The sequence below is a fragment of the Paenibacillus abyssi genome, from assembly GCF_014640295.1.
Taxonomy (GTDB): domain Bacteria; phylum Bacillota; class Bacilli; order Paenibacillales; family Paenibacillaceae; genus Paenibacillus_D; species Paenibacillus_D abyssi.
On the sequence record NZ_BMGR01000006.1, the window covers coordinates 115,344 to 173,014 of the forward strand.

Annotated in this window: 51 protein-coding genes, 1 pseudogene and 1 riboswitch (2 of these 53 cut by a window edge); of the genes and pseudogenes, 16 read left to right on the forward strand and 36 right to left on the reverse strand. The window is 50.2% G+C overall.

Features of this window, described 5'->3' with window-relative positions; all coding sequences use genetic code 11:
* Together IEW11_RS10415 and nikC are read right to left on the reverse strand one after the other, a co-directional pair.
* A protein-coding gene (locus IEW11_RS10415) for an ABC transporter permease (RefSeq protein WP_188531016.1) crosses the window boundary here: on the reverse strand, window positions 1–463 show its 5' portion. Its footprint begins 461 nt before the window's first position; only the first 463 of its 924 coding nucleotides appear in the window; its start codon is at window positions 461–463; its stop codon lies off the left edge, out of view.
* Window positions 464–480: 17 nt separating this feature from the next.
* Window positions 481–1,377, reverse strand: a complete 897-nt coding sequence (nikC, locus tag IEW11_RS10420) for a nickel transporter permease (RefSeq protein WP_188531017.1) — start codon at window positions 1,375–1,377, stop codon at window positions 481–483.
* A gap of 149 nt (window positions 1,378–1,526) precedes the next feature.
* On the opposite strand from nikC, the gene IEW11_RS10425 reads away from it, so the two are divergent.
* The 6 genes from IEW11_RS10425 to IEW11_RS10450 all read left to right on the forward strand — a co-directional run bounded on the left by IEW11_RS10425 (window position 1,527) and on the right by IEW11_RS10450 (window position 9,188).
* A complete protein-coding gene (locus IEW11_RS10425; RefSeq protein WP_188531018.1) occupies window positions 1,527–3,179 on the forward strand; it encodes a glutathione ABC transporter substrate-binding protein in 1,653 nt (550 codons plus the stop codon).
* A gap of 439 nt (window positions 3,180–3,618) precedes the next feature.
* Complete coding sequence (locus IEW11_RS10430) at window positions 3,619–5,241, forward strand: peptide ABC transporter substrate-binding protein (RefSeq protein ID WP_188531019.1); 1,623 nt, start codon at window positions 3,619–3,621, stop codon at window positions 5,239–5,241.
* A gap of 96 nt (window positions 5,242–5,337) precedes the next feature.
* A complete protein-coding gene (locus tag IEW11_RS10435; RefSeq protein WP_268237379.1) occupies window positions 5,338–6,267 on the forward strand; it encodes an ABC transporter permease in 930 nt (309 codons plus the stop codon).
* A 6-nt stretch (window positions 6,268–6,273) separates the two neighbouring features.
* A complete protein-coding gene (locus tag IEW11_RS10440; RefSeq protein WP_188531020.1) occupies window positions 6,274–7,188 on the forward strand; it encodes an ABC transporter permease in 915 nt (304 codons plus the stop codon).
* Window positions 7,189–7,200: 12 nt separating this feature from the next.
* On the forward strand, window positions 7,201–8,235 hold the full coding sequence (locus IEW11_RS10445; RefSeq protein ID WP_188531021.1) for an ABC transporter ATP-binding protein: 1,035 nt from the start codon (window positions 7,201–7,203) through the stop codon (window positions 8,233–8,235).
* The gene (locus IEW11_RS10450; RefSeq protein ID WP_188531022.1) at window positions 8,232–9,188 is read left to right on the forward strand and encodes an ABC transporter ATP-binding protein; all 957 of its coding nucleotides are present in this window, start codon (window positions 8,232–8,234) and stop codon (window positions 9,186–9,188) included. Before IEW11_RS10445 ends, IEW11_RS10450 begins: the two co-directional genes overlap by 4 nt.
* A 152-nt stretch (window positions 9,189–9,340) precedes the next feature.
* On the opposite strand, the gene thiE is transcribed toward IEW11_RS10450, so the two are convergent.
* The 4 genes from thiE to IEW11_RS10470 are packed head-to-tail and all read right to left on the reverse strand — an operon-like array spanning window position 9,341 to window position 12,417.
* Window positions 9,341–10,006 carry a thiamine phosphate synthase gene (gene thiE / locus IEW11_RS10455; RefSeq protein ID WP_188531023.1) on the reverse strand — a complete coding sequence of 222 codons (666 nt, stop codon included), beginning with the start codon at window positions 10,004–10,006 and terminating at the stop codon, window positions 9,341–9,343.
* Window positions 10,003–10,818, reverse strand: coding sequence for a bifunctional hydroxymethylpyrimidine kinase/phosphomethylpyrimidine kinase (gene thiD, locus IEW11_RS10460; RefSeq protein ID WP_188531024.1), 816 nt, complete (start codon window positions 10,816–10,818; stop codon window positions 10,003–10,005). The genes thiE and thiD overlap by 4 nt, the downstream gene beginning before the upstream one ends.
* 11 nt (window positions 10,819–10,829) lie before the next feature.
* Window positions 10,830–11,639, reverse strand: coding sequence for a hydroxyethylthiazole kinase (gene thiM, locus IEW11_RS10465; protein WP_188531025.1), 810 nt, complete (start codon window positions 11,637–11,639; stop codon window positions 10,830–10,832).
* Window positions 11,640–11,655: 16 nt separating this feature from the next.
* On the reverse strand, window positions 11,656–12,417 hold the full coding sequence (locus tag IEW11_RS10470) for a 3-oxoacyl-ACP reductase (protein ID WP_188531026.1): 762 nt from the start codon (window positions 12,415–12,417) through the stop codon (window positions 11,656–11,658).
* A 62-nt stretch (window positions 12,418–12,479) separates the two neighbouring features.
* Window positions 12,480–12,589: riboswitch (TPP riboswitch) on the reverse strand.
* Between the two features lie 189 nt (window positions 12,590–12,778).
* Here IEW11_RS10470 and IEW11_RS10475 point away from each other — a divergent pair.
* Window positions 12,779–13,423: a DUF1796 family putative cysteine peptidase gene (locus IEW11_RS10475; protein WP_188531027.1), complete on the forward strand. Its 645-nt coding sequence runs from the start codon at window positions 12,779–12,781 to the stop codon at window positions 13,421–13,423.
* 61 nt (window positions 13,424–13,484) lie between these two features.
* Here the strand turns inward: IEW11_RS10475 and IEW11_RS10480 are convergent, their stop codons facing one another.
* From IEW11_RS10480 to speD, 6 genes are all read right to left on the reverse strand, one after another.
* Window positions 13,485–15,020, reverse strand: a complete 1,536-nt coding sequence (locus IEW11_RS10480; protein WP_188531028.1) for a solute symporter family protein — start codon at window positions 15,018–15,020, stop codon at window positions 13,485–13,487.
* A gap of 22 nt (window positions 15,021–15,042) precedes the next feature.
* Window positions 15,043–15,354, reverse strand: coding sequence for a DUF485 domain-containing protein (locus tag IEW11_RS10485; protein ID WP_188531029.1), 312 nt, complete (start codon window positions 15,352–15,354; stop codon window positions 15,043–15,045).
* An 18-nt stretch (window positions 15,355–15,372) separates the two neighbouring features.
* Window positions 15,373–17,100 (reverse strand): acetate--CoA ligase, encoded by a 1,728-nt coding sequence (acsA, locus tag IEW11_RS10490; RefSeq protein ID WP_188531030.1) that lies wholly within the window; start codon window positions 17,098–17,100, stop codon window positions 15,373–15,375.
* A 217-nt stretch (window positions 17,101–17,317) separates the two neighbouring features.
* The gene (locus IEW11_RS10495; RefSeq protein WP_188531031.1) at window positions 17,318–18,103 is read right to left on the reverse strand and encodes a LytR/AlgR family response regulator transcription factor; all 786 of its coding nucleotides are present in this window, start codon (window positions 18,101–18,103) and stop codon (window positions 17,318–17,320) included.
* Window positions 18,084–19,862: a LytS/YhcK type 5TM receptor domain-containing protein gene (locus tag IEW11_RS10500; RefSeq protein WP_188531032.1), complete on the reverse strand. Its 1,779-nt coding sequence runs from the start codon at window positions 19,860–19,862 to the stop codon at window positions 18,084–18,086. The genes IEW11_RS10495 and IEW11_RS10500 overlap by 20 nt, the downstream gene beginning before the upstream one ends.
* Window positions 19,863–20,039: 177 nt before the next feature.
* On the reverse strand, window positions 20,040–20,867 hold the full coding sequence (gene speD, locus IEW11_RS10505; protein ID WP_188531033.1) for an adenosylmethionine decarboxylase: 828 nt from the start codon (window positions 20,865–20,867) through the stop codon (window positions 20,040–20,042).
* 131 nt (window positions 20,868–20,998) lie between these two features.
* Here speD and IEW11_RS10510 point away from each other — a divergent pair, with 131 nt between their 5' ends.
* Window positions 20,999–21,214, forward strand: a complete 216-nt coding sequence (locus IEW11_RS10510) for a hypothetical protein (RefSeq protein ID WP_188531034.1) — start codon at window positions 20,999–21,001, stop codon at window positions 21,212–21,214.
* Between the two features lie 356 nt (window positions 21,215–21,570).
* Window positions 21,571–22,383 (forward strand): membrane protein insertase YidC, encoded by an 813-nt coding sequence (yidC, locus tag IEW11_RS10515; RefSeq protein WP_188531035.1) that lies wholly within the window; start codon window positions 21,571–21,573, stop codon window positions 22,381–22,383.
* 148 nt (window positions 22,384–22,531) lie between these two features.
* On the opposite strand, the gene IEW11_RS10520 is transcribed toward yidC, so the two are convergent.
* The 7 genes from IEW11_RS10520 to IEW11_RS25220 form a co-directional block, all read right to left on the reverse strand.
* On the reverse strand, window positions 22,532–23,863 hold the full coding sequence (locus IEW11_RS10520) for a DRTGG domain-containing protein (RefSeq protein WP_188531036.1): 1,332 nt from the start codon (window positions 23,861–23,863) through the stop codon (window positions 22,532–22,534).
* A gap of 158 nt (window positions 23,864–24,021) precedes the next feature.
* Window positions 24,022–24,213: a hypothetical protein gene (locus IEW11_RS10525; RefSeq protein WP_188531037.1), complete on the reverse strand. Its 192-nt coding sequence runs from the start codon at window positions 24,211–24,213 to the stop codon at window positions 24,022–24,024.
* Between the two features lie 52 nt (window positions 24,214–24,265).
* Window positions 24,266–24,460, reverse strand: coding sequence for a hypothetical protein (locus IEW11_RS10530; RefSeq protein ID WP_188531038.1), 195 nt, complete (start codon window positions 24,458–24,460; stop codon window positions 24,266–24,268).
* 48 nt (window positions 24,461–24,508) lie between these two features.
* Entirely contained in the window at window positions 24,509–26,113 is a 1,605-nt protein-coding gene (gene aceB, locus IEW11_RS10535; RefSeq protein WP_188531039.1) for a malate synthase A, read from the reverse strand.
* A 36-nt stretch (window positions 26,114–26,149) separates the two neighbouring features.
* On the reverse strand, window positions 26,150–27,433 hold the full coding sequence (aceA, locus tag IEW11_RS10540; RefSeq protein ID WP_188531177.1) for an isocitrate lyase: 1,284 nt from the start codon (window positions 27,431–27,433) through the stop codon (window positions 26,150–26,152).
* Between the two features lie 8 nt (window positions 27,434–27,441).
* Window positions 27,442–27,639 carry a hypothetical protein gene (locus tag IEW11_RS24865; RefSeq protein ID WP_229725144.1) on the reverse strand — a complete coding sequence of 66 codons (198 nt, stop codon included), beginning with the start codon at window positions 27,637–27,639 and terminating at the stop codon, window positions 27,442–27,444.
* 305 nt (window positions 27,640–27,944) lie between these two features.
* Window positions 27,945–31,883: a rhamnogalacturonan lyase family protein gene (locus IEW11_RS25220; RefSeq protein WP_188531040.1), complete on the reverse strand. Its 3,939-nt coding sequence runs from the start codon at window positions 31,881–31,883 to the stop codon at window positions 27,945–27,947.
* Between the two features lie 361 nt (window positions 31,884–32,244).
* Here IEW11_RS25220 and IEW11_RS10550 point away from each other — a divergent pair, with 361 nt between their 5' ends.
* Both IEW11_RS10550 and IEW11_RS25445 read left to right on the forward strand, forming a co-directional pair.
* On the forward strand, window positions 32,245–33,636 hold the full coding sequence (locus tag IEW11_RS10550) for an immunoglobulin-like domain-containing protein (protein WP_188531041.1): 1,392 nt from the start codon (window positions 32,245–32,247) through the stop codon (window positions 33,634–33,636).
* Between the two features lie 349 nt (window positions 33,637–33,985).
* Window positions 33,986–34,235, forward strand: a pseudogene (locus tag IEW11_RS25445) (IS1182 family transposase); the annotation flags it as partial.
* A gap of 111 nt (window positions 34,236–34,346) precedes the next feature.
* Here IEW11_RS25445 and IEW11_RS10555 read toward each other — a convergent pair.
* On the reverse strand, window positions 34,347–34,757 hold the full coding sequence (locus IEW11_RS10555; RefSeq protein WP_188531042.1) for a hypothetical protein: 411 nt from the start codon (window positions 34,755–34,757) through the stop codon (window positions 34,347–34,349).
* 288 nt (window positions 34,758–35,045) lie between these two features.
* Here IEW11_RS10555 and IEW11_RS10560 point away from each other — a divergent pair, with 288 nt between their 5' ends.
* From IEW11_RS10560 to IEW11_RS10580, 5 genes are all read left to right on the forward strand, one after another.
* Window positions 35,046–36,089, forward strand: coding sequence for a LacI family DNA-binding transcriptional regulator (locus IEW11_RS10560; protein WP_188531043.1), 1,044 nt, complete (start codon window positions 35,046–35,048; stop codon window positions 36,087–36,089).
* A gap of 120 nt (window positions 36,090–36,209) precedes the next feature.
* Window positions 36,210–37,175 carry a sugar kinase gene (locus IEW11_RS10565; protein WP_188531044.1) on the forward strand — a complete coding sequence of 322 codons (966 nt, stop codon included), beginning with the start codon at window positions 36,210–36,212 and terminating at the stop codon, window positions 37,173–37,175.
* Complete coding sequence (locus IEW11_RS10570; RefSeq protein ID WP_188531045.1) at window positions 37,172–37,813, forward strand: orotidine 5'-phosphate decarboxylase / HUMPS family protein; 642 nt, start codon at window positions 37,172–37,174, stop codon at window positions 37,811–37,813. The genes IEW11_RS10565 and IEW11_RS10570 overlap by 4 nt, the downstream gene beginning before the upstream one ends.
* 18 nt (window positions 37,814–37,831) lie before the next feature.
* A complete protein-coding gene (hxlB, locus tag IEW11_RS10575; RefSeq protein ID WP_188531046.1) occupies window positions 37,832–38,377 on the forward strand; it encodes a 6-phospho-3-hexuloisomerase in 546 nt (181 codons plus the stop codon).
* A gap of 33 nt (window positions 38,378–38,410) precedes the next feature.
* Entirely contained in the window at window positions 38,411–39,352 is a 942-nt protein-coding gene (locus IEW11_RS10580) for an acetamidase/formamidase family protein (RefSeq protein WP_188531047.1), read from the forward strand.
* 99 nt (window positions 39,353–39,451) lie between these two features.
* Here the strand turns inward: IEW11_RS10580 and IEW11_RS10585 are convergent, their stop codons facing one another.
* From IEW11_RS10585 to IEW11_RS10655, 16 genes are all read right to left on the reverse strand, one after another.
* Entirely contained in the window at window positions 39,452–40,858 is a 1,407-nt protein-coding gene (locus IEW11_RS10585; RefSeq protein ID WP_188531048.1) for an amidase, read from the reverse strand.
* Window positions 40,859–40,902: 44 nt separating this feature from the next.
* Window positions 40,903–41,886 carry an NAD-dependent epimerase/dehydratase family protein gene (locus IEW11_RS10590; RefSeq protein ID WP_188531049.1) on the reverse strand — a complete coding sequence of 328 codons (984 nt, stop codon included), beginning with the start codon at window positions 41,884–41,886 and terminating at the stop codon, window positions 40,903–40,905.
* An 84-nt stretch (window positions 41,887–41,970) separates the two neighbouring features.
* A complete protein-coding gene (locus IEW11_RS10595) occupies window positions 41,971–42,672 on the reverse strand; it encodes a cyclase family protein (RefSeq protein ID WP_188531050.1) in 702 nt (233 codons plus the stop codon).
* Between the two features lie 13 nt (window positions 42,673–42,685).
* Entirely contained in the window at window positions 42,686–43,702 is a 1,017-nt protein-coding gene (locus IEW11_RS10600; RefSeq protein WP_188531051.1) for a substrate-binding domain-containing protein, read from the reverse strand.
* An 81-nt stretch (window positions 43,703–43,783) separates the two neighbouring features.
* Complete coding sequence (locus tag IEW11_RS10605; RefSeq protein ID WP_229725146.1) at window positions 43,784–44,779, reverse strand: ABC transporter permease; 996 nt, start codon at window positions 44,777–44,779, stop codon at window positions 43,784–43,786.
* 11 nt (window positions 44,780–44,790) lie between these two features.
* Window positions 44,791–46,284 (reverse strand): sugar ABC transporter ATP-binding protein, encoded by a 1,494-nt coding sequence (locus tag IEW11_RS10610; RefSeq protein WP_188531052.1) that lies wholly within the window; start codon window positions 46,282–46,284, stop codon window positions 44,791–44,793.
* Window positions 46,285–46,309: 25 nt separating this feature from the next.
* The gene (locus IEW11_RS10615; RefSeq protein ID WP_188531053.1) at window positions 46,310–47,068 is read right to left on the reverse strand and encodes an SDR family NAD(P)-dependent oxidoreductase; all 759 of its coding nucleotides are present in this window, start codon (window positions 47,066–47,068) and stop codon (window positions 46,310–46,312) included.
* 310 nt (window positions 47,069–47,378) lie between these two features.
* Window positions 47,379–47,504, reverse strand: coding sequence for a hypothetical protein (locus IEW11_RS25140; RefSeq protein WP_268237380.1), 126 nt, complete (start codon window positions 47,502–47,504; stop codon window positions 47,379–47,381).
* Window positions 47,488–47,727, reverse strand: coding sequence for a heavy-metal-associated domain-containing protein (locus tag IEW11_RS10620; protein ID WP_188531054.1), 240 nt, complete (start codon window positions 47,725–47,727; stop codon window positions 47,488–47,490). Before IEW11_RS10620 ends, IEW11_RS25140 begins: the two co-directional genes overlap by 17 nt.
* A 23-nt stretch (window positions 47,728–47,750) precedes the next feature.
* A complete protein-coding gene (locus IEW11_RS10625; RefSeq protein WP_188531055.1) occupies window positions 47,751–48,233 on the reverse strand; it encodes a helical membrane plugin domain-containing protein in 483 nt (160 codons plus the stop codon).
* Window positions 48,208–51,186 carry a formate dehydrogenase subunit alpha gene (fdhF, locus tag IEW11_RS10630; protein ID WP_188531056.1) on the reverse strand — a complete coding sequence of 993 codons (2,979 nt, stop codon included), beginning with the start codon at window positions 51,184–51,186 and terminating at the stop codon, window positions 48,208–48,210. Before fdhF ends, IEW11_RS10625 begins: the two co-directional genes overlap by 26 nt.
* 555 nt (window positions 51,187–51,741) lie before the next feature.
* Window positions 51,742–53,358: a glycoside hydrolase family 13 protein gene (locus IEW11_RS10635; RefSeq protein ID WP_188531057.1), complete on the reverse strand. Its 1,617-nt coding sequence runs from the start codon at window positions 53,356–53,358 to the stop codon at window positions 51,742–51,744.
* Window positions 53,359–53,372: 14 nt separating this feature from the next.
* A complete protein-coding gene (locus IEW11_RS10640) occupies window positions 53,373–55,439 on the reverse strand; it encodes an amylo-alpha-1,6-glucosidase (RefSeq protein WP_188531058.1) in 2,067 nt (688 codons plus the stop codon).
* A 29-nt stretch (window positions 55,440–55,468) separates the two neighbouring features.
* Window positions 55,469–56,293 (reverse strand): carbohydrate ABC transporter permease, encoded by an 825-nt coding sequence (locus IEW11_RS10645; RefSeq protein WP_188531059.1) that lies wholly within the window; start codon window positions 56,291–56,293, stop codon window positions 55,469–55,471.
* Between the two features lie 5 nt (window positions 56,294–56,298).
* Window positions 56,299–57,246 carry a carbohydrate ABC transporter permease gene (locus IEW11_RS10650; protein ID WP_188531060.1) on the reverse strand — a complete coding sequence of 316 codons (948 nt, stop codon included), beginning with the start codon at window positions 57,244–57,246 and terminating at the stop codon, window positions 56,299–56,301.
* Window positions 57,247–57,342: 96 nt separating this feature from the next.
* A protein-coding gene (locus tag IEW11_RS10655; protein ID WP_188531061.1) for an ABC transporter substrate-binding protein crosses the window boundary here: on the reverse strand, window positions 57,343–57,671 show its 3' end. Its footprint extends 925 nt past the window's final position; 329 of the gene's 1,254 nt are visible here — the last part of the coding sequence; its start codon lies beyond the right edge, outside the window; the stop codon is at window positions 57,343–57,345.

The following is a 57,671-nucleotide window of genomic DNA, read 5'->3' on the forward strand; positions in this document are numbered from 1 at the left end:
ATTGGATCAGGATGAGCCCCAGCCAAAAGTTCGGCATGGACAGGCCAAATAGAGCAATGATCATAATCCCGACATCAGCAGCCGAATTTCGCTTCACGGCCGATATAATCCCAGCGGTAAGTCCAAGAAAGACTGCCAGAATCGTACTGTAAACGGCCAGCTCCATCGTAATCCAAAACCTGCTTGTGAAAATTTCATCCGTGATCGGGCGGCTGCTTCGGATGGAATCTCCCAAGTCGCCCTGCAACAGACCGCCGATATAATTAAAGTACTGCACCGGTATAGGTTCGTTTAATCCAAGGTTTTCCCTGATTTGATCTACCTGCTCCTGAGGCACGCCCTCGCCGACGATCACTTGTGCCGCATCCCCGGGTATAAGATGCATCAACAAAAATACAATGATCGTTACCCCGATGATTACGGGAATCGTCTGCAGCAGCCTGCGAATGATATATTGGAACAATATGCTGCCCCCCCTTCTTATTTGTTGGCCTTTGGATCAAGGGCGTCTCTCAATCCATCTCCGAAAAGATTGAATGCCAAAACGACAACGACGATGGCAATCCCCGGGATCAGTGCGATATGGGGATGCTCCTGCATATAGTTCCGGCCGTCATTGAGCATGGCCCCCCACTCCGGCGTCGGAGGCTGGGCTCCCAGTCCGAGAAAGGAAAGACCGCTTGCGGTCAAGATCGCTATCGCAATCCGCAGCGTGGCCTGGACAATAATAGGAGATGAAATATTAGGCAGAATGTGCTTGAAAATAATCCTTCTGTCGCTGGCGCCGAGTGCACGCATAGCGTCGATATATTCCAGCTTGCGTACGGCTAAGGTGGATCCTCTCACAATTCTGGCAAAGGTAGGAACAGAGAATATGCCGACGGCGATCACCACCATGACCAGACTTTTCCCTAAAACGCTTACAATCGCCAGTGCCAGCAAAATACCTGGAAATGCGAGCATAACGTCCACGACCCTCATAATGACCGCATCCCATTTCCCCCCATAATATCCGGAAAAGACACCGAGAATGATACCGAACACGGCTCCTACCAGCACGGAGAAAAATCCGACTGATAACGTAAGCGGCATCCCGTGAATAATCCGCGTAAATATATCCCTTCCGTTATGGTCCGTACCGAACCAATGCTCTGCTGAAGGCTTCAGCAGCCGGATGGAATAATCGACTTTGGCTGGATCGTACTGCGTCAGATAAGGGCCTATGATTGCCGTAATCACACATAGTACAACGAGGTAACCGCCGACTAAAGCCGCTTTATTTTTGCTTAACCGATTATAAAATGATCTCCACCTTCCATGCCTGTTTGTACTCGGAGCAAAACTTGTGCCTCTTGTTTCAGGTAAAATCTCGTTCATGCATCCCATCCTCTCTTTCCGAATATTCTGAATTATTACAATAATCAATTTCTTTATCTGGATAATTCTAGTATAATAAATTTTGACGGATTTTTATAGTAAAAATAAAATTCTGTCAAATTATATAATAATTGAGAGGGGAATGAGTGATGAAAAGAAGTAGAAGGCTGTTATGGATCATTTCTTCAGTGCTTGTCCTAGCTGTGTTTCTGTCCGCGTGCAGCAACAACGGCAGCAACACTCCCGGCAATTCAAATGGTAATGTCGGCAGCACGAACGGCAATGGCACACCTGAGAATTCGAACAATGTGACCGAAGGCACTGGAGAAAGCAGCGGAGACCTGGTTGTTGCCTGGTTATCGGATCCCCCTTCTATGGACCCACACATGTCTACCGATCAGCCATCGAGCGTCATGACTACTCATCTGTATGATACGCTGGTCGTTCATGACAAGGACCTCAATATCGTAGCGGGTCTGGCTGAAAGCTGGGAGCAAGTCGATGAGGTAACCTGGGAATTCAAGCTTCGGCAAGGGGTCAAATATACGGATGGCTCCGACTTCAACGCTGACGTGGTCAAGTCCAACATCGACCGGATGCTGGACCCGGATGTAGCATCGCCGCGGGCGTTTCTCGTTAATATGATCAGCGAAGTGAACGTGGTCGATGAGAATACCGTGCAATTAATTACGGCGTTTCCATTTTCTCCGCTGCTGGCGCATCTTGCCCATTCCGGTGTCAGCATGGTGAGCGCAGAAGCGATAAAACTGGATTACGAGCAGGTTGAGGCCGGTCAAAAAGCCGGCACCTATCTCTCCCAAAATCCTGTCGGAACCGGTATCTTCAAGCTGGAGAGCTGGAATCCCGGCCAAGAGGTAAAGCTTGTACCTAATGAATCGCATTGGGGAGACAAAGCCAAAGTAAACAGCATAACCTTCAAAGTGGTTAGTGAGGACGGTACACGGATTGCTGAGATCGAAACCGGCTTTGCCCATATTATTGACCCGGTTAGCCCGGGCGACTTGAATCGTGTCGATAGTCTCGATGGTATATCCGTCAATCGACAGTCAACGCTGAGCCTGACCTATATCGGATTCAATATGGACAAAGAACCGTTTAATGATGTACGCGTGCGCCAAGCGCTTTCCATGGCGATCAACAAAGAGGACATTGTGCAAGGGATTTATGAAGGCACTGGGGTTCCTGCAGTGGGTCCGCTGGCACCGGATGTTTTCGGATATGACGATTCCGTTTCTCCGATACCTTATGATCAGGATCGGGCGAGAGAGCTTCTTGCGGAAGCAGGGCATGAGGGCGGATTATCCACGACGATCTGGACAAATGACAACACTGAGCGGATTAGAATCGCTGAATATGTGCAGTCCAAATTAAGTGAAATCAACGTTGATGTAAAAATTGAAGTGCTGGAATGGGGCGCATACCTCGCGCAGACTGCTGCCGGAGAGCATGATATGTTCATTCTGGGCTGGTCAACGGTGACCGCTGACGCCGATTATGGCTTGTACCCGGTATTCCATTCCGAGAATGTAGGCGAGCCGGGGAATCGTACCTTCACAAAGGATGCAGAACTGGACAAGCTTCTGACCGATGCCCGCGTGGAGAGCGATCCCGATGCGCGCAAAGCACTCTACAAGCAAGCGCAGGAGAAGCTGGTTGAGCTGGCACCGATGCTTTACCTTCACCACAAGGAAGACCTGAATGGCGTTAGCGATAAAGTGCAGGGTTTCTGGCGGCATCCGAATGGAATCATGCAGCTTCATGATGTTTCTCTCCAACCATAACCATTATCCAAGCTGGCCCCGGTACGCAACCGGGGCCAGCTTTTTTTAATTCACCGCGAAGGATCCCCGCGACATTTTAAGACCTGAAACAAGCCGTTCAATTCGTATAACGATCATTTCATTCCAAAAAGCTTTAAATGTTCTGAAAAAACGTTTATATTCAACATTATTCTTTTTCATTATTTTATTAGTAAATATACCCATATTTTATCTTATTTTGATTATTATTATTTTTTGAAAACGGATTCAAACCCTATAGAATACTTCTGATTCGCGCCGCGGCGAACAGTTAAAACCCTATATTTAAGTTTTATGGTTATTTTTTGTCATTGTTTACATTTATATAATTCTTATAATTAGACCAGTAGGAAGCTTCAAAGCACAGGGTTCATAAATTTGCATTTGAATGCTGACTCACTGTAAAAATGGGAGGATTAATATGTCAATTAGATTTCACAAAATTGTATCCGTTGCCATGGTATTCATTTTAGTTTCAACCGCTCTTTTGGGATGCGCAGGCAAGGAAAAAGAACTGACAATTAACTACAGAGCGGAGCCTCCCGTGCTCGACGTATCGAAAGCGGAAGCCCAGGCGGCATTTACACTGCTCAACGAACTGAACGAGGGGCTGTACCGGATTGACAAAGAAGGAAATCCTGTTCCCGGCCTGGCGAAAGACATGCCGAAAGTTTCCGAAGACAAACTGACCTACACCATTGAACTGCGCGAAGGACTGAAATGGGCTGACGGCTCTGCGCTTACTGCCAATGATTTCATCTACTCCTTCCTTCGGACCCTTGATCCCGCTACAAAGGCGCCATACGCCTTCCTTCTCGGATGGATCAAAGGCGGCAATGACATTCTTAATGCTAAGACGCCAGAAGAAGCCGAAGCAGCCAAGGCAAACTTTGGAGCCAAAGCTGTAGGTGATACCACGTTGGAAATCACCCTGGAGAAGCCGGTCGCGTTCTTCACTCAGCTTCTCGGATTCTCTACCTTCTTCCCGCAGAAGCAAGACATGGTGGAGAAAGCCGGTGAGAGCTACGGCGGTGACCCGGACAAAGTCATCGGAGCCGGTCCGTTTAAGCTTGAGAAGTGGAATCATGGCCAAAGCCTGGAATTCGTGAAAAACGAGAATTACTGGGATGCTGAAAATATTAAATTAGAAAATTTTAAATTGAATATCGTGAAGGATGGCGGTACCGCCGTCAACCTTTATAAAACCAAAGCAACCGACGTAACGACAGTATCCGGCGACAGAGTAACCGAATGGAAAGGCAAGCCGGATCTGGTATCGAATGTTGAGCAAACGACGACTTATATCCATTTGAATCAGAAAAACTTCCCGCCGTTTGCGAATAAGAAAATTCGCCAAGCGCTGAGCATGTCGATCGACCTGCAAAAGCATGTGGACGTCGTGCTTAATAACGGCACAAAACCATCGAACGGCTTTGTTCCGGCAACCCAGCAGGACGGCAACAATCAGGAATTCAGAACCGTCGCCGGAGATACGCAGCTGAAGTATGATCCAGCCCAAGCGAAGCAGCTGCTTGCGGAAGGCTTGAAGGAACTGAACCTGACTTCCCTGCCGAAGTTCCAGCTTCAAGGTGACGATATCGAAACCGGCAAGAAATCCCTTGAATTTATCGTTGGCCAGTGGAAAGACAACCTCGGAATTGAAGTCGAAGCCGTTCCGCTGCCGCATAAAAACCGGGTTCAAAACGAACTTGACAAGACCATACAAGCTTCACTGACGCTTTGGGGTGCCGACTATAACGATCCGATGACATTCCTTGATCTGCTCACAACGGACAGCCCGTTCAACGCTTCTGATTATTCGAACAAGGAATTCGACGAGCTCATGAAAACATCGGACTTTATGCCGGATACCGTCACGCGTTCTCAAAACTTCGTAAAAGCTGAGAAAATACTAATGGATGACGCGGCAATTATTCCATTGTACTTCCGCACTTCCACTTATCTGGTGAACCCGCGTCTGGAAGGCTTTTTCCTTCAGAGCCTCGGCTACGAATTCGAGCTGAGATGGGCTTCGCTGAAGTAACGGAACACCTTGAATCTTGTAAATATTGATCCTTGGACCGTTCCAACTTAGGTTGGAACGGTCCTTCCGCTAGAAGACCTTTAAGGAGGTGCTCTTGTGTTAAAATTCATTTTCCACCGGCTGATCTATATGCTCATCACGTTATGGCTGATTATTACACTGACATTCGTGATGATGAAAAACCTGCCGGGTGATCCTTTCGGTGAATCCTCCCAGAAGCTGACCCCTGAGAACAGAGCGCTTTTGATGGCCCAATATGGACTGGACAAGCCGTTATGGGAGCAATATTTAAAATACTTTGGCAACCTGCTGCACGGAGATTTCGGGCGTTCATTTTCGTTTCCGGCGCAGACCGTCACGCAAATCATCCAGCAGGGGTTTCCCGTTTCACTGCAGCTTGGGGTCGTCTCCCTCTGCATCGCCGTAATCGTCGGTCTTGCGCTTGGCATGATCGCCGCATTAAGGCATAACAAATGGCAGGATTATTCCGCTATGTTTACCGCGATCGTAGGAATTTCCATTCCTTCGTTCGTCCTGGCGCCCCTCTTGTCCTATTATGTAGGCGTCGAATGGGGCATCTTGCCCGCAGGGCTTTGGGAAGGCCCGCAATACATGATACTGCCCGCGCTTGCCCTTTCCCTGGGCACCATTGCTATTCTGGCGCGCTTGATGCGAACTTCGATGCTCGACGTGTTGAATCAGGATTTCGTAAAGACAGCAAAAGCAAAAGGCCTAAGCTCCAGCGCGATCATCTGGCGCCATACGGTGCGCAATGCCATTCTGCCGGTCATCACGATTCTCGGACCGATCTTTGTTAACATCATAACCGGAACCTTTGTCGTCGAAAAGGTGTTCTCCGTCCCGGGGCTCGGCACGAAGTTTGTGGAATCCATCTATTCCAACGACTACACGATGATCGGCGGCCTTACGATTTTTTATTCGATTGTCCTTGTCGTCGTGTTGTTCTTAACGGATATTATATACGGATTGGTCGATCCTCGAATTCGGCTTAGAAAAGGGGGCTAATCACCGATGAGCATTGCAAAGGAGCGGTTTCAACCGCTTGCCAAAGACTCTCAATCCATGGATGTCGTCGTCCGGCCCTCTATTAATTTCTGGCAGGATGCATGGCGTCGGCTCAAAAAAAATAAGCTTGCGATGGCCGGCTTGATCATCTTGGTGCTGCTGCTGCTTATGGCCATCTTTGCTCCATTATTCTCTAAATTCAGTTATTATACGCAGTATTTGGATGATCGAAATGTACGACCGAACGGCGTGAACTTCTTCGGCACAGATGAATTCGGCCGTGACCTGTGGACACGAGTCTGGTGGGGCGCCCGCATTTCCCTGCTGATCGGCTTCGTCGCAGCGGCTATGGATCTTGTCATCGGCGTTCTTTACGGCGGGATTTCCGCTTATTACGGCGGGAAGGTCGATGATGTGATGCAGCGAATTATTGAGATTATCTATTCCATTCCATTTCTGCTCGTGGCAATCCTGCTGCTCATGATTATGGGGCCTGGGATATTTACAATCGTATTGGCTTATGCGGTCACGGGATGGGTCAATATGGCCCGGCTTGTCCGCGGGCAGGTGCTTGCCTTGAAGGAACAGGAATTCGTCCTGGCAGCCCGCACCTTGGGAGGGAGCCCTGCAAGGCTGATCCTGAAGCATCTCATCCCTAACGCGCTTGGCATTATCATCGTGCAAATTACGTTTACCGTGCCGAACGCCATTTTCTTCGAATCGTTCTTAAGCTTTCTCGGCCTCGGAATCCGGGTGCCTATGGCATCACTTGGCTACCTGCTGTCAGACGGCGCGAACGTACTGCTTGACCATCCGCACCGCCTGATTTTCCCGACGCTCGTGTTCAGCTTGATTCTGCTTAGCTTTAACCTGCTGGGTGACGGTCTCCGCGACGCCCTTGATCCAAAAATGAGGAAATAAGGAGGGAATATTATGAGCGGAAATCTTCTGGAAGTACGTGATCTTCAGGTTTCCTTCCGTACGTATGTTGGCGAAATCCAATCCGTGCGCGGAGTAACCTTCTCTGTAAAAAAGGGAGAGGTGCTGGCCATAGTCGGCGAATCCGGATGCGGCAAATCCGTTACCGCCCAGACGATTATGCGCCTTAACCCTTCTCCCCCAAGCGTCATCAAGTACGGCTCCATCCTCTTTGAAGGCAAAGATGGGGTCGTTGATATAACGAAGATGAGTGACAAACAAATGGAAAGCATTCGCGGTGCTGAGATGGGGATGATCTTTCAGGACCCGATGACCGCACTGAATCCGACCATGACCATCGGCAAGCAGATTACAGAGGGTCTGCTCAAGCATCAAGGATTGAGCAAAAATGAGGCGAACAAGCAGGCTGTCGAAATGTTGAAGCTGGTGGGCATCTCCAATCCGGAAGGACGCATGGATCAATATCCGCACGAGTTGTCCGGCGGGATGCGCCAGCGCGTGATGATCGCCATGGCCCTCTCCTGCAGGCCCAAGCTGCTTATTGCGGACGAACCGACAACCGCTCTTGATGTGACCATTCAGGCGCAGATCATCGAGCTGATGAAAAGCCTGCAGGAAAAGACCGGGGCTTCGATCATCCTGATCACGCATGATCTTGGTGTCGTTGCTGAAATGGCTGAACGGGTCGCCGTGATGTATGCAGGCATGGTCGTTGAACAAGGAACAGTGGATGAGATCTTCTATAACTCGCAGCATCCCTACACCTGGGGGCTCCACCGCTCGGTTCCGCGCCTTGACTCCAATAGCAGCGAGGAGTTGGTGCCGATACCGGGCACGCCGCCGGATTTGTTCGCTCCGCCGAAAGGGTGCCCGTTCGCGGCGAGATGCCCCTACGCCATGAGCATCTGTACCGAAGAAATGCCGGAGCAATTCACTGTATCCGGAGAGCATAGTGCGGCTTGCTGGCTGCTTCATCCCGATGCGCCCAAAGTGGAACGACCAGCAATTGCAGGAGGTATACGAGCATGAGTGACGCATTATTAGAAGTAAACAATATGAAGAAGCACTTTCACCTGGCCGGGAATCAGACGCTGAAGGCTGTAGACGGCGTCACGTTTCACATAAAGCGCGGAGAAACCTTCGGCTTGGTCGGCGAATCCGGATGCGGCAAATCGACAGCCGGGCGGACGATCATCGGGCTTTATGATGCGACAGAAGGACAAGTGCTCTTTGACGGGCAGGATATCAGCAGGCTCAAAGGAAAAGGCTTGAAGCAATATTCCCGAAAAATACAAATGGTATTTCAGGATCCGTACGCTTCTCTGAATCCAAGGATGACCATCGCCAATATTATCGCCGAAGGAATGGACATCCATGGCCTTCATCGGGGCAAAGCGCGAATGGAACGTGTACACAGCCTGCTTGAGGCAGTCGGACTCAATCAGGAGCATGCCAACCGGTTTCCCCATGAATTCTCGGGAGGCCAAAGGCAGCGGATCGGTATCGCCCGCGCGCTGGCTATTGAACCGGAATTTATCATTGCGGACGAGCCAATATCCGCGCTCGACGTTTCGGTACAGGCACAGGTGGTCAATCTGTTTAAAAAGCTGCAAAGAGAACTCGGCTTGACGTACTTGTTCATTGCCCATGATTTGGCTATGGTCAAGCATATTTCGGACCGAATCGGCGTCATGTATTTGGGTAAACTAGTAGAAGTCACCACATCGGAAATGCTGTACTCGAATCCGCAGCATCCGTATACCCAGTCCTTGCTGTCGGCCATACCGATACCGGATCCGGATGTGGAACGCCGGCGGGAACGCATCCTTCTGAAAGGCGAGGTGCCAAGCCCGCTCGCACCGCCAAGCGGCTGTCCATTCCGCACGCGCTGCCCGCATGCAATGGACGTTTGTGCCGAGCGGATGCCGGAGATGAAGGAAACGGAGCCCGGCCATCATGTGGCATGTCATTTGTATGAATAACATGAGGCTCCCTGCTCGCGCTGCGGCACTCTATACAAAATTACCTGCCGGCTAGATTGATCCCTCAAGATCCTATGCGTGTTGGCAGCTCAAAAAATCAAGGCCGTTCCTGTGTAGTTAAAAACTACTTTTGGGACGGCCCTTATTTTACATTAACAAAATATTACGCTGTCTCTCAACAGCTTTGTGCTCTCTTCAATACGCTCCGACTGGCTGATCGCCGTCACGACGGCAACACCGTCTGCGCCGGCTTTCATGACTGCCCCTGCGTTTTCTGCTGTAATGCCTCCAATACCGACAATTGGAATCATAAGGCCTCTGCCCCTCAGCTCCTGAATAAGCGATAGACCTTGCACGGACTTGGCATCCGACTTGGTTTGCGTAGGGTAAATCGGGCCGAGCCCCAAATAATCCGCACCCTGCTGTGCGGCAGACAATGCTTCTTCATACGTATGCGCAGATACGCCTAGCATTTTATTTCCGATTTTACACCGTACAGCCTCCACCGGTTCGTCTTCTTGTCCGATGTGCACGCCGTCGGCATCCAGTGCGACAGCCAGGTCCACATCATCATTGACGATAAATGGAATGCGATGCTGTCTGCACAGCTGCATGAGCTCTTTACCCAGCGCATACTTGCTGCGATCTGCCAGCGAGCCTTCGCCCTTCTCACGAAATTGGAAGAGAGTGATGCCGCCTTTAATCGCTTCCTCGAGCACAAACACCGGATTTTTTGTGCAGTTAGGACTGCCCATGACCAAATAGACCTTTAAAAGCTCCTGCGTGGATCGCGCGTCAATTCTCTTCCTCTCACTCATTGAGCATCATCGCCTTTGCGGCGTCCGTATGCCCAATGGTTCGTCGGGCCATGTCCGCCTCCAATAAGAAGCTGATCCTCAACGGCCGCTTGAATAAAACGTTTCGCTTCGGACACTGCATCGTATACGCTGCCGCCCTGCGCCAGCCCTGCGGCAATGGCAGCAGAGAACGTACAGCCGGTGCCATGGGTATGCTTGGTCTGAATTCTTTTGCTGCTAAAGAAATGAAACTCACTGCCATCGTACAACAAATCTACCGCTTCATCCGTATGTTCATCATGTCCGCCTTTGATCAGCACGTATTTCGTCCCTAACTCCGCCAGTTTTCTTGCTGCCTGCTTTTTATCATCAGCGGTTTGTATGGAAAGCTGCGTCAGCACTTCAGCCTCCGGGATGTTTGGCGTAACGACAAGAGCAACCGGCAGCAGATCGCTTTTTAATGCGGATATTGCCTCCTCCTGCAATAGAGAAGCGCCGCCTTTAGCAATCATGACCGGATCAACAACAACGCTCCTCCAATTGTATAACTTGATTTGCGCTGCAACGGTCTGAATAATCTCGGCGTTAAAGAGCATCCCTGTTTTAACTGCATCGGCACCCATATCATCGCCTACCGATTGAATTTGCCGCTTGACGGCCTCCGCTGTCATAGGAAATACAGCCTGAACGCCTAATGTGTTTTGCGCGGTGACAGCTGTCAATGCGGACATGCCGAACACGCCCAGTTCTTGAAAGGTTTTCAAATCGGCCTGAATGCCCGCTCCGCCGCCGCTGTCCGAACCTGCAATTGTCAGTGCCTTCTTTATACGCATAATTACCTCTTTCAGCCCAGTTTTTCTATACGGCTATATTGTTCAATTTCATTAGACGAAAGCAGGAAAAGCTCATTTAAAAATTCGATCTGAAAGGTTCCCGGTCCGCTCCCTGCCGTTTTGGCGGCAGCGATCTCGGCCGCCACGCCATAGGCACTCACAGCAGCCGCCGAAGCTTCAAGCAGATTATGTTCAACGGCAGCAAATGCGCCAATGACAGAGGTTAACAAGCAGCCTGCGCCTGTTACCTTCGTAAGCAGCGCGTGTCCATTACGGACGATATAAGTCGTGCTCCCGTCAGAAATCACATCGTCCTTCCCTGTAATGACCACAACAGTGTTCAGCTTCTTCGCTGTAGATTGGGCAAGCTCAACCACGTTTCCTTGCGCTTGAACCGCATCTACCCCTTTAATCTCCGATTTCTCGCCGGCCACATTTGCTATCTCTGCTGCATTCCCTCTAATCACGGAAACAGCAAGCTCACGGATGATTTTTGCGGAAGTATCGGTCCGGTAATTCGTCGCGCCGGCGCCGACGGGATCAAATATGACAGGCACTCCATGCTGGTTAGCAGCTTTCCCTGCGAGAAGCATGGCATTAACCTCGGTTTCATTTAAAGTGCCGATATTCAATACCAGCGCCCCTGCTATTTTGGCCATATCGGCCACCTCTTCTGCGGCGTAAGCCATTACAGGAGATGCTCCAAGAGACAGGAGACCATTGGCTGTAAAGTTGGTAACAACCACATTAGTTATGTTGTGCACAAGCGGATTGGTTTCCCTTACTCTGTGAAGCAGCGCCGCAATTTTCGTATTATTCACTTGAATCCCCCCGTGATCAGTTCATTACCAAACCGCCATCGACGACCAGATTTTGACCTGTGACGGCTCTCGCCCATGGTGAAGCAAAGAACACAATCGTATCGGCAACCTCTGTCGGGTCCGTCACTCTCCGAAGCGGTGTGGAGGATTCAATGATTTTGAATACTTCCTCCGAGGTAGCGGAGCTGGCGTCCGTTACTTTCAGCAATCCGCCGGAGACCATGTTCACCGTGATGCCATGCTGCCCTAATTCATTCGCCATATTCCTTGTAAAGCCCAGCAGTGCCGCTTTGCTTGTTGTGTAATCATGATAAGCGACCACCGGATTTTGAAACAGATTTGTTCCGATATTAATTACCCGTCCAAATCCAAGCTGCTTCATTTGCCCCAATCCAGCCTGAATCGTGTTCAAAGCACCGTGCACCGCACCCTCAAGCTGGGCTTGATAATCGGCCCACTCGATGCTCGCCGCATCCTTTTTAGCAATGGGATCGAATTTGAAGTTCACTAGCGCATTGTTCACGATCGTCGTCACCGGCTTGCCGAAATGGCTTTCTGCCCGCTTGAACAAATCGCGAACCTGTTCTGCATTCGTAACGTCCGCCTGAATGGCAACCGCCTGATCGCCGATCGACTGCTGCAGCTGTGCTGCCCTTTCTTCGCTGTTCAGATAATTGATGACTACTTTTGCCCCTTCTCTTGCAAATGCCCTTACAATATCGCTTCCGAGCCCGCGGCTGCCGCCTGTTACGAGTACAACTTGATCTTTGAGTTCCATGTTTTTTCTCCTTTCAATTGAAAAAAGCCAAATCCTAATAGGACCCGGCTTAAAAAGTACGATAAAACCTTCCGCTACTTTCCTCCGCTGGCATTAACCAGATCAGGTCCAAAGGGTTAAAAAACGAAACGTTTTTTTCTCAGCCCGCGCATGGGCACCCCTAGTAGGAATTTGAAATTATGATGATGACTTAATACTAACGTCAGCAATCCCTAAAGTAAAGAGCGAGAGACCATCGGCTGTCATCTACTTCCGGGATGCCTGGTTGTTCCTCGTAACCAAAAGCACCTGTATAGAATAGGATACGACGAAGGGGCAAGCATCGTCCGTATGGAATATTTCTAATCCCGGGAGTGAGCCTATGAGATGGAAGGACTGTATCGGTACCTACAGAAGCTACATTAGCTTGGGTTCTACTTGTCAAACGGCTTATCAATTAAAAAGACTGGGCCTGCGGCAATTTGCCGGTCCGCTCGATTGGTTTATGTCCCCGTCGACGCCCGATTTAAGCCGTCTGATCCGCAGCCGCTTTAACGGATTCATGGCATTCGATCAGCTCCAGCTTCAGGGCAGCACGGCGGATTGTTATATTGTGAAGGACAACGCCTATGCTGTGGTTTCCTATCATGACTTTTCCAATTACGTGCCGGTGGAGCTATGGGCGGAGGCTTACCCTCCATTTAAGGAAAAGATCAACCGGCGAATCGAGTATTTTATGAAAACCGTAAAAAATACATCAAACAGCCCCATCTGTTTTATTCGAGTCCAAGCATCTAAGACAGAAGCAGTACAGCTGAAGGCTGCATTAAATACGCTGGTCCGGGGTAAATTCCGGCTGTTAATCGTGAATCATCATTTGGATCATAGCCAAGAGATTACACATGAGGATTGGGGGCTTGCCGGCATTGGCTCGGTAACAGTGCCCGTAGGCAATGATTGGAGGGGCTCCAACCAGGCATGGGACAATATTATGAACGGCTTCAGGGTGAAAGCCGTGCGGCAGTAACGATACGATAAAAAGAGAGCAATCTCCGGCACCATAACGGTGCCGGAGATTGCTCCAGTTTTTATTTTCCAAGTCCCATGCCTGTATTAGCCTTGACCAAAATCTCATCATACTTCGCGTCGTCCCGCCTGGAGGAGAGCAGCGTTCCGATGATAGCACCCAGGAAACCGAGAGGGATCGAGATAATACCCGGATTCGTAAGCATAATAAGCGGCTCCCCGACAAGAATCGCTTTTCCGGCTACAGGATTCCACACATTGGGACTGATCACCACTAACAGCAGAGCGCTGAACAAACCTACGAGCATCCCTGTCACCGCGCCAGCTGTATTGAATCTGCGCCAGAACACAGTGAATACTAAGACCGGCAGGTTAGCGCTGGCAGCGACGGCGAATGCGAGCGCAACCAAGAACGCAACATTCATCTTCTGGGCGAACAATGCAAGCGCAATGGAAATCAGCGCCACGCCGACGGATGCCAGCTTCGCGGACATGACCTGCTCCTTCTCCGTCGCTTTACCTTTGCGGATAATATGGCCGTAGAAGTCATGCGCGAACGCGGAGGCCGCAGATAGAACAAGTCCGGCTACGACAGCAAGGATCGTAGCGAATGCCACAGCCGATACGAAGGCGAACAGGAAATCCCCTCCCAGCACCTTGGCAAGCAGCGGAGCCGCCATATTGCCTGCCGCATTCGCCTCCACGATCGCCGCATGCCCGACAAACGCCGCTGCTCCGAAACCGAGGAAAATCGTCATCACGTAAAATATTCCGATAATCCAAGTAGCTACAACGACCGATTTCCTCGCCGTCGGCGCATCCTTCACGGTGAAGAAACGGATTAGAATATGCGGTAAACCTGCGGTTCCAAGCACAAGCGCCAGATTAAGCGAGATCATATCCAGCCCGTTCGTAAACTTGTTGCCCGGATTCAGGAAGGCGTCCTGCAGCGGCGTTGCCGTCCGCATCTGTTCAAACATATGAAGCACATTGAAATCGAATTTGGCGAACACGATCAGGGAGATAATAAATGTCCCGACTACGAGCAGGACGCATTTGATAATCTGAACCCAACTCGTTGCCGTCATTCCGCCGAACACGACATAGACGGTCATCAGCGCGCCCACAATAAGGACGGAAGTCGTATATTCGATTCCTAACAGCAGCTTGATCAGCGCCCCCGCTCCCACCAATTGCGCGATCATATAGAAAATAGAGATCGTAATGGAATTGAGCGCTGCGACCCCCCGTACCTTCATGTTGTCGAAACGGGCCGCAATCATATCCGCCATTGTGAATTTACCTAAGTTGCGCAGCGGCTCCGCAATTAAATACAAGACAACCAGATAAGCGACGAGGAATCCGATACTGTAAAAGAATCCGTCAAATCCGAACAATGCCACCATCCCGGCAATACCAAGGAATGATGCCGCGGACATATAGTCTCCAGCAATAGCCAAGCCATTCTGCCAACCAGTCAACCCGCCTCCAGCGGTATAAAACTCACTGGCGGTTTTCGTCTTTTTGGAAGCGTAATACGTAATGACCAGTGTCCCTGCCACGATAACCAAAAAAAGGAGAAATGCTGTATTCATCATCGATTATCCCATCTTTCATCGGTTAAATTTTCGATTCCGCCTTAATTTGTTCCGCTATTTCGTCAAACTGGACGGCCTTGCGTGAATACAACGAACACAACACCCAGGTCATAATAAATTGCGCAAAAGCGAATAGCCACGCCCAGGTAATCGAGCCGATCGCCCTCTGGTTCAACGTATCAGAGAACGCTGTCATAACGGGAAGAACGAAATAAAACACCAGGAAGAAGATCGACAGCGGCAGAATAAACCGTTTTTTCATTGCCATCAGCCTGCGAAATGAATCGGATTGTACAATTTCGGTATAAGCGTTGCTTCGAGATTGCTCTTTCATGTTTTCCCCTCCTATAGCTCAGTCCTCAATCGTAGACAAATCGCCCACCGGAAGCCCCAGCTCCTGGGCTTTTAGAACCCGGCGCATAATTTTTCCGGAACGGGTTTTCGGCAGCTTCTCCAGCACCTCGATCTCACGCGGGGCCGCATGCGCGGACAAGCCCGTTTTCACAAACAACCGAATTTCTTCCATTAACGCCTCAGATGCAGTATATCCCTCCCGCAGCGAGATAAACGCCTTGATAATCTCACCCCGCACCGGATCAGGCTTGCCGATCACGCCCGCTTCCGCCACTGCGGAGTGTTCGACGAGCTTGCTTTCCACCTCGAATGGCCCGACACGTTCACCGGATGTATTGATGACATCGTCCACCCGCCCCTGGAACCAGAAATAGCCATCCTCGTCCATATACGCCGAATCACCCGATACATACCATCCCGGAACGGCAAAATACTCTTGATACTTTGCGGGGTTATTCCAGATCTGGCGCATCATGGACGGCCATCCTGTTTTGATGGCCAGGTTCCCGAGAGAATAAGGAGGAAGCTCATTGCCCATATTGTCAACGATAGCCGCCACGATACCTGGAAAGGGTTTGCCCATTGAGCCGGGCCGGATATCCATGCAGGGCAGGTTGACGATCATATGAGCTCCGGTTTCTGTCATCCACCACGTATCATGGATTCGCTTGCCATATGCTTTGAATCCCCAGCGGATGACTTCCGGATTCAGAGGCTCGCCTACCGAAAGCACATGGCGGAGACTGCTGAAATCATACTTATCCGTCATCCCGTCCCCGGCTGACATCAGCATGCGAAACGCTGTCGGAGCGCTGTACCAGACCGTAACATGTTCATCTTGTAACGTCCGATACCAGCCGTCTGCAGAAAATCTCCCGCCGCGAACCAGGTTCGTCGCCCCGTTCAGCCATGGGGCAAAGATACCGTAGGAGGTCCCCGTTACCCAGCCTGGGTCAGCCGTGCACCAGTAGATGTCATCCTCCTGCAGATCAAGCACCCATTTGCCTGTTATATACTGTTGAATCATCGCGCCCTGAACATGCAGCACGCCTTTTGGCTTTCCTGTGGAACCGGACGTATAATGCAAAATCATCGGGTCTTCGAGCGTACCCCATGCCGGCTCCAGCTCCTCCTTCGACTCCGCCATCGCTCTGGCAAAATCCACTTCTCCCTCGGCATAATCCGGCTGTTCATCCACGATGATCAAATGCCGCAGCTTCGGCAGCTTCTCACGCGGCACACGACCCTTCAGGACTGATGTCGTGACCAGTACCGAAGCCTCTGCATCCGCCAGCCGGTCGGTCACCGCGCTTTCCATAAAAGCTTCAAACAACGGGCCGACAATCGCTCCGATCTTGAGCGCGCCTAACATGCCAACGTAGATCTCGGGTGAACGCGGCATGAAGAAAAAGACGCGGTCTCCTTTTTTTACTCCCAGCTTCAGAAGCAGATTGCCAAATTGGCCCGACAACCTTCGAAGGTCATCAAACGTGTACGTTTCACGGCGGTTATCATCGACATAAATAAGCGCAGTTTTATCTTTCTTAGGACCCATAACATGCCGGTCAATCAACTCATGGGCCATATTGACTTTACCGGTCGTGTGCCAGCTAAAATCTGCAAACACTTCCTCAAACCGAAAGGTTTCATAAACGGATTCATAATCATTCAGGTTATGCTTTCCTCCACCCGGAGGTAGGCTTTCTTTTATTTCTAGTTTCTCCATGACTGGATCGCCCCCATAACATTATTTTTGGCTGTTTTGTAAGCGCTTTATTATTTTAGCATGGAAAGCTTCCATTCAGCGCTTTTCGGCGTGAAACGTCAAATTCGCTGCCTCAAATACAAAAAAACAGACCTAAGCTGCAGCGGCTGCAGCCGGTCTGAAAGGTGAATATCTATTGGCCGAGGTCCGATTTCAGCATTGAAACCGAGCCTTTTGTTCATTCCCCCTGCAATCGTCTGATCAGCTCTTTCCCCGCACTCCGCGATACCGGAATCCGGCTTCGCTTGGCATCCTTCAGGATGATATTGTAAGCGCCGTTAAACCACGGCTCAATCTCATCGATGAAGTCGACATTGACCAGATAGCTGCGGTGGGGCCGAAAAAAGGCGTAACCCGTCAATTTCTCTTCCAATTCCTGCAGCGTCTGCCTCGTCGCATGTACCTGTCCGTCTGCCATATGGATATGCGTCTGCTTCTCTTCTTTCACTGCAAATCCGATCTTTACCGGCTCGATCACAATCATCCTGCTCCCGTCATCGACCAGCAGCTTTGGTTTGATCGGAGGCTGGAGTACCTTTGAGCCTGATGCTTTCAACGCTGCAGGAGCAGCTGATGCCGGCGAAGGCGATGCCCCTTCCGATGATGCCAGCAATTTACGTATTCGCTGCAAAGCTTCACGAAGGCGGTCCTCGTCATAGGGCTTCAGCAAGTAATCGACGGCCTCGATCCGGAAGGCTTCTACCGCATATTGTTCATAAGCAGTCGCAAAGACGATTAAAGGCTGCGGCTCGATATTCATAAGCTGCTGTGCCGTCTGTACCCCATCCAGCCCCGGCATCTGGATATCGAGAAATACGACGTCCGGCTTATGGATGTCCGCCAGCTCAAGCAGCTCGGCGCCATTGACGGCAAACGGAAGCAGCTCCACATCCTGTTCTTGCGACAATAAATAGAGCAGCTCCTCGCGCGCCAGCCGTTCATCTTCAGCTATCATGACCTTCATCGATCGTCTCACGCCTTTCATCCGCTTGATATGGAATCGTAAATGCAATACGCGCGCCGCCTTCGGGCGGATTCGTCAATCTCAGCCTGGCTGCAGGGCCGAATAAGTTGATCAGCCGTCTGTTCACATTATAGATGCCAAGGCCGGTACTCTCCGAACCATCCGCAGGAGAATCGCCCAGCTTATCCAGCAGCGGGGCAGAAAATCCGCTTCCGTTATCGTCTACCGTGACAATAACAACATCCCCGCTGCGCCTAAGCTCAACACGAATTTCGCCCCGGTCCGTCTTTCCCTTTAATCCATGATTAATGCTGTTCTCCACCAGCGGCTGGAGCGTGGAAGGCGGGATGGATACGGACTCCAGTCCCGGATCACATACGCATGTTATAGCGAGCTGCTCCTCAAACCGGATCTTAACGATTCCCAGATAGGTATGTAAATGCTCCAATTCCTTATATAACGGCACAAGCGGAGATTGGGTCATCGTCAGATTCATGCGCATGTAACTGCCAAGCTGCACAGTGACCCTTCTGGCTGCGTCAGGATTCACACGGATCAGCGTGACGATGGCATTGAGTGTGTTGAACAAAAAATGAGGATTAATCTGCGCTTGCAGCGCTTTAAGCTCCGCATCCTTCATCAAATCCCTCAGTTGCTCCGCCATCGCGATATCGAGCTGTATCGAGATCAGCTTGCTGAGCCCCTTGGCAAACGCCTCCTCCACCGGACGAATTTGCCTCACGCTCTGATAATACAATTTGATCAATCCGGCGACCTGTCCCCCGCTGCGAAACGGCACGATAATCGCAGCCCCGAGGGATGGGTGATGAGGCTGGATTTGCTCTTTCACTCTGGCGATTTGAATGTCCCCTGACTCGATCGCTTTCCGGGACAATTCTGTCCTGATGCGCTCTCCCGGGACATGGCGTTTCGTGCCGATGCCGACATGCGCCAGTATCTCTTCCGTATCCGTAACCGCCACAGCGCTGGCCCGCAGCTCGCGGCGGAGGATGTACGCGGTCGCTTCCGCTGTTTGGAACGTTAAACCCTGTTTAAGATAGGGAAGCGCCATCTCCGCAATATGAAGCGCGCGCTGCGTTTCCGAAGCGGCGGCCCGCTCTTCCTCCCGCAAGGCGGCCAGGATCATCGTAACGAAGACACCGACCCCTATGCTGTTGGCGATGACCATTGGGACACCGATGATGTTCACCATCTCGATCGCGGCAGGTGACGATTCGTGCACAATCAGGATGACTCCCATCTGCAGGATCGGCGCAAACACGCTGATAAACAATGCTTTCACCGGAGCGATGACTCTTTCCTCCGCAAAAAAACGGGCCACCAGCCCGGCAAGCAATCCGATGATCGGCGTTGACCATACTTCGGCCATGCCTGTCATTCCGCCCATCCATAAGGCATGAACCCCGGATAAGATGCCGGCCCCCGTTCCTACAGCGACACCGCCCAGCAATCCGGCCATCACAATACCGATCAATGCCGAATCCGCCATCGCCTCTCCGGGATCAAGCGACACCGCAAGAATAGAGGAATCGATTCCTCCAGGTCCGACGGTTACGCCGGAATATGTCCCTCCAATACTGACCAAACCGAAAAACAAAGAAAACGTGACCCCTGTCTTCCAGTCCATCCTCCGATCGAGCAGGTAACGAAACTGCGGCAGACGGGTAAGGATGAACGTAATCAACAATAACAGGCCCATTCGTTCAAAGAGCAGAAGCGTTAACTGCTGCACCGGCATTCCTCCCCGATCCGCTCCAACTGTTTGTTCTATTATAACAGCAAAACCCTTCTTAAAATCAACGGAAAGAAAACGGATTCAAGCATAGGTATGGGCATATAAAAACGGCTGCCCATGTATGGTTGTTCTAAACCCATATATCGGATAGCCGTCCCAAAACGTTGATATCATTTTTTATTACACACTTTCCAACGAACCCTCGTATATATTTTTCCCATAAAAAATTTCATCCATTTCCCACTTTAAGCTTTCTGTAATTTCCTTCTGTTCCTCCTGCGTCAGCTTATCCTTCGTATAACCGAATAAATAATTGTTGAGATCAAATTTCCTCAGTTTACACTTGGTATGAAAAATATTTTCCGCGTATACATTCACATCGATCATATCAAACAGCTCTTTGACTTCCTTTGGAATATAATTTTGGATCGAGCTGATGTCGTGGTCAATGAATAGCTTATGGCCGTTGATGTCTCTTGTGAAACCGCGCACCCGGTAATCCATCGTCATGATGTCGGTATCGAAGGAATGAATAAGATAATTCAACGCTTTAAGCGGTGAAATTTCTCCGCAGGTAGACACATCGATATCCGCCCGAAATGTGCTGATCCCTTCATCCGGATGGTACTCGGGATAGGTATGTACCGTAATATGGCTTTTATCCAGATGAATGACAACAGATTCCGGAAGCGGACCGGGCGATTCCTCGAACGATTCGGTCGGCGCCCCGGCAACCGGGCCTTCAGACACCAATAAGGTGACGCTTGCTCCTTGCGGGTCATAATCCTGCTTTGCAATATTGAGTACGTGAGCGCCAATGATGTCTGACACTGCCTCTAAAATTTTGGTCAGCCTGTCCGCATTATATTGTTCATCGATATATTCGATATAAGCTTCACGCTCTTCTTTTGTCCGGGTATAACAGATATCATACATATTGAAACTGAGCGATTTGGTGAGATTGTTAAAGCCGTGTAATGTGATCCGCTCTTCCTTTGTCAGACTCATCATTCATTTCCCCTTTACTTCATACTAATGGTGAATTGCTAATTTTCCCTTATCATGTGCCTGTTGCCGATCATGCATGCATTGCTTCAACCTTAAATGTTTTAATACCCTAACCTTCAGACTCCAAAACAATGCCCCGCAAGATGCGGGCTGAGCTTGAGGACGGCAGACGCATCTTAGAGGCGGAGCTGAAAACGAACCGTGGCGAGGCGGAAATAAAAATACACGCGGCTGCGGGCCAAATCCTATCTGTGGACATCGATGAAGACGACGATGGGTTTGTTGCCGACACTGGAATCAATTCACTAACCCGCTTTGTTTTACTTCTAATCGGGATCGGACTATAGTTAGGAGTACGGATTATAATGAATAGGATCAGCACGATTCATATGAAGGAGGTGAATACGGATGTGGTTTGATTTTCTCTACGATTTCCTGCCATTGCTCGGCTCGCTCGGTCTCACCCTGACACTGATTCGGGTTCCCTTACTCTTTGAGATAAGCAATGATACTCCCATACAAGGGATCCACGACAGGCAGCCGCCTCTCCTCTCCATCCCCAAGCGGTATTTCCCGTTAGGGAATCGAAAGGACCGGCGATGGATGGCCAGTACAGTGTCACGAAAAGAGTCGCCTGAAGACGATACGGACTACGGAGCCTCCCCGGCATTTCGATTAAATATAATCGCCGAGGAGGGCACAAATGATCAATCGTTCCGTATTCGCCTCTTTAAACAAACATGCATGGAAACTAATTCCTCTGTCGCTTTTACTGCTGCTTAGCGGCTGCGGCTCTGTAACAGAACCGATCGATGCACAGACAACCGGATGGTTCAACCATTACTTCATTTATAGCTTCTCCCGTCTGATCACGTTCTTAGCCGGCTTGTTCAACGGCAATTACGGGCTGTCCATCATTCTCGTTACCCTGTTGGTACGCGGAGCGCTGCTGCCGCTCATGTTGCGTCAATACCGGGCTCAAGCAAACATGCGCGCCAAAATGATGGAACTGCAGCCTGAACTGCAAGCATTGAAGGATAAATACAAGGATGCCGTCAAAGGCAGCGAGGCTCAGAAGAACATGCAAACGGAAATGATGCAGCTATATCAGAAGCATCAGATTAACCCTTTGGGAATGGGCTGCCTTCCGCTGTTGATCCAGCTTCCATTTCTTTATGCATTCTATTACGCCATTCGCAGGACACCGGAGATCGCTTCGCATTCCTTTCTCTGGTTTAACTTAGGACACCCTGATCACATCCTGCCTATAGCTGCCGCAATCATATACTTTGTTCAATTCAAAATCTCACAGCAAGGAAGCACGCCTGAGCAGCAGAAGCAAATGGCCTTCATCGGGCTACTGTCACCCATTATGATGGGGCTGTTCTCCTTCACCGCTCCTGCCGCCCTGCCCTTATACTGGACAGTCGGCGGATGCTTCCTGATCTTTCAAAGCTGGCTTGCCAAACGCCTGTATCCAGCCCCGCAGGTCCAGCACACGCAGCAGAAAAGCTAAAAAAAAATCCTGAAGCCGTATATTCGGCTCAGGATTTTTCTGCTTAAACGCTTGGACAACAAACCTTTAAAAGCAACGTAATCTCTTTTCATTACTCCATGACAAACCGGTCCGTAATTTTCTGAAGATTGTGCTTCAACGCCGTTCATCAGGACGGATCGAACAGCCGTGCGGTCACCATCGACTTGACGACCCGTTTCCCGCCGGAAAATACCTCGACCTCGATTTTGCAGAATCTGCGGCTTGACTCAATCACCGTCGGCACCAGATCCACAACGCTGTCAATCTCAATCGGAGCAAGATAATAAGCGGATGAGCTGTCGATTAGCAGATCTCCTTTTCTCAAATCCTTCACTGTCCGATTGGCGACCTGGGCGATCATGCTGGATAGTATGCCTTCAGACAAGTTGCCAACCTGATTGCTCATCTGCGCCGTAATCTGCGTGCGGAAATACAGCTTTCCTTGGTCATCACGCGCTTCCTCGAAGGAAGAACCGATCTGATCCTCGAAGGTTTCCCCATTCTGAGGCTGCACTTGAATCTCCTGCATTGCCTTTAACACGTCTTTGCGGCTGATCACGCCAATCAGCTTGCGTTTATCGTCAATAACCGGCAGCAGCTCGATCCCTTCCCAGACCATCATATGACCTGCGGTCGCTATGGAAGTCTGGGCGGTTACCGTCAATGGATTGCGCGTCATCAGCTTATCGATCTTCAGATCGGCCGCTGCTCCGATCACATCCTTCGTCGTAATCATGCCGATCGGCCGGTTGGCGTCATCGACAACAGGAAACCGGTTGTGATTCGTCTCTTCCACGCAATTCATAAAATCCTCTACCGTTTGATAACCTCTCAATGTAACTGCGGGAATATCATCCCGAACGATATCGCCCACCAAAATAATCTGTTTTTTGATCATCCGGTCATAGATCGCCCGGTTTATCAACGTGGCGACCGTAAAGGTATCGTAGCTGCACCGGATGATCGGAAGCTCCAGCTCGTCTGCCAATTTCTTCACCTCCGGGGTTGCTTCGAAACCTCCGGTAATGAGCACGCCGGCTCCTAACGTCAACGCACTTTCATGCGCTTTGTTCCGGTTGCCGACAATGAGCAGATTGCCCGGCTCGATATAACGAATCATCGCTTCCAACTGCATCGCGCCGATCACGAATTTATTCAATGTTTTATGTAATCCGGCTTCGCCGCCCAGCACTTCTCCATCAACCAGGTTGGCAATTTCCTCGAAGGTAAGCTTGTCGATATGCTGCCGCTGTTTTTTCTCGATTCGAACCGTACCCGTCCGTTCCTTGGTGCTGACGATTCCCCGATTTTCGGCATCCTTGATCGCCCGGTAGGCCGTGCCTTCGCTGACCTCCAGCGCCTGCGCGATTTTGCGGACGGAGATTCGCGTACCGATATCCAGATCTTCAATATAACGGATGATTTGTTCGTGCTTTGTTGTAAACTCTTGAGAATCCATGCCCGTCCACCACTCCAAACTGTTATCATCTGTTACATCTAGTTTAATCCAACAGCGGAGGAAAGAAAACTGTGAATAAACACAAAAAAGCTTTCCTCATATCCTGTTCATGAAAGAAACAGGCCATAAGGAAAGCATCGGACATCAAAATCAGCCTTTTAATCATTCAGATCGTAATAATATCTCATCATATAATAATGCGAGACCGGAAAAACGGACGTTTCAGAACATGTCGTGCACAACAGCTCCTTCTTATCGCTTACAGCCATGGTTTGCTCACATACGAAGCACGTCTGCTGTTTTCCGCCCGGGTGGGTACGCAGGGAATCCGTTGACATTGAAATTGACATTATTACCAGCTCCTTTTAAATTTTTGATTGGGCATCTAATAAGACGAAACCGTCAGTTTACGACATGGGTATAATACATCTCCAGAAAAACGGGTGACATCGGGTAGAACACCGTTTCCGAAAAGCTGGGACACACTGCGTCGCTGCCTCTGTCAGCCAAAGCTGACGCCTGTGCCTCGCCACCTTCAGATGACCCATCATAACGTTTCATCTCTTGTGCATTCACGCTCATAGCATTTTTTAACATGTCATTCAGCCTCCTTATTTATGCAGAAGAGAGGGAAGCCCGCCTCTTCTACGTTACATGTTCGTAACCGGGCTTCGTCAGAAACTCCTCGAAAGAATCGGACACTGTCATCTCTCGAAATAAACGGGCTGCGAGCTCAAATTTTTGTTCACCGTAACGGCTTTCACCAAGCTGCTGCTTCAGCTTTGCCAATTCCTCCTGCAGAATTGTATCGAACAGCTCGCTCGTCACCTTGCGCCCATCCTCAAGCATCCCCTTGGGATGATGAATCCACTGCCACAGCTGGGCTCTTGATATCTCCGCCGTCGCCACGTCCTCCATCAGGTTGTTGATCGGAACTGCACCGAAGCCGCGAAGCCAAGCCTCCAAATATTGAACGCCTACCGACACATTCATCCTTACGCCGGCTTCAGTAATCGGCCCTTGCGGGATCTCCAGCAGATCCGCAGCCGTGATAAACACATCATCCCGCTGCCGTTCAACTTGATTGGGCGTTTTCATATGGGTATCAAACACATCCATCGCGACGGGAACGAGTGCGGGATGGGCGACCCAAGTGCCGTCATGGCCATTGCGGACCTCCCGCAGCTTATCCGCCCGTACCTTATCCATCGCCGCTTCATTGGCTGCCGCATCATGCTTGACCGGGATTTGCGCGGCCATGCCGCCGATGCAGTGCGCTTTTCGCCTGTGGCAGGTTTTGATCGCCAGCAAGGAGTATGCCGTCATAAACGGTGATGCCATCGTAACCAGGCTGCGGTCCGGCAGAATGACATGCGGCTGATTGCGCAGCTTTTTGATGAAGCTGAAGATATAATCCCAGCGGCCGCAGTTCAGTCCGGCGATATGATTCCGCAGCTCATAGAGAATCTCATCCATCTGGAAAGCGGCTATTATTGTTTCAATAAGAACAGTGACTTTAATTGTGCCTTGCGGAATGCCCAGTTCATTCTGCGCGAATACGAATACATCGTCCCACAACCGCGCCTCCAGATAACTTTCGATCTTCGGAAGATAGAAATAAGGGCCGCTGCCTTTTTGCCGCAAAACCTCTGCATTATGGAAGAAAAACAAACCGAAATCGAACAACCCCGCTGATATCGGAGAACCGTCCACCAACACATGCTTCTCCTCCATATGCCAGCCGCGCGGGCGAACCTTAAGTACCGCTGCCGTCTTGCCCAGCGCGTACGTTCTGCCATCCGGATTCATGTAGGAGATCGTCCCTATGACGGCATCCCGCAGGTTTATCTGGCCTTCGATCGTATTGGACCATGTCGGGGAATTCGCGTCCTCGAAGTCCGACATGTATACTTTTGCGCCGGAATTAAACGCGTTAATGACCATTTTCCGATCGCCTGCAGGTCCCGTAATTTCCACTCTGCGATCCTGCAAGTCGTCCGGCACCCTGCTCACCGTCCATTCACTATTACGAATGCTTGATGTTTCCGTCGGAAAATCCGGAAGCTGGCCGCTATCGATTTTTTGTTGAGCCTTCTCTCTCTCCGCCAGAAGCTCCCTGCGCCTTGCGCCAAAAGTCCTCTCCAGCTTCATGATGAATCCCAATGCGTCTGGCGTTAAAATGTCGTGATAGGCGCTCTCCGTCATTTCCCCGGTAATTTCCAAACCTGATACCATCATCCGATTCGCCATATTCTCGATCCTCTCCTTCCTTCAAGATTTCAACGGTCAGTGGGCGAACTGTTCCTTTTCTGTGGAGCCGGCCAAAGCAGTTGTCGTCGAAGTTCCGCCCGAGATGACTTGCGTTACCTCGTCAAAATATCCCGTTCCTACTTCCCGTTGATGGCGGGTCGCTTCATATCCTTGCGTCTCCATCGCGAATTCTGCCTGCTGCAGCTCCGAATACGCTGCCATGCCGCGATCCCTGTACCCTCTGGCCAATGTAAACATGCTGTGATTCAAAGCATGGAACCCGGCAAGCGTTACGAATTGGAACTTGTATCCCATTTCACCCAGCTTCTGCTGGAAGCTTGCGATCTCCGCATCGCTTAGTTTCTTTTTCCAATTGAAGGAAGGTGAGCAGTTGTAGGCAAGCAGCTTGCCTGGATATTTCGCATGAATGGCTTCTGCAAACCGCCTGGCTTCCTCGATATTCGGCTCGGATGTTTCACACCAGATCAAATCTGCATATGGCGCATAGGCAAGACCGCGGGAAATCGCTTGATCGAGTCCCTCGTTGACATAGAAGAAGCCTTCCGGAGAACGCTCCCCCGTTAAGAACGGACGGTCATTCTCATCAATATCGCTGGTCAACAGTCTGGCGGCATTGGCATCCGTCCTAGCGATCAGGACTGTATCAACGCCCATAACATCCGCGGCCAGCCTTGCAGCGACCAAATTCCGTACCGCTTGCTGCGTTGGCAAAAGCACCTTTCCTCCCAGATGGCCGCATTTTTTCTCGGAGGACAGCTGATCCTCGAAATGCACGCCCGATGCTCCCGCTTCGATCATCGATTTCATTAATTCAAAGACGTTGAGCGGTCCGCCAAATCCAGCTTCCGCATCGGCTACGATTGGGGCATAGAAATCGATCTCTCCGCTGCCTTCAGCATGCTGGATCTGATCCGCGCGCTGCAGCGCCTGATTGATTCGCTTTACCACTTGCGGAACGCTGTTGGCCGGGTATAAGCTTTGGTCCGGATACATATGGCCCGATAGGTTCGCATCCGCGGCGACCTGCCAGCCGCTTAAGTAAATCGCCTTCAGTCCGGCTTTTACCTGCTGAACGGCCTGGTTACCGGTTAAGGCGCCAAGTGCATGGATGTAATCCTCGGAGTGGAGCAGGCTCCACAGCCGCTCCGCTCCCCGCTGCGCCAGCGTATGCTCCACTTTCAAAGAACCTCTTAGACGGATAACATCTTCTGCTGTGTATGGACGAACAACGCCTTCATACCGCCGTGTCTGCCAGTTTTCTTGCATTTGCCGGATTTCGCTATTCCCTGTTCGCATCATCATGACGTTCATTCCCCCATCGATTCAAAATGTTTGTTATGCATACTGCTCGAGGTACCCGGTTCCGGAGCACCGGCTGCAGGGCGTATATTCCAACCCGTCGCAGCTCGGACATTCTCCCGCCTGCATGTTTCCTGCCATGCTGTCGCATCTTGGGCATTCAAGTTCACCATTGCCTTGACAAGTCGGACAGTCCATACGATCATCTCCCTTCTTTCGTTGTTCCTCAATCTGTTATATAACATGTTTGATTTCTTGTTTGTATTATATAACGAACACCCCAAACTGTGCAATACTGTTTTTAAATTTTTTATCTGTTATATAACATTATAATTTTAGAACCGGGAAATGGAGTTTCCATTTGGGAGAAATTTTCTTTTGGGAGAATTGTTCCTATTGAGGGGAGAGTCGTAATCCGCTTCAGAAAAAAACGAAAAACCACATCCTGCGATGTGGTTTCCGCTGCCGTATATAACTAGTTATTTCTGGTGGTACTCCCGCTGCTCAAACCCTAAAAGTTTTCGAGCTCAAACTCTGCCTTACCCGTCGAAGCATTATACTTGCCATTCTTCACCGTCTTAAGCTTTCCTTTGTCATCTACATAATAAATGATGATCTTCTTGGCGTTCTCATCTGGTTTTAATGTATAATCCACCTCTACTTTTACATCATCATCGAGGTCTTTGACTTTCTTACCGTCTATTGTAAAGTCAAAATCATACACCTTGCTCGAGCCGACCTGTTTTTTCTCCTTCGCTGAAAGCGTAGAAGGTTCCACGATACTCACGCCCCATTCAACCTTGGAGGATTGTTTGCCGACCGCTTCCTCTATGGTATCCAAATCCATCGTGTATGACGCCGGCCCCAACTGAACTTCGATCGTTCTTATCCGCTTTTTCTCCGCAGCCTTCAACTCCTGTGCCGGCAGCGATACCTGCACGCCGATCGCTTCTGCCGGCGGCAGGATCTCAATCGTCAGCGTCCTTCCGGAAGCCGTATCGATTGCGTGCCGAAGATCCTCAGCGGCTACGCTGGCCAGCGCTCTCCCGTCCGCATCGGCCTTTACGGCTTGCGTGACTTTACCCGGAGATACATATGCCGCTTTGATCGTAACATGGGCTTCGCCCGTAACGCCTGAACCGTCTCCTGCCATTGCCGTAACGATTACTTTACCTGCAGCATAAGCGGTCAGAAGTCCGTTATGATCAATCGCCGCCACAGACGCTGTCGTTCCGTCTTCGTTAACAACAGACCAAGTGACGGATTGATCCGTCGCCGCAGCCGGCGTGAATACGGCATCGAATTGCAATTGCTCCCCGGCCACTGTTACATTCGCCGCACTTGACACCGCTATGCCGGAAGCAAGAACAGGGGTCGTGCGGATATTAGGCTTCGGCGGTGCCTCCATATCATTGCCCAAATAGAAGCTTGTGTGCGGCGGTTGATTGTAAGCCGTATTCTGCCATGCAATACCAAGCCTGTAGACCGGATCATGCATCAGCGTATAAATCCGGTGATCGGTAAGGTCAGTGGTCGAATAGATGCGCAAAGCGCTGCTATCTTCTGTCCTGACAATAACCTCTTCCCTCCAGTCCCCGAATAGATCCGCCTGCAAAGAAGGATTACCTTTCGTATCATTGTTGGAGTAGGTTCCGGTAAACCTCTCAATATTCACCAGTTGATTATTCTCATAATCCCACTTATCGATCTTTGGAATTCCCACGCGCAGCGGATCGCCGAGCCAATCATGATCGAGAAGCTCGCGGCTTAAATCGCCGTCCCACCAGATTGCAAAGTTAGACGTAGGGATGCTGGTAGAGATTTTCTCCCCTTGCGCGCTGTACAGTCCGCCGGTCGAGCTGTTCCATGCGCCGCTGATTGACCAGACTTCATTTCCCTTGTACCGCGGATCGATATCCGCCGACAGTCCGCGTCCAACGTCGATGCCGATCTGAGGCTGGCCCCACAGTACTCTGCCGGTCTTCGCGTCCTTCACCGATGCTGAATATCGGGCATTCGTATCTTCCTGTACGGCATACAGCTCCAGCCCGAGCCTGTCAGGGTCCAGGTCGCCCAGATGCATCGCATCGCCATGACCAAGGCGGCTGTTCCACAGACCCTGCCCATTATCATCGATCGCCGCAGGTCCGGTAATGATCTCATCCCTGCCGTCCCCATCAACATCGGCTATGCTTAGCTGATGATTGCCCTGCCCGTAATAGGATTCATTGCCAGGTGTGTTCGAATCAAACGTCCACTGCTTAGTAAGTTGGCCGTCTCTCCAGTTATAAGCGACCAATACCATACGTGTGTAGTATCCGCGCTGCATGACGACACTTGGCCTTTCACCGTCCAAATAGGCCACCCCGGCGAGGAAACGGTCTACGCGGTTTCCGTAAGTGTCTCCCCAATCCCCTACATTGCCTCTTGGCGGTTCATACGAGTCGGTGGCAAGCGCCTTACCGGTCGCGCCTTCAAAGACCGTAAAATATTCCGGACCGGCCAGCACATAACCGCCGCTGTTGCGATAATCCGCATTCGGATCGCCAATTACATTACCTTTGCCATCAATCGTGCCATCCGCAGTCTTGAAGGCGAACTCGGCCTTTCCGTCCCCGTCCAGATCATAAACCATAAATTGTGTATAATGGGCGCCTGAACGGATATTTCTGCCCAGATTGATCCTCCACATCAATGTCCCGTCCTGCTTATAGGCGTCGATGTACGTATTTCCGGTGTAGCCGCTTTGCGAATTATCTTTTGAATTGCTGGGATCCCATTTCAAGATGATTTCGTATTCGCCATCGCCATCCAGATCGCCGGCACTGGCATCATTTGCACGATAGGTATAAGATTCCCCGGTCATAGAGACACCGTCCGCAGGCTTTTGGAGCGGAACCTCCAGATAGTTCATATCCCATACCTTTACCGTCTCGGATCGGCGCTGCTCGATTTCCCCGATAATCGGACGGACATAGTAAGACGACTCTGAAGTACCGTCAGCATCCAGATAATTGGTGCTGCCTGTAATAGGTTCAGCGTTGACTTTGACCCCGTCGCGGTACAGATTGAAAGCGATACTCTCCGGATCGGTGCCGAACATCCGCCATCCCACATAGACGCCGCCGCCCTCTTTTATCGCAACCATCCCGCGATTCAGGCTCTCCATCTGCCTTGACGGCTGATACGCAGGCGTCGCACTGACCGTCACACCGGATGATTCCGTCATATCATCGTACAATCCCTTAACAATAAACGTGTATGTCGTCCCATTTGTCAGTCCCGTAATGGAGGATCTATATTTGCCTTTCGGTACACTGTCCACCAGGTTGAGCGACTGATCCGGATTCTGCATATAAATATTCGCCTGCATATATGAAGGATCTACGGTCTCTTCCCAACCGATAAGCACCTTTTCATTTCTTGCTTCTGATGTAACAAAGTTTAGATTTGGGGATTTTTCAAGCTTGTTAACCTGAATCCTGTAGGTCCTGTAAACATCCGTATAAACAGAGGAAGCGACCGTAACCCCGATGTCAGTAGACATGCCTGATACGGCGACCGGAATCGAAGTCCCGCTGGCAGCCGTCTCATCGCCCACCTTAACCTGTACGCCATCCGGATTGCTTGCCTCCGGGGTAACAAACAGACTGTCCACAGAATGAGGCACATCAACCGTGTAATTCTCCACCTTCGGATCGAACGGCGGAATCATGGACGGAGTAAAGCCCGCATTATCACTGCTGAGTTTCAGATCATTCAACGCCAGATCCAGCGCGGTTAAACGTACATTGGCCAGATTGAATTTCCCCCCGCCCGCATTAACGAAAAATCCGAAGCTGCTGATACGCGCCCTGTCGCTGTAAAAGGCCGCCGGCCAGGTCACCGTGCTGCCGTCGTTCAGATTGAGAATGTTAACCGTATACTTTCTTTGCGGGATATTGAATATAATTTTAAATCGATACCAATGGGATGGATCATAGTTGATTTGTTCCGTCCCTCCGTGCCGCTTGATCACGCCGTTATCCATTTGATAACGCAAAATGCCTGCAGAGGTAGCATTGATCCTCCCGTCCATCACCCAGAAGGTCCCGCCTTTATTTGTCGGAAGATTCACATCAAATTCAAGGATCAGTCCTCCGTTTTGTGCCGCAAACCGCTGTCCGAAATAGGACGAGCCGGTTCCATCATGACTTATTTCCGCATGGGCACCGCCCGCCTCCGCGTCTTGGACAATATTCACGATCGGAGCCGTTCCTTCCCTCGCCCAGCTATTCCCGCTTCCGATCGTTAATGGCCCTGCACTATAACTGCTAAAGTCATCCGAGATAAGGATCGTGTCAGCAGCAGCGGCTGGCGTAGAGAAGTTCACGGGCATAATAAGGGTCATGATGAGCACTGCCGTTAAGAGCTTGGAAACGAGAACATGACTTTTCTTCCTTTTCAACATTACGTATAACCTCCTTGAAAAATGAAATAATTTTTCATTGGCTGATGTAAGCAGTTCTAGTTGATGTTTTACCTCCTCCCCTCATTTTTTAAAGCGCTTGCAAAATAGAGAATGACTTCCTCTACACAAACTCGGTCCAACTATTTGACTGCTTAACAGGTGGACATGAAGTCTATTATTAGGCAACCATTCCAATTATAGAATTCAAAAAACAGACTTTTTTGATTAAAAAACAGAGGGATTGCAAGTTGAAATGATTAAAAAAATTAAATCTCCCGACTCCCTCAAATTTCCATTCCCTGCCGAACTGTTGTAATGTGAGGAATATTTTGTTAATTATCTGAGTGATGGAGGATGGAACATGAAAAAATCGCTAGTCACCCTAACAGCAGCGCTTTTGATTTCATCTATCGCCTTGCCGACTGCCACATACGCACATAAGGAACTCGATGACAAGAAGGAAAAGGAATCACAAAAGTACAATTGGAAATGGAAAGAGCAAAGATATCATGATGATGATGATGACGATGACGATGATTATGATGACGATGATGATGATTATGATGACGACGATGATGATAAGAAAGAACGCGGGAAGAAAGGCGATGCGAAAATTGCAGCCGCCGACAGAAAGCAGCTGAGCATTGATTTTGGCGGCAATGACCATCGCAAAAGTGTGACACAGCCGCTTGATGCACTGCCCGCTAAAGGCAAGCGGGGCTCTACGATCACCTGGTCCTCAAGCCATCCTTCGATCCTGTCAAGCGACGGCAAGACCTTAAACCGCCCTGCTCAGCGTGATGTCAACGTTACGTTAACGGCAACCGTCAAATACAACAAAGCGGTGACAAAGAAAAAATTCATCCTTACGGTGAAAAAGCAGCAGATGAATGCCCAGCAGATCGTCGCAGCCGACAAAGCGGCGCTTCAAATCACCTTCAGCGGTAACGATACGGCCGCCAATGTTACCAGTCCGCTCCGTTTGCCTGCTAAAGGCGTGAACGGCTCTACGATTACTTGGTTCTCCAGCAATACATCCGTCATCTCGCATGACGGCAAAACCGTCATCCTCCCTGCCTCAGGTGCCAATGATGCAGCGGTAGTTATGACTGCCATTATAACCAATCAGGGGGTTACGGACAGCAAGCTGTTCACCGTGACAGTCAAGCAGCAGCTATCCAACGTTCAAAGAGCAATCGCCGACCGGGATGCCCTGACGCTCACTTTTAGCGGCAGCGATACAGCATCCAGTGTTATCGGTCCGATAACGCTCCGCAAAACCGGCGCGAATGGCTCCACCATTACTTGGTTCTCCAGTCATCCCGGCTATATCTCGAATGAAGGCGCGATTGTCAGCCGTCCACCTGCCGCCTCTGGCGATGCGCAGGTCATACTAACGGCGATTATCCAAAATGGCGGCCATAGCGAAACGAAGACGTTTACCGTTACGTTGAAAGCGCAGCTTACAGATGCTCAGAAGGTAGCTGCCGACAAGCAAGTCTTAGCGATCGGCTTCTCGGGAGGGGATACGGCCTCACGGGTAACCGGCACCATTACATTGCCAACGCTCGGTATTCATGGCTCTACGATTCTATGGATCTCCGATTCGCCGAGCGTGATTTCAAATGACGGCAAAACCGTCAATCGTCCTGCTTCCACAAGCACGGATGCACAAGTGAAGATGACCGCAATCATCGTGAGTAATGGCAGCAGCGAGGTTAAAACCTTTGATCTTATTGTGAAGCGCCGATAATACATGCAGAGGCGGCTATCACTGGCCTTTGACGGGATAGCTTGACTGGTTATTAATATCCCAATAATCCAGATGACCGCCTCCAATATCTAAAGCATTTATGAAAAAAGAAGGTGCTGTCCCATCAAGTCATCGATGATGACGATGGGATAGCACCTTTCTCTTAGAAGCTTTGGTTGTAACGCATTCACTGCGCAGTCGAATGTTCTTCCGATCGCTGACGCTTCTCCAGAATCATTCGATCTGCTTCGTTTAGGCGTAACCGTTTCTTTCATAAAAACAAACAAAAAAGGAGCCTTCCCTTGTTAAAATGCAAGTACGACCAAACATTAACAAAGAGAGGCTTCTTTTGTACATCGAATATACCATGGACCCGCTTAATTTGCACATGGACTTGCAGGAAGATATCCCCGAAAACCATCTCGTCCGCGTCATCAATGATGCCGTTAATCGCCTACCTATGAAGATCTTCACTCCAGCTTATCCCGGCGGCTGTCGAGATCGCTACCACTCGGTCAGAGCGCATGAAGGACGTCCTCGAAACGGTATTTACGGCCGTTCTTCCGTTCCTCGCGGAACAAAGCTACGTCATTACCGAAGCACAAGCTTCCAATATCTCATTGAAGATCCCTTTTGGGACAGCCTTTGTCTCGTTCATAAACATTGGTACAAGTCCGTTGAAATGACTGCAATTATTGCCACGCTTAAACTTACATACACTTCTCTTCGACAGTTGCTTTAACATTACTAATTGTCACCTTTGAATATCCGGACAGATATTCTGTATACCCGCATACCGTTTTTTCTCTGGTGCCTCCTCTTGAATCGATATATTTTATATAGATTGCCCCTTCTCCGTTTAAACTTAGTTTAGGCTTGATTTTCACGGTTTCTCCGCTCTTAATAGGCTCGGTATAGATATCTTTTGAAGTCCCTTTTATAATGCCTACCTCTACTGATTCGATGTTATAGTCTGAGTTATTATTTATTGTCACGGAAAAGCTTTGGAATGGCTCAGTTATATTTTTCAACCAATTAAAACCTATCCAAACTAGTATAATGAATACCGTCAAAGAGAACGACACAAGGAACAGAATGAAAAATCGTTTTTTAATCTTCATACCTTTACCTTCTTTCTACTGCTCTGTAAAAATTAAACTCACCATTGTAAGATACGTTTCCCATCCGTTATAAGTTGCAATTGCGCTATTGCTCTATTGTCCCGAGGGAGTTTAACAATAGAAAACAACACTAAGCTTTAACAGAAACTTGTATATAAGCAAATGTTACTATTTCTAACGCTGTGCTCGACACAGCATTGACAAAACTTTAAAATTACCTTACATTGGAATGGTATCGGTTCCACTAACCATTCTTAAACCTACTCCTTTCTGTAAAGGTTGATTGAAATGAATGAAGATTTACAACCAAAAAATCCAAAATCACGAGCAACGATTGCTGATGTAGCGCGTGCGGCTGGTGTCTCCAAAACAACCATATCCCGATTTTTAAGCAAACAGTTTGATTCGATATCGGCCAGCACCCTGAAGCGGATTGAAGAAACCATTGCCGAGCTTAACTATCGGCCCAACCGTATGGCGCGGGGATTGAAGCAGGACCGAAGCTATTTGATCGGCTTCGTCGTTGCGGACATTACGAATCCTTACGCGACAAGCATCATGCGCGGGGCTGAAGAGGTGTGCGAGAAACATGGCTATAACCTGCTCGTTTGCAATACGGACAAGGATCCGGAAAAGGAACGACGGTATTTCGATCTTCTCCAGACCCACCGGATCGATGGTCTCCTGATCAACACGACGGGATACAACAATTCCATTTTGCAAGAAATGTCCAAGGACGATATGCCGATTGTGCTCGTAGACCGCAAAGTTCCCGAGCTCGACTTCGACATGGTCGGAACCGACAATCGGAAAGCGACAGGTGAAGCCTTAACCCATTTGCTGGCATGCGGTTACGAACGGATCGCCTTTTTCAGTGAAATGATCGGGATCACAAGCCCCCGTTACGAACGTGCGGAGGTATTCCGTTCGATCCTTCGCGAGCGCGGGCATGCGAGCGCCGACGATTTTTTCGAAGTAGATATGAAGGACACCAATGCCTTAGAGAGCAGCTTGGATCGTTATCTTGAATCGTCGACCGGACAATATCGTGCTGTTTTTGCAGGCAATGCCGTTGTCCTGCTCAAGTTAGTCGGCGCGCTCAAACAAAGAAATTTACAGATACCCGATGACGTATCGCTAATTGGATTTGACGATCCGGAATGGGCGCCATACGTTGACCCAGGCATCACAACCATATCACAGCCTACCTTTGATATTGGAGCCGCAGCTATGGAACAGATGCTCAAAAGAATCAACGGCGACACGTCGCCGCCTCAGACAATGGAGCTTCCCGCTTCTCTGCTTATTAGAAGATCGACAATTGCAAAATAGTTTTATTCAACAACAACCTACTCGCCGATAGCATTATATGGATATCGGCGTTGCTTTTACAATATTATGGAACCGATACCGTTAATCGGTTCCATAAAAAAATACAAAAGGAGAATCCTTATGAATCCCCATTTTGATGTTGTCACATTCGGAGAAGCAATGGTTATGTTTGTCGCTGATGAGCCCGGGGAGCTGCACCAAATCGAGCATTTTTCACGAAAAATGGCGGGAGCCGAAGCGAATGTTGCCGTAGGGCTGTCCCGGCTCGGGTTTAAGGTCGGATGGATGAGCAAGCTGGGCCGGGATCCGCTGGGAAAATACATTTCCAGTGTACTGAACAGCGAGCAGGTCAATATGCAGGCGGTTCTTATTCAGGACGATCGTTCAACGGGCTTTCAATTGAAAGCTAAAGCTGTATCAGGTGGCGATCCTCAGGTGCAATATTTCCGAAGATTTTCTGCTGCCAGCACGATGAGTATCGATGATTTCGATGCCTCCTACTATTTAGGAGCAAGGCACATCCATCTGACCGGCATCGCTCCGGCTCTCTCCGATTCTTGTTATCATATGGCGGAATCCATAATGAAACAAGCTGGAGCGGCCGGTATACCGATCACGTTCGACCCTAATCTTCGTCCGACCTTATGGCCTGGCGAGGAAGCGATGAAAAAAGGCATAAACCGCCTTGCCGCGCAGGCTGACTGGGTGCTTCCTGGTCTTTCGGAAGGCACTTTCTTGACGGGCTTTACAGCTCCTTCTGATATTGCCGCTTTTTATCTCGATCAAGGCGCCAAAGGCGTATGCATCAAGCTGGGACCTGAAGGCGCTTATTGCCGCACGCGGGAGGAAGCCTGTACAGTACCCGGATTTAAAATCGCACAAGTATTGGATACAGTAGGCGCTGGAGACGCCTTTGCCGCCGGCTTCATCAGCGGACTGCTGTCTGGCCTAAGCTTGATGGAGGCGGTCAGACGCGGAAATGCGATGGGCGCGCTCGCGGTTACGTCAACCGGTGATTCAGACGGACTGCCTGCTATGCAGCAGCTGCTGGAATTTATGAATAGCGAGAGGAGCGCTCAACAATGAAACTTCAGCTGGCACTCGACAGAATGACCATCCACGAGGCCATCGCGATTGCGGAGATTGTCCGGCCTTACGTCGATTGGTTAGAAGTCGGCACTTCCCTGATAAAGGAGTTTGGGATGGAAAGCCTGCGGCAGTTCCGCCAAGCTTTTCCTGACAAATTCATCGTCGCGGACATCAAAACCTTTGACAATGCCGCTTACGAATTCAGCTTATGCTTCGACTATGGCGCAGATGCGGCAACCGTGATCGGAGCAGCCCCGCTAGTGACGATCGAAACCTGCAAAAGGATTGCCGCCGAGAGGGAGCGGCTGTGCATGATTGATTTATTGAATGCCCCTTCCAAGCAGCTGCCATTCCTGTTTGATTCTCCTCATACCGCTGTCTGCATCCACATAAGCAAAGACCAGCAGGAACAGGGCGGTCATGGCAGCTTTGAACATTCCATTGAAGCATACACACCATTCTTATCATCAGGCGGACCAAAATTGGCGGTGGCAGGAGGCATCACTTCCGATTCCCTTCCCCTGCTGCAAACATTAAGGCCCGATGTTGTTATCGTCGGAACAGGCATTACCCAAGCAGTTGATCCGCTCGCAGCAGCAAAAGCTTTATACCAATCCGTTCATTCGCATTCCTAAAATTGGAGGTGGCAAGAGATGAAAGAGTTTGACCATATACTCAGTGAAATTCAATCGGTTTTGCAGAAGGTACAGCCCGAGGCGGCACTGAAGCTGATCTCCATGCTGCAAAGCGGCAGGACGGTGTTCCTGGTCGGAGAAGGCCGCTCCGGCTTCATGGCCAAGTCGTTTGCAATGCGGCTTCACCATTTGGGCGTGAGCGTTTTTGTCGTGGGAGAAACCATCACTCCTTCTATTAAAGAAGGTGATGTCCTGATCGCCGTATCGGGATCGGGCACATCTGCTGCCGTCCTCTCAGCAGCCAAGAAATCCATTGAAGCAAAGGCAGAAGTATGGGCGGTTACGGCCAATGCCGAGTCGCCTCTGGCACAAACTGCGAATGAAATATTGCATGTGGAAGCAGCGACCCGTTATAGAAAAGAGCATGAGTCGAAATCGGTGCAACCGCTCGGCTCACTCTTTGACCAATGCTGCCATATTGTGTTCGATGCCATTTGCCTGCGATATGCTTCCGAGCTTCAAGTCGCCCACTCCGAAGCGTTTAACAGACACACCAATTTGTAAGTCACCCTTCACTATAACAAAGGAGGAACTTCTATGACGAAGCATACGATTCTGCCCCAAAGCGGTACTCTTCACGGCTCTTTTTCCCGTGATAATGAGCCCATTCTTACCATCCAGTCCGGCGACTCCGTGAGCTATTCCACCCTGGACGGCGATTGGCTGAAGGAACTAAAGCCTGCTCCCAATCCAGGACACGGCCCAGAATTCGAGCTCCGCGATCCGATCCGCGATGCCGGCCATGCGATGTGCGGGCCTATTGCCATTGAAGGGGCGATGCCGGGAATGACGCTGGCTGTCCGAATCAATGAGAACCGGCCCGCCTCTTGGGGCTGGAGCCGTGTTGGGGGCAGACAGACAGAGCATGACCTGCGGCTTGGCGTAAGCGAAGGAGAACCTTATTATTTAAGCTGGGAGCTCAACAATGAGCGCATGCTCGCGACCAGTCATCTGGGACATTCCGTACGAATGCAGCCTTTCATGGGCGTGCTCGGGATGCCGCCGGATGAGCCCGGGCTCCACTCCACGCATCCACCCCGGTTCTGTGGAGGAAACATGGATTGCAAAGAATTAGTTCCCGGCACGACTTTGTATCTGCCGATTGCCGTCAAGGGCGGGCTGTTCTCTGTCGGGGATGGACATGCCGCACAAGGCGACGGCGAGGTTGGTTCGACCGCGATCGAATGTCCGATGGATAAGGTCGATCTAACGTTCACCCTTCTCCCTGATATGAAGCTTGCCATGCCGAGAGCGAATACGCCAGCCGGCTGGTTGACCTTCGGGTTCCATGAGGATTTAAAAGAAGCGACATATACGGCATTAAATGGAATGGTCGATTTGCTGCAGGAGGTATTCGGATTTCACCGCAAAGAAGCACTCGCTCTATGCAGCTATACCGTCGATTTGCGCATCACGCAAATCGTAAACGGGGTATGCGGCGTTCATGCCGTTCTGCCGCACGGTTCCATTCGGTGCTAACGATACTCAGAACTATACTTTGATTCCATGCATAAATAGCCTGTCCAGGCAACAGGGGACAAATCCCAGTCTGACAGGCTATTTATATTACTTTTTATATTATATAGACGGAAGCTGCGGCTGGTGCTGCGACCAAGGCTGAATCGCTTCAAAGGCCGAGGCGGCGCGGAACACATCGGTTTCACAGTTTGTCCGTCCTACGATTTGCAGGCCGACAGGCAGGCCTTCTTTAGTAAATCCGCAAGGAATCGAAGCAGCAGGCTGACCGGTCAGATTGAAAGGATAAGTATAGGAAACCCATGAGACCATATCGCGTTCAGGCAATTCAGGCGGATGGTTCAATCCTGTATCGAATGCCGCTACCGGCAGCGTAGGACAGAGGATTAGATCATATTGCTCGAAAAAGCGCCGGAGTCTCTCCCTCAATGCATATCTGGCAAATACTTTATTGTAATAATCATCGATCCGCTGCTCCATCGCATGATCAAGGGAGCCCGCTACGGCAGGATCAAACCGCTCACGCGAATTCACAAGATAATTATTGAGCCTGGTACCCACGCCCGCATAGTATTCCGCCTGCATCAATTCGACAGGGTCTTTATCGAAAATATCGTCCACCTGTTCTACTTGGCATCCCAAGGCTTGAAAAGCTTTGGCAGCAGCTTCCGTAATCTCAGCTACTTCCGGCAAGGTGCGCCCATACCCTAACGTTGGACTCCAAGCGATCCGCATGCCCGCGACCGGTACATCGCAGGCCGCCAGAAAATCCGGGATCGGTGCGGACACACTGCCAGGATCACGGCCATCAAAGCCTGCAATCGCCCCCATGAGCAGCGCAGCATCTCTAACTGTTCGAGCCATCGGACCGATATGTGCCAAGGTTGGTGTCGCTGCTGTCGGATATACAGGCGCCCTTCCGAACTGCCCCTTGAATCCAAAGATCCCGCAGAATGAAGCTGGAATACGCGCAGAACCACCGCCATCGGTCCCAATCGCAAATGGGGTGACTCCGGCAGCCACGGAAGCTGCCGCTCCTGCGCTTGAACCTCCCGTCGTTTTGCCGGTGTTCCATGGATTGCGGGTGATACCGGTCAATGGGCTGTCTCCTACGGCTTTGCATCCGAATTCGGAAGTTGTCGTCTTGCCGATAATACAGGCGCCTGCCTTTCTCAGCCGTTCTACCACAGGGGCATCGAACTCCGCTATATTATCCTTCGTAATGAGTGAACCGGAGGTGTGTCTGACTCCGCCGACCGGAATCAAATCCTTGATCGATATCGGCAGCCCGTGAAGCGGACCCAATGGTTCATTATTAGCTTGCGCCATATCACATGCTCTTGCTGCCTCAAGGGCCAGCTCAGGAGTTCGTGTGACAAACGCGTTCAGAACAGGCTCGGTCCTTTCCATGGCCTCAATCGATGCGCTAACAACTTCCACGGCAGAAAACTCTTTTTTCAGTAGCCCATTTCTTAATTCCAACGCGCTCTTAAAAGCAAATTCACGCATCCGAAGCGCTCCCCTTCCTATTAACAGAATTCATGCCCTACTGGCTATTCGCTCAGCAAGGCGCCATGCTTTTCCAACCAAGCTTTATAGTCAGCGAAAGATTTGTACAGATCGAATTGGGCCTCATAGCCGGTATCTTCCGTAAGGCGCGTTATTTCCATCGGTGCGTTATCATCAAACAGGCGTACATTCGCCAGGTCCGGTGATGTCTGAATGCGGTAACGAAAATCCGGATATTTTCCTGCAAGCAGTGCGCACCAATCCTCCACAGACCATGCGTAAGGCGAGCTAACGTTATAGATCGGATGGTTTAATCTTTCCGCCTTCAACAGCGAGACAACCGACGCAGCTACATCCCTGCTGTAAACCCAGTGCTTGAACCCGCTTCGCGGAAGCAGCGCTTCCTGTCCAAGCATCGCCAATCGAGTCGTCTGGAATGGAGCGCTCATGACGTCCCGTACTCCTGTCTTATGTTCCCAAGGCCCGAAGATGTCGCCGAGTCTGGCGGCGATCACATTCATCCCCGTTAGCTCCCGATAACGAAGGGCGATCCGCTCTGCCGCAAACTTCGTAATTTCATAGAGATTAACCGGTTCCATTACCGTCGTCTCTTCCTGCAGCAGCTCAGCGGTTTTAGTCGCTGAGCCGTACGCTGCAATGGAGCTCAAGTAAATGAATTTATGAACGGCATGTCTGCGGGCGGCCTCCAGCACTTCTATCGTTCCGACACAGTTTACCTGCAGGACCAACGCTCCTTCGCTCGCCTCCCGCAGTTCATCCGGTGTGATAGCTGCGCCATGAATGACCGCATTGATACCAAACGTTGAGAACGCAGCATCAAGTCCGGCCTTATCCAGTACGTTCCCTTCAAAAAAATGAAGATGTCCCTTCTTTTTCTGCAGCTCAGTCAACGCCTCAGGACGCGGCGGTGAAGTCGCATACATCACGATATCGATACCTTCCTCCAGCAATGCCTCGGCGATATTGAGCCCGACAAATCCAGTCCCGCCTGTTAGCAAAACTTTCATAAACGTCCTTCCCCTCACATAAAAGTAGCGATTCAAACAGCGAACCGGGCCCTGATATATCGGCCCGGTTCGCTTAAGATCGGCTCATTCCTCCACAATCGCAAATGCGCGGACAGGCGACCCGGTTCCTTCATGCAGCAAAAGAGGAACGCCATAGAACGTAAATTCTCCCTTGCCGACGAGCTGATCCAGATTGACCAGCCATTCGTAGTGGGTAATGCCCCTGTCCCGGCAAACACGGTGGCTCGGAAACAGATTCGTGCTCATAATATCTGTTGAAGGTCCCTCCACTCCGTGAAGCTTCGAACCCCGATCAGCAAGCCAATGCGTAGCCTCCACCGATAACCCCGGATTCACATCAAAAATGATCGGATTCGGAAAATGACGATTATGAAGACCCGTATTCAGAAGCACGATATGCCCATCGACCGTAATGCCAGTCTTGCGTTCCGCCTCTTCCAGATCCGCGACTTGAATTTCCCCCAGATCGGGAATATGGGTCATATCAAAGCACACAGCCTTGCCAAAAAACATCTCAAGCGGCATCTGGTCGATCGTCTGCCCATTCGGATTCATATGGTAAAAGGCATCCACATGAGTTCCAATATGTTCGATCATGCCGATATAGTTCCAAGCGGAGGTGTGCGGATCCTCCGGTGTTCCCGAACCCATCTTCAATGTGCTTTCATGTGTTGCGAGCCTGACATAAACATTGCTCTGGAATGCGCTTTGTACCGGCATATTATCGGTTATCGTAAGTGTTAGATCAATGATGCGTTGCGCCATGCTTTATTTCCTCCTATTGTTTTCCCAAAGGATAAAGAATTTTTTGGATATCCTCATCATCGATGTTGCTATTATCCACGTATACGGCTGGCACATCCGTCTTCTTCTCGACTTCCTCGCCATTGATGACCTTGATCGCATTCTCCACGCCCATATATCCGATCGCTGCAGGATCCTGTGAAATGGTACCGTCAATGACGCCGTCGCGAATGGCTTTGAGCAGATCTTCGGAGCTGTCATAGCCGATTACCGCAACATCGTCCTTTTTGCCGGATGCTTCAACGCCCAAGGATACACCAATCGAAGCGCCTTCGTTGGTTGCGAATATCCCCTTAATGTCCGGATTCGAGGTAAAGATGTCCTGTGTAATGTTGAATGCCAGGTTCCGGTCGCCTTCACTGTAGAATGTATTAAGCAGTGAATACCCGCCAAAGGAATTCATTGTATCGATGAAGCCTTTTTCTCGCGCAGCCCCTTGAATGGATCCCGCTACTTCACTTACAACAGCAATCTTGCCTTCTCCGCCGATCAGCTCGTTCATTTTTTCCGCTGCCATGGCCGATGCCGCCACATTATCCGTGCTGACGAATGAGTGTGGAATATCCGAGTTTAGATCGCCATCGATAATAATGACCGTGATGCCTGCCGCATCCGCCTTTTCCAGAGCCGGGACCATCGCATCCGCATTGGTCGGAGAAATAACAATCGCCTTAACGCCTTGGGTGATAAAGTCTTCGATGATTTTAACTTGGCCTTCTACATCGGTGTCCTTGGCCGTACCTTGAAACACAATGGTGTAACCCGCTTCTTCAGCGGCTTGTTCAGCACCTACTCGGACCGATTTCCAATAATCGTAGAGCGTAGATTTTGGAATGACGCCAATCACGCCGCCGCTCTCATCAGCTGCTGCATTATTCCCGCCTGCCGCAGCTTCATTTCCATTCCCAGCATTTCCGTTTGCTCCACAACCAGCCAATACCAACCCGACAAGCATCAATAACATGAAAGTCATACCCAGCTTATTCCTCACGTTAACCTCTCCCTCGATATACGTTTATAATGAACTGCCGCTAGACACAGGGTCAGCCTTGCAAGTGCATCCTGGTCAAGATTACTTTGCTTTTTGCCTCAACGTATCGATATAGACAGCACCGACGATGACGATACCGATTGCAATTTGCTGCCAATAGTAGGAAACCCCCAGCAGATTGAGACCATTGCGAAGGATCCCCATAATGAAGGCTCCAATCAGCGTTCCTACAATCGTCCCTACTCCGCCGGATAAGCTCGCGCCGCCGATAACGGCCGCCGCAATCGCATCGAGCTCATAGTTTTGTCCTGCCGTAGGCGCCGCCGAGATCAGCCGTGATGTGAGGATGATACCAGCTATCCCCGCTAACATACCGCTCAGCGCATACACGCCAAGCTTTGTTTTATTGACGTTTATTCCGGATAAAAAGGCCGCTTTCTCATTGCTTCCGATGGCATATACACTGCGTCCGAAGCGGCTTCTGGACAAGATTACCGCCATAATGATGGAGATAATGACCATCAATATGACCGGCATCGGGATGCCGAACACGGTTCCCCCGCCCAGCACGCCATATGATCGCGGCAATCCGGATACCGGTGTGCCGTCAGTGATCACGAGCACGGCTCCTCTAGCAATCCCCATCATCCCCAGCGTGGCGATAAAGGGAGGAATATTCCCATAGGAAATGATCGCTCCATTTAATAGTCCGCAGACGATACCGCCCACTATACCGACAATAACGGCTATCCAGATCGGACTCCCTGAGGTCATCATCTGCGCGGCAATAACGCCTGAGAGCGCTGCGATCGAACCAACGGACAGGTCTATGCCGCCCTTAATAATGACGTACGTTTGTCCGATTGCCACTATCGCTACGATAGACGTTTGCAGCGCGATGTTTAATAGATTGTTTACCTGTAGAAAACTGCTGCTTGCAAACGAGAAAAATAGTCCCAGCAAAATGAGTCCCAGGAATGCCCCTAACTTTTGAAAGTTTACCGAACGATTCCCGGTTGGCTTTGCTCCGGAATCGGGGAGTTCGGATTTTCTCTTCATGATGTTTTCCAGCAACATGACCGCTCCTCTCATTGATTCATCGCATAATGAGTGATCTTCTCCTGATCGGCATCCTCCGCTGACAGATCGGCGGTTATTCGCCCTTCTGCCATGACCAGAATCCGGTCGCTCATACCCAGAATTTCAGGCAGCTCGGAGGAGATCATAATGACCGTTACACCGTTTAACACCAGCTCGTACATGAGCTCATACACTTCATATTTTGCCCCAACGTCAATTCCTCTGGTCGGTTCATCAAAGATGAGTATGTTTGTATGGCGACATAGCCATTTGGCAAGAACAACCTTCTGCTGGTTGCCTCCACTGAGATTGCCGACCTCCTGATTCCGGTTTACGGCTTTGATGCCAAGTCGTGTGATATAGTGATCCGTGACCCGCTTGGCTTCATTTTCTTTAACCCATCCGGCGGTTGAATATTTGTCATAGTTGCTGATCATGATGTTATCCTTAATATTGATGGAGAGCATCAGCCCGTCCTTTTTACGGTCTTCCGTAATATAACCAATCCCGTGGCGGATTCCCTCTGCGGGGGTTTGGATGGCAACCTTCTTGCCTTGAATCCAAATCTCGCCCGTTACCATACGGTCCGCACCGAATATTGCCCGAGCAAGCTCCGTCCTTCCGGCACCCATCAAACCCGCAATGCCGAGTATTTCTCCTTCATAGGCCTCAAAGCTGATGTTCCTTAACAGCTGCTTGGTGGAAACATTCTTAACCTCCAACGTCTTCTTGCCCCGGGAGTAATCCGGTTTGCCAGGGAACTTGGAAGTAAGCTCGCGGCCGACCATTTCCTGGATCAGCTTATCCACTGTCGTATCTTGAAACAGATGCTCGGAAATGTATTGGCCGTCCCTTAGTACCGTCACGCGATCTACAATCCGCTTCAGCTCATTCATGCGGTGCGAGATGTAGATGATTGCCACCCCTTGGGCCTTGAGATCGTGAATGACGTCAAAAAGCGTGTCGATTTCAGATTCGGTCAAAGCCGCCGTTGGTTCATCCAGAATTAATAGCTCACAGTTGTATGACAGCGTTTTTGCGATTTCTACCATTTGCTGCTCCGCTACGCTGAGCTCGGACACTTTCATTCGCGGATTGATCTTCAGCTTTAGCTGCTGCAAAATTTTTGCGGCATCCTCATTCAACTGACGCTCGCTTATGAATCCCCGCAGTCTGGCGCCGGGTTCTCTTCCGATAAAAATATTTTGTGCGACAGTCAGATCCGGAAGGAGATTGAATTCCTGATACACGATACCAATGCCCAGACGCTGGATTTCCTTCGGATGTTGAATTCGCAGAGGCTGTCCTTTATACCTCACCTGACCTGAATCCTGTTTGACGACCCCGGTCAAAATTTTCATCAGCGTCGACTTTCCAGCTCCGTTCTCCCCCATGAGGGCATGAACTTCCCCGCGCCTGATATGAAGTTGAACATTCCGGAGTACGCTGACCCCTGAATAGGATTTATAAATATCGACCGCTTCCAGCAGCATTTCTCCCATGCGTCTCACCCCCATGTTCGTTTTGTTACAGCATGACATCTCCCAGGTTAGGTCCCAGCGTCTGGCCTGTGAACAGGTTGCCGTCCGGTTCGGCAGCGAGGAATACAGCCGTCGGAGACACCTCATCGACTTCTCCGAATCGCGGAATGACAAGCTCAGCCAGCTTCTTATCCCTCCATTCCTGATTGACGGTGTGCATCACATGGGTTTCGATCGGCCCCGGAGCGATACAGTTCGCCGTAATCCCGTGACGGCCGAGCTCCATCGCGATCGACTTCGTGAATCCGATTATTCCTGCTTTGGAAGCCGCATAATGACTGTGCTCCACGCCGCCCTTCTGGCCAATCTGGGAAGCCATATTAATAATCCTTCCAAACTTTTGCTCGATCATGTGCGGCACAGCAAATCTGGTTGTTAAAAATACGCTTCTGAGATTGACGGACATCATGTTATCCCATGCTTCGACTGTCATATCCTGAATCAGGCTCTGCGTGGAAATATAAGCATTGTTGACCAATATATCGATGCGCCCGAACGCACTTACCGTTGATGTTATCAGACGCTCGGCCGTCTCTACCTGAGATATATCACCCTCGGTGAGGATTACACGCCCACCGAAGCTCTCCAGCTCATTCTTAAACTGCTCCATGTCATCAAGTTTATGGCCGTAATAATTCAGTGAAAGATCGGCGCCTTCCCTTGCATATGCAAGCGCAATTCCTTTACCGATTCCATGAACAGGGCCCGCCCCTGTAATCACTGCGATTTTCCCTTTCAGTCTCATAAGCATTCTCCTTTGAAAGTTAATGGTACCGGTTTACGGAACCGGTTCCAGTAAGGATAGATTAAATGAGAATGCTTGCTTTGTCAAACACTTTTTTGTCAGAATACCTCACTCCGTATTTCTTAATTTCGAAAAACCCTTTTATTAAGCGTTTTCTTTTTGTTTTTTAACAAATTATTTTTGTGTACTATATTTTTGTGTCAGTTTATCTGCCATTATAATAAAATAAAAAAGCTACACTGCACATGGTTATTTCTTACCATGAACAGCATAGCGATTAAAAAAATTCTGAAGCTGGATGTTACTTTTCCTACTCTGTAAGCTCCGCCTGCTGCCGATCCCCGATACAGTCAGAGCAAATATGAAGATGGTCAGCCTGAGCTTCTATTTCGGCTTCTTCCTCGGTTCCTCCGCATACTTCACATATCATGGGCATTCGGATTTCCTCCTGTTTCATCAATCACAAAGCCTTGATCCAGAACAGCTTGCTGAAAATCCTGGAAGGAAGCTGCTGTCTCGTCATAAGTGAACGTTGCCTCCCTGCGGTTCAAGCTGATCTCGACCTTATTTACTCCCCATACCTCATGCAATGCCCGCCTTACTTTATTGACATCTTCCTGATCGTCCATTCCTTGTACGACAATGGTTTTCGTAATCATGTCGGCACTCCCGTTCCTGTCAGTCAGCGAGATTTGTTCAATCCTTTACCCATCCCCTGCAAAAACTTCATCATCACAGACAAAGCCGCGGACACATCCGGATTGCGCAATGACCCAAGCATGCCCCACAATCCTTGTCGTCTGTCCGGCTCTGCGGCAACCGCATGGTCGATGCCGGCGGATACCCCTTGCAGCAGTGTTTGGAGCTTGGACGGGTCGATCTGGCTCAGAAATTGCACCGCTCCCATGCCATTCTTAATCATTTGATGCGCACCGGGCTTATTCATCTGATTGATCCCGATCAGAGCGATCTGCTCACTGTTTTTCAGAATCCCTTGTACAGCATCCAATATTCCTAAACGATTCAGATCACCGAGAATATCTATTAATTTCAGCAAAGGTTCACGCTCTTTCGCTGCGCTTTGCAGGATCTGCTCTACTGCTTCGGCATCCGCTTCCGCCTGAGTGGGTCGGTTCTTCTCAATGCTGGTAATCGCTTTGGCCATGTTGCTCCCCTCCGTCGATCAATTCAGGAATCGGCACATAGTCCGGACGATCCCATTTCTCTTGCACCTTGACACCGATTTGCGGCACACGATTCCCAAAGCGGTGATTGACGCGGGGAAGCGGCCGATCTCCTGTGGGCTCCAGTATCTCCATTTTCACGCTCATTTCTTTGAAGTTCGGCGTATGGGTAATCCGATCATGGTAGCTGCTCGTCAAGTAATTCACCGCAGATCCGTCATCAAATGAATTCATCGTGAGATATAGCTCGTTCCCCCTCACCCGATCTGTCACCTCCACCCGCACTTTAACCACCCCATAAGGCGAGGTGAGGCGAACCAATGCACCGCTTTCGATTCCCCGTTCTTTCGCCAGTTCAGGCGACACTTCTAACCATTCGCTTGGCACCTTATGCGTAATGCCTTTTGATTTGTACGTCATGTTGCCCTCGTGGAAATGCTCCAGCAGCCGGCCGTTGTTCAAATGCAGATCGTACTCCACTCCCGGTTCGTACGGAGGGGTCCACTCTACCGGGAATAGCTTGGCCTTTCCATCCGGAAAAGCAAACCGTTCCTGATACAAGAGAGGGGAATCCTCGCCATTTGGCGCAACAGGCCATACGAGACTGTCCCACTGCTCCAGCCGTTCATAGCTAACCCCGGCAAAAACAGGGGCAAGGCTTGCCGCTTCTGCCATCAGCTCGCTCGGATGCTTGTAGCTCCAATTCGCGCCCAGCCGATTAGCGACCTCCTGAATAATCATCCAATCCGGCTTGGATTCCCCAAGCGGCTCGAAAACTTTGTAGAACCGTTGGATCCGTCTTTCCGTATTCGTAAAGGTTCCGTCCTTTTCCAGGCTTGGCGCCGCAGGCAGAACCACATCGGCGAACTGGGCCGTTTTCGAGAAGAAAATATCCTGTACCACGAAAAATTGGAGTTTATCGAATGCAGCCTGCACATGGTTGGAGTTCGAATCGACAAGCGCCATTTCTTCCCCGAACAGGTACATCGCTTTTAATTTTCCGTCATGCACACCTTCCACCATTTGATGGTTATTGAAGCCCGGCTTCTCAGGCAGCTTCACGCCCCAAGCCTTTTCATATTTCGCCCGAACCTTCTCGTCCTGCACTGCTTCATAGCCTGGGAACCAGGCAGGCATCGTCCCGAAATCACATGCTCCCTGGACATTGTTATGCCCCCGCAGCGGATAAGCCCCTGTTCCCGGTCGGCCATAATTCCCAGTAATTAATAACAGATTGCTGATTGCCGTGCTTGTATCGGTGGCGCCGATATGCTGTGTAACCCCCATTGCCCACAAGGCGCAGACGGATTGGGCTTCGTGAATCATCGTTGCGAGCCGAATAAGGTTTTCTTTGCTCAAGCCCGTTGTTTTCTCCGCATACTCCAGCGTATACTTCTCCAGGGATTGAATGTACTGGTCTACACCATTAACCCGCTGGTTCAAGAACGCTCGATCTTCCCAGCCTTGATCGAGAATGTATTTCGTAACCGCGGACAACCAGATCAGATCGCTTCCCGGCTTAGGCTGCAGGAACAGGTCCGCTCTTTCCGCCAGCTCATGTTTTCTAAGGTCGATAACCGCCAATTTTTGGCCATGCAGTTTGTGGGCCCGTTTGACACGCGTCGCTAATACCGGATGGGATTCAGCCGGGTTCGCTCCGATGACAACGACCAATTCCGACGCGGCAATATCGCGGATCGTCCCCGAATCCCCGCCGATTCCAACTGTCCGCATCAAACCTGCCGTTGCCGGGGACTGGCAGTACCGGGAGCAGTTATCCACGTTATTGCTTCCCATAATGGCCCGTGCAAACTTTTGGAAAATGAAGTTTTCTTCATTGCTGCACTTTGAAGAAGAGATATAACCTATCGATTCCGGGCCGTGTGTGTCCCTGATCTCCTTCAATTTGCTGGCCACCAAGGTAAGCGCCTCATCCCATGTCGCCTCAACAAACCGGTCCCCTTTACGGATCAGCGGCTTGGTCAAACGCTCCTCGCTGTTGACAAAGTCCCAGCCGAATTTGCCTTTGATACAGGTTGAAATTCCGTTTACCGGCGCTGCTTCTTGCGGTTCGATCTTGAGGATTTTACGGTCTTTGGTCCACACCTCAAAGCTGCAGCCGACGCCGCAATAGGTACATACGGTCTTGGTCCGTTTGATCCGGGATTTTCGCATTGCCGCTTCGACTTCCGATATCGCGAATATTTCCTGATACCCCGGTTCCACTTCCTTCGTCAGATCAATCATCGGCAGCAGCACATTATTCGGAATGCTTGTCAGGTACCCGGCCTCTCCGAGCATCGACTTTTCCATTAATGCATTGCAAGGGCATACGTTAACGCAGTGTCCGCAGGAGACGCAGGACGATTCATCGATAGGTACCCCGTTATCCCATAACACTCTGGGCCGCTCAAGGCTCCAGTCAATCGTCAGCGTTTCATTCACCTGCAGATCCTGGCAGGCTTCCACGCAGCGTCCGCACAGAATACACTGGTCCGGCTCATAACGGTAAAATGGATGCGAGTTGTCCGGCGGGTAAGGCTTAGGCGCAAACTCGTATTTCTGATGCTCGACCTGCAAATATTCCGCTGTATTATGCACTGTGCAGTTACCGTTATTATTGTCACACACCGTGCAATACAGCTCGTGATTTTGCAAAATACGCTGCATGGCCTCCATTTGAGCGGCTTTGGCCCTGGGTGATATACTGTCAACCTTCATGCCCGGCTTAACCGACGTGGAGCATGACCGCTGCAGCACGCCATCGACTTCTACCATACAGGTATCGCAGGATTGAATCGCGCCGAGGTTGCCGTGATAACAGATATGAGGAATGTAGAAATCGTGAGATTCTGCGACCTGCAGAATGCTTTGATCCGGTGAGCAGCTGTACGTCCTGTCGTTGATTTGTATATTGATTGTTTGCTCACTCATATGCATACCTCCTTGCAACGTTAAGTTTTTCAGAGGCAAATCACTTTGCTCATTTCGTTATGGTTTCCATTCCCAGCAATCCTATTCCTTGCCGCCGTTAGCTAAACCACTGCTGCTGATTGGCACAATTAGCCGGAAAACATCCATCTAATTCTCCTGAACCACTCTGCAGCACCTTCACTAACTGGAAAACCCGGAGCTAACCCATCGATAACGGTCCATTCCCGGAATAAAGTATGAATTTTGATGGAGCTTTTCCATCTAATCTGATTTCCCGCGATAATCGAACTACATCTGCGGGAGGAATTCCTGTTAAATTCGGTGAGAAGTGTGAAAACAAGGCACACGAGGGCTGAACTGCGAAGTAGGAAGAAAGAAACGGATACTGCAAGCATCTGGTCGGACTTACAAAATAGAATAGGCTCCACAGGGTGCAAAGCAGCCTGCGAAGCCTATTGAGAAGTCTAACTATTGGGAGGGGCGCAGTTCCGGATGGACAGGAACCGCCGCTCCCCGATCGGAGCATACAGTGAACGGCGGCTGACTGAGCTTAATTTAAAACCGGTAGATGACAGCCTCAAAAGGTCTCATCGTCAAAGCGCCGCTGCCGCCTGCATGATCATCCGGATAGTTCGTAATTACAGTTTCCCGGGAGACGGATGCGGCCGATTCCGGCAGCTCGAACGATACGGACTGCTCGGAAATATTTAGCACGATAAGCCATTTCTCGGTTCCGAGCGTACGGAAATATGCATACAGCTGCGGATGATCCTCCAGAACCGGTTCGTAGCTTCCGTATACCATGACCTCGTGTTCCTTGCGAAGCTGAATAAGCTTCTTATAGTAATAGAATACGGAATTCGGATCAGCCAGCGCCGCGGCCACGTTGATTTCCTTGTAGTTCGGGTTCACCTTGATCCATGGCGTGCCGCCGGTAAAGCCGGCCATGCTCGAATCGTCCCAGTGCATCGGCGTTCTGGAGTTGTCCCGTGCAAGATGGAGCAGGCTCTCGAACACTTCCTGCGGATCTCTGCCTTTCCCCGTTTCTTCTTTATACTTGTTTTTCATCGCGATATCGTTATAGTCGTCGATCGTATCAAACCGTACGCCCGTCATCCCAATCTCTTCGCCTTGGTAGACATATGGCATGCCCGGCAGCGTATGAAGCAGCGTTGCAAAGCAGGTTGCCGATTCCGTGCGGAACGTGGTGTCATTTCCGAACCTTGTCACAAGACGGGTATGGTCATGGTTGTTCAAGAACTGCGAATTCCAGCCTCTGCCCCACATACCCTCGTACCATCTCTTTTGAATCTCTTTGAACCGCGCCATATCCCAATGCGCCATATAATCGCATACTTCAAAATGGAACAGCGTATTGAGCTCGCCGCGGTCTTCGCCGACATACAGAAGTCCATCTTCAGGCGTAACGAACGGAATTTCACCGACAGTAAACACATCATAATGCTTTAATACCTTCTCATGCATTTCCTGAAGATAGTCATGAATGCCGGGATTGTTGCCCAGGTAGGAGATGACGTCCGGATGTTCCGCATCCGGGAAGCCCGCTTGCTTGGCCAGCAGATTAATGACATCCATGCGGAAGCCGTCGATGCCTTTATCCAGCCAGAAACGCATCATATCGAAAATTTCTTCCCGTACCTTCGGGTTTTCCCAGTTCAAATCCGGCTGCTCAGTCGCGAAGGAGTGGAAATAATATTCTCCGGTCGTCTCGTCATATTCCCATGTCGACGGTGTAAAATACGACCGCCAGTTATTCGCCTCCTTACGCCAAATGTAATAGTCACGGTACGGATTGTCCTTGGATGAACGGGATTCCACGAACCATGGATGCTGATCGGACGTATGGTTAACGACCAAATCCATAATGAGCTTCATCCCGCGTGCGTGAACCTCCTGAAGAAGACGCTCAAAATCATCCATCGTCCCCGCTTTTGGCATAATGGAACGGTAATCGGAAATATCATATCCGTTATCCACATCAGGAGATCCGTAGCAAGGATTCAGCCACACAACGTCTGCGCCCAGTTCCTTAATATAGTCCAGCTTGCGGATGACGCCTTCCAAATCCCCGTACCCGTCTCCATCGGTATCATAGAAGCTTCTCCAATACACTTGATAGACTACGGCTTCTTTCCACCACGTTTTCTTCATGGCGTTACGCCTCCCTACAGCACCAGCTCATAACCGGTTGTATTTTCTATAATATCCACCTGAACGGAATCAGGCGTGCGCGTTAATTTGACCGATAAATGCCCGTCACCGATCCGGACCCGTTCGGCAGTCAATTCATTGAACAAATCGGGAAGAAACGGATTCATCACAATCTTTCTTGCAATTGCATCCGGCGCCAGTCCCAGCATGGCCTGCAGGAAGACAAATGACGTCGCGCCTGACCATGCTTGCGGAGAACAGGTTGTCGGATAAGGCACAGGACCCCCGAGTTCGGATCCGTAACCGCAGAACAATTCCGGCAGCCGTTGATATTCAAACGATTTGGATGCCTCCAGCAAGCCGGAAATCATCTGGTTTGCTTCCCGTTTAAAGCCCAAGCGGCTCAGACCAAGCAGAATCATTCCATTGTCATGCGGCCATACGCTTCCGTTGTGATAGCTCATCGGATAATAGCCTGCCGCTTCGGTGCTCATCGTGCGCACTCCATAGCCGTTGAACATGTCTTTCGCAGTCAATCGCTCTGCGACCTGCTCCGCACGTGCGGCATCCGGTAATCCAGTCATTAACAAATGGCCCGGATTGGAGGTCACGGAACGGACCTGCTGCTGCTCACGGTCGAGCGCAACGGCATAGAACTGCTCGTCCTCCATCCAAAAGGCTTCTTCGAACCGGGCCTTGAATGCTTCCGCTTCCAGCTCCAGCTTGTCTGCAAGCGCTTGGTCGCCCAGCACGGCCATAATCGGCGCTAAGCCTTTCTTGGCTTGATAGACATAACCCTGCACCTCGGATAATGCGATCGGTGTTGCCGCATACTGGCCCGTTTGATGCACGATCGAATTGCTCGAATCTTTCCAGCCTTGGTTCGGGAAGCCCTTCTCGGCTTCCTGATGGTAGGTCAGGAAGCCGGCTCCCGTTCCTTCAATGATACCATCTATCCAGCCCAGCGCCCGTTCGATGTTGGGCTTTAATTCTTCCACAAGCGCCAGATCTCCTGTCCAGCGGACATATTCCGCGATTAAGACGAGAAACAGCGGTGTAGAATCCACCGTCCCGTAGTAAGGGGAGAATGGAGATTGATTCGTATTCACCAATTCGCCAAAACGAATCTCATGCATAATCTTGCCGGGCTGCTCGTCCCGCCAGGCATCGACTTTCGTGCCTTGGTAGGCCGCCAGCGTTCTTAACGTGCCTTTGGCTTTCTCAGGATTTAACGGCAGCATGAACAAGGAGGTAATCAGGCTGTCCCGTCCGAATGGCACCGCGAACCATGGCAATCCGGCTACCGGCGTATCACCGTATCCCACATCCGTCATCAGCATGCGCAGATCCTGAACACCGCGGCGGTACAAGCCGTCAAACACTTCCATATTTGATGTGACGCGCGTTGTTTCGCCATACCAGCTGTCATAGGACTGCTCAAGGAGACGGAGAGCTTCTTCGTACGCGAGCGGCTCCGCTTTCTCCCCTGCCAGTACCGGCGTGATGACAAAGCAGATCTGCTGTGACTCTTGCGGCTGGAGCGTCATCGTAAAATGAACGATCCCTTGCGGATCGATACCGCTCTCGTCTTGATTCCACTCAATCACGGTCTCCCTTACAATGTCGTCCTTGCCTTGATAACGGATCGACAGCTGCCGCTCGCCCGCTTCCCGTCCGGTGATCTCGCCGGTTTCTCCCGTGCGGTATTTCCGGACAAGGAACATATCTTGGAAATCAGCGTCAAAGCCGGCAGAGAAATCAAACGTCCTGCTGTCCGGAAAAAAATTCGTCAACGTGATCCGTTCGTATAAAACGCCCTGATAGATAAACCGTTCCCTCAGCAGCTCAATAGCGCCTTCGTCTTGACGTACCTTCATCAGGCGAATCGATGCAAAATAGCTTTTATCGGCGTTGGAAGATAACACCGAAGGCTTTTCGCCGTCAATTAACAGCTCCAACCGGCTCAAAAACCGGGTATCCTTCGTGTACAATCCATGGCCTGCTTCATTATTTTCTGTAATATCCCCATTCGGTTCGGTAAGCAAGAAGATGTCGCCTTCTTTGATGACACGGTAATCCATCGTTTAACCCTCATTCCTGTGAAATGATATCACCCTTTAACCCCTGAGCTGGATATGCCTTCGATATACTGCCGTTGGAAAAGGAAGAAGAAAATCAAGATCGGCAGCGTGGACAACACAACCCCGGCCATAATGAGCGGCGTATTCTCAAAGAACATATCCTTTACGCTGTTCAGTCCGACCACAAGCACATATTTCTCCGGATCGTTGGCGAGCGTACTCGGAATCAGGTAACTGTTCCATGTGCCCGCGAACGCAAGGATCGACATCGTGATCAGCGATGATTTCGCCAAAGGGTAGACGATCCGCCAGAAGGCGCCCATTTTTGTTAGACCATCCAGCCTTGCCGCTTCAATGAATTCAGTCGGCACGCTGATGAAAAACTGCCGCAGCATGAAAATATACAGACATTGATAGAGGAATGGCACGGTCAATGCATAGAACGTGTTCAACCATCCGATCTGCGCCACGTTGACATACACCGGAATCAAGATCATGTGATAAGGAACCATCATCGAAGCGACGACAATCCAGTAAATCAGCTTTTTCCCCTTGAAATCCAGCTTCGCAAGCGCAAATCCGGCCATCGGATTGATTATCAAGTTCCCGAGAATGACTATGCCCGTCATAATAACGGTGTTCATCAGCCATTTCGGAACGTTATAGGCTTCATTGGTAAAAAACAGCTTATAGTTATCCACTGTCCAGTTCGTTATCCAGGTAAACGTGTTAACATCCCTCATCGTAATAAACGAGGTATACAGCGTATATAGAAAAGGGAGTGCAAACACGAACCCGAGTATAGTAAGGAGAGAATAATTGCCAAGCAGCTGAATGCTTTTTTTCGCGTTCATATTTGTCACCCCTTATCGTCCAACAGTTTCTTTTGAAGGAAAGTAATAATCATAATGATGAAGAAGAACAAGACGACAGCCGCGCTGCCATAACCGATCTCCATGTACCGGATACCGTGCTGGTAGAAATACGTGACAACCGTACTTGTCGCTCCGGCCGGCGAGCCGAGCGCGCCGTAACGTGAAATCGCGGCAATCTGGTCATAAATTTGAAAGCCCAATATCGTCGCCACGGAAACCACAAAGAACGTAATCGGCTTCACATAAGGCACCGTAATATAACGGAATTGCGCCCATTTGGACGCGCCGTCCATCTGGCCAGCCTCGTACAAATCCTTGGGAACCTCCTGCAGCGCAGATAAATACACAATCATGCTGAAGCCCGCTTGCTGGAAAATAAACAAAATCGCTACAAATAACAGCGCATAACGCGTATCGGCAAACCAGGTCGCATTATCGAAGCCGAAGAACGTGAAAAACTCCGTTACAAACGTCCCCTGCTTAAACAGCATCATAAAAACGGTTGTAATCGCGATCTGCGAAGTAATGTACGGGATAAAGAAGAGCGTTCTGAACATGCCCTTTCCCTTGAGTTTTTGATTCACGAGAATCGCCATGATCAATCCCAAGATGGTTTGCAGCGGAACCGCAATGACGACAATCTGCAGGGAATGGATAACAGCCCGGTAAAACTCGGAATCATTCAAAATTTGAACATAGTTCTGCAAACCGATAAATTTCGCATCGCCGAGCGAAGCGAAGTTGGCATCTTGAAAGCTTCTAATAAACGATTGTAAGAAAGGATAAAAGAACCACCATGCCCATAACACCAAAAAAGGCAAGGTGAACAGCCACCCGACAGCCAGATCCGAATCCGCCAAGCTGCGGAGCCAGGATTGCTTTTTTCCGTTATTCAGCCGCATTTCTGCGTTTTCATTCCCATAGGCAGCCATCATATACCTCCTGTCCTGAATTCCATAATTTAGTTTAAAATCCCTCGAAACAAAGTCGTTCCCGCCTCCGCGCGGCGGAAACGGGAACGGCTGGTTTTATTTAAATTGTTCTTGAATGCCGTCGAGTATTTCTTGCGGCGATTTCTTCACTCCGCCGAGCACAACGGATTCGATCTGGTTGACCAATTCGTCTCTGAACCTCTTCGTCTCAGCCGGATACGCAAAGTCTGTGCTGTATTCCAGTGCAGGCTGAACATTCGCGAACTCCGGATTTTCTTCGAAGTACTGGGAAGAGAGGCCAGGAACCGCCGGGTTAGCGCCCAGCTTCAAGAATTCCGTCAGGACTGTATCATTCGTCATGAAATACGCTGCTTGAAGCGCCGCTTCCTTGTTCTTCGCATCTTTCAATACGACATAACCGTCAG

What these genes read in the sequence shown, in the direction of transcription:
- IEW11_RS24865 (WP_229725144.1), bottom strand. Translation starts at nt 27,639, where the DNA reads ATGATCGTATGGACTGTCCGACTTGTCAAGGCAATGGTGAACTTGAAT.
- IEW11_RS10425 (WP_188531018.1), top strand. Translation starts at nt 1,527, where the DNA reads ATGAAAAGAAGTAGAAGGCTGTTATGGATCATTTCTTCAGTGCTTGTC.
- fdhF (WP_188531056.1), bottom strand. Translation starts at nt 51,186, where the DNA reads ATGAGTGAGCAAACAATCAATATACAAATCAACGACAGGACGTACAGC.
- IEW11_RS10650 (WP_188531060.1), bottom strand. Translation starts at nt 57,246, where the DNA reads ATGGCTGCCTATGGGAATGAAAACGCAGAAATGCGGCTGAATAACGGA.
- IEW11_RS10625 (WP_188531055.1), bottom strand. Translation starts at nt 48,233, where the DNA reads ATGGCCAAAGCGATTACCAGCATTGAGAAGAACCGACCCACTCAGGCG.
- yidC (WP_188531035.1), top strand. Translation starts at nt 21,571, where the DNA reads ATGATCAATCGTTCCGTATTCGCCTCTTTAAACAAACATGCATGGAAA.
- IEW11_RS10615 (WP_188531053.1), bottom strand. Translation starts at nt 47,068, where the DNA reads ATGAGACTGAAAGGGAAAATCGCAGTGATTACAGGGGCGGGCCCTGTT.
- IEW11_RS10595 (WP_188531050.1), bottom strand. Translation starts at nt 42,672, where the DNA reads ATGGCGCAACGCATCATTGATCTAACACTTACGATAACCGATAATATG.
- IEW11_RS10525 (WP_188531037.1), bottom strand. Translation starts at nt 24,213, where the DNA reads ATGTCAATTTCAATGTCAACGGATTCCCTGCGTACCCACCCGGGCGGA.
- IEW11_RS10570 (WP_188531045.1), top strand. Translation starts at nt 37,172, where the DNA reads ATGAAACTTCAGCTGGCACTCGACAGAATGACCATCCACGAGGCCATC.
- IEW11_RS10470 (WP_188531026.1), bottom strand. Translation starts at nt 12,417, where the DNA reads ATGGAACTCAAAGATCAAGTTGTACTCGTAACAGGCGGCAGCCGCGGG.
- IEW11_RS10555 (WP_188531042.1), bottom strand. Translation starts at nt 34,757, where the DNA reads ATGAAGATTAAAAAACGATTTTTCATTCTGTTCCTTGTGTCGTTCTCT.
- nikC (WP_188531017.1), bottom strand. Translation starts at nt 1,377, where the DNA reads ATGAACGAGATTTTACCTGAAACAAGAGGCACAAGTTTTGCTCCGAGT.
- IEW11_RS25220 (WP_188531040.1), bottom strand. Translation starts at nt 31,883, where the DNA reads ATGTTGAAAAGGAAGAAAAGTCATGTTCTCGTTTCCAAGCTCTTAACG.
- IEW11_RS10500 (WP_188531032.1), bottom strand. Translation starts at nt 19,862, where the DNA reads ATGCCGGTGCAGCAGTTAACGCTTCTGCTCTTTGAACGAATGGGCCTG.
- IEW11_RS10550 (WP_188531041.1), top strand. Translation starts at nt 32,245, where the DNA reads ATGAAAAAATCGCTAGTCACCCTAACAGCAGCGCTTTTGATTTCATCT.
- hxlB (WP_188531046.1), top strand. Translation starts at nt 37,832, where the DNA reads ATGAAAGAGTTTGACCATATACTCAGTGAAATTCAATCGGTTTTGCAG.
- IEW11_RS10450 (WP_188531022.1), top strand. Translation starts at nt 8,232, where the DNA reads ATGAGTGACGCATTATTAGAAGTAAACAATATGAAGAAGCACTTTCAC.
- IEW11_RS10565 (WP_188531044.1), top strand. Translation starts at nt 36,210, where the DNA reads ATGAATCCCCATTTTGATGTTGTCACATTCGGAGAAGCAATGGTTATG.
- aceB (WP_188531039.1), bottom strand. Translation starts at nt 26,113, where the DNA reads ATGGCGAATCGGATGATGGTATCAGGTTTGGAAATTACCGGGGAAATG.
- IEW11_RS10610 (WP_188531052.1), bottom strand. Translation starts at nt 46,284, where the DNA reads ATGGGAGAAATGCTGCTGGAAGCGGTCGATATTTATAAATCCTATTCA.
- IEW11_RS10590 (WP_188531049.1), bottom strand. Translation starts at nt 41,886, where the DNA reads ATGAAAGTTTTGCTAACAGGCGGGACTGGATTTGTCGGGCTCAATATC.
- IEW11_RS10530 (WP_188531038.1), bottom strand. Translation starts at nt 24,460, where the DNA reads ATGTTAAAAAATGCTATGAGCGTGAATGCACAAGAGATGAAACGTTAT.
- IEW11_RS10510 (WP_188531034.1), top strand. Translation starts at nt 20,999, where the DNA reads ATGCCCCGCAAGATGCGGGCTGAGCTTGAGGACGGCAGACGCATCTTA.
- IEW11_RS10645 (WP_188531059.1), bottom strand. Translation starts at nt 56,293, where the DNA reads ATGAACGCGAAAAAAAGCATTCAGCTGCTTGGCAATTATTCTCTCCTT.
- IEW11_RS10585 (WP_188531048.1), bottom strand. Translation starts at nt 40,858, where the DNA reads ATGCGTGAATTTGCTTTTAAGAGCGCGTTGGAATTAAGAAATGGGCTA.
- IEW11_RS10485 (WP_188531029.1), bottom strand. Translation starts at nt 15,354, where the DNA reads ATGAAAGAGCAATCTCGAAGCAACGCTTATACCGAAATTGTACAATCC.
- IEW11_RS10495 (WP_188531031.1), bottom strand. Translation starts at nt 18,103, where the DNA reads ATGAAGGTCATGATAGCTGAAGATGAACGGCTGGCGCGCGAGGAGCTG.
- IEW11_RS10640 (WP_188531058.1), bottom strand. Translation starts at nt 55,439, where the DNA reads ATGGATTACCGTGTCATCAAAGAAGGCGACATCTTCTTGCTTACCGAA.
- IEW11_RS10580 (WP_188531047.1), top strand. Translation starts at nt 38,411, where the DNA reads ATGACGAAGCATACGATTCTGCCCCAAAGCGGTACTCTTCACGGCTCT.
- IEW11_RS10475 (WP_188531027.1), top strand. Translation starts at nt 12,779, where the DNA reads ATGAGATGGAAGGACTGTATCGGTACCTACAGAAGCTACATTAGCTTG.
- aceA (WP_188531177.1), bottom strand. Translation starts at nt 27,433, where the DNA reads ATGATGCGAACAGGGAATAGCGAAATCCGGCAAATGCAAGAAAACTGG.
- IEW11_RS10445 (WP_188531021.1), top strand. Translation starts at nt 7,201, where the DNA reads ATGAGCGGAAATCTTCTGGAAGTACGTGATCTTCAGGTTTCCTTCCGT.
- thiE (WP_188531023.1), bottom strand. Translation starts at nt 10,006, where the DNA reads ATGAGTGAGAGGAAGAGAATTGACGCGCGATCCACGCAGGAGCTTTTA.
- thiD (WP_188531024.1), bottom strand. Translation starts at nt 10,818, where the DNA reads ATGCGTATAAAGAAGGCACTGACAATTGCAGGTTCGGACAGCGGCGGC.
- IEW11_RS10560 (WP_188531043.1), top strand. Translation starts at nt 35,046, where the DNA reads ATGAATGAAGATTTACAACCAAAAAATCCAAAATCACGAGCAACGATT.
- IEW11_RS10480 (WP_188531028.1), bottom strand. Translation starts at nt 15,020, where the DNA reads ATGATGAATACAGCATTTCTCCTTTTTTTGGTTATCGTGGCAGGGACA.
- IEW11_RS10440 (WP_188531020.1), top strand. Translation starts at nt 6,274, where the DNA reads ATGAGCATTGCAAAGGAGCGGTTTCAACCGCTTGCCAAAGACTCTCAA.
- IEW11_RS10620 (WP_188531054.1), bottom strand. Translation starts at nt 47,727, where the DNA reads ATGATTACGAAAACCATTGTCGTACAAGGAATGGACGATCAGGAAGAT.
- IEW11_RS25140 (WP_268237380.1), bottom strand. Translation starts at nt 47,504, where the DNA reads ATGCCCATGATATGTGAAGTATGCGGAGGAACCGAGGAAGAAGCCGAA.
- speD (WP_188531033.1), bottom strand. Translation starts at nt 20,867, where the DNA reads ATGAGTCTGACAAAGGAAGAGCGGATCACATTACACGGCTTTAACAAT.
- IEW11_RS10520 (WP_188531036.1), bottom strand. Translation starts at nt 23,863, where the DNA reads ATGGATTCTCAAGAGTTTACAACAAAGCACGAACAAATCATCCGTTAT.
- IEW11_RS10430 (WP_188531019.1), top strand. Translation starts at nt 3,619, where the DNA reads ATGTCAATTAGATTTCACAAAATTGTATCCGTTGCCATGGTATTCATT.
- acsA (WP_188531030.1), bottom strand. Translation starts at nt 17,100, where the DNA reads ATGGAGAAACTAGAAATAAAAGAAAGCCTACCTCCGGGTGGAGGAAAG.
- IEW11_RS10605 (WP_229725146.1), bottom strand. Translation starts at nt 44,779, where the DNA reads ATGTTGCTGGAAAACATCATGAAGAGAAAATCCGAACTCCCCGATTCC.
- IEW11_RS10635 (WP_188531057.1), bottom strand. Translation starts at nt 53,358, where the DNA reads ATGAAGAAAACGTGGTGGAAAGAAGCCGTAGTCTATCAAGTGTATTGG.